The organism is Nocardiopsis sp. NPDC101807, assembly GCF_044766605.1.
Lineage (GTDB): Bacteria > Actinomycetota > Actinomycetes > Streptosporangiales > Streptosporangiaceae > Nocardiopsis > Nocardiopsis tropica.
Genome location: NZ_JBIWMK010000003.1, coordinates 661,663 through 716,240, shown reverse-complemented (window position 1 = coordinate 716,240; position 54,578 = coordinate 661,663). Strand labels below are relative to the sequence as shown.

The window sequence follows — 54,578 nt, the reverse complement described above, 5'->3', positions numbered from 1 at the left end:
GCAACGGCGACCCCGTCCAGCTCACCGGGATGAGCTCGCACGGACTCCAGTGGTACAGCGACTGCCTCACCGACGGATCGCTGGACGCGCTCGCCCACGACTGGAACGCCGACGTGCTGCGCGTGTCCATGTACATCCAGGAGGGCGGCTACGAGACCGACCCGCGCGGGTTCACCGACCGGGTCCACGAGCTGATCGAGGAGGCCACCGCCCGCGGCATGTACGTCATCGTCGACTGGCACATGCTCACCCCCGGCGACCCCCGCCACAACACCGAGCGCGCCCGCACCTTCTTCTCCGAGATCGCCTCGGTGCACGCCGACAAGGACAACGTCCTGTACGAGATCGCCAACGAGCCCAACGGGGTCTCCTGGGACGCGATCAAGGACTACGCCGAGGAGATCATCCCGGTCATCCGCGCCGAGTCCCCCGAGGCCGTCGTCCTCGTCGGCACCCGCGCCTGGTCCTCCCTGGGCATGTCCGAGGGATCGGACCACACCGAGATCACCGCCGACCCGGTCGACGCCGACAACATCATGTACGTCTTCCACTTCTACGCCGCCACCCACGGCTCCTACCGGGAGGCGTTCCGGGCCGCCGCGCAGGAGCTCCCGCTGTTCGTCACCGAGTTCGGCACCCAGCAGGCCACGGGGGACGGGCCCAACGACTTCGCGTCGGCCCAGGCCTACCTCGACCTCATGGAGGAGGAGCAGATCAGCTGGGTGAACTGGAACTTCTCCGACGACTTCCGCTCCGGCGCGGTCTTCGAGACCGGCACCTGCGCCGCCGGGGGGCCCTGGACCGGCGCCGGCTCCCTCAAGCCCGCGGGCGAGTGGATCCGCGACCGGATCCGGGAGAGCGGCGCCGCCTGACCCCCGCCGAGCGGCGGCCCCCCGCCGGGGAGGCCGCCGCACGCGGCGGGAACCGCCCCGGGCGGTGAGGGGGCGCACCGGGAGAAGGGTGCGCCGCCTCCCGCCCGGGGGCTCCGGGCACGCGGGGGGGGGGGCCCCCCCCCCCGGGGGGCGCCCCCCCCCCCCCCCGGGGCCCCCCCCCCGGGGGGGCCCCCCCCGCCCCGGGGCCCCCCCCCTCCGGCCGCCCCGGCCCGCCTCAGAAGGCGGGGGCGGTGGAGATCCGCAGGTCCCCGTCGTCGCCCGCGTCCACGATCACCTGGTCGCCCGGGACGACCTGCCCGTCCAGCACCATGCGCGAGAGGCGGTTGCCGACGGTGCGCTGGATCGTGCGCGCCAGCGGCCGGGCGCCGTACGCGGGCTGGTACCCGTGCTCGGCCAGCCACGAGACCGCCTCGTCGGTGAACCGCACCGTGACGTCCTTCGCCCTGAGCCGCTGTTCGAGGTGCTCCAGCATGAGCCGGGTGATCTGGGCCAGCTCCTCGCTCCCGAGCTGCTTGAAGACGATGACCTCGTCGATCCGGTTGACGAACTCGGGCCGGAACTCCTCGCGCAGCCGCCGCATCACCCGCTGCTCGGTGTCGGGGTCCATCTGGCCGTCGGCGGTGAACCCCATCGGGCCGCCGCCGGTGATCGCCTCCGACCCCAGGTTGCTGGTCATGATGACCACCGTGTTGCGGAAGTCCACCGTCCGCCCCTGGCCGTCGGTCAGCCGGCCGTCGTCCAACAGCTGCAGCAGCAGGTTGAACACGTCCGGGTGCGCCTTCTCGATCTCGTCCAGCAGGAGCACGGAGTAGGGGTTGCGGCGCACCGCCTCGGTGAGCTGGCCCGCCTCCTCGTAGCCGACGAACCCGGGAGGCGCGCCGGTCAGGCGGCTGGTGGTGTGCCGCTCCTGGAACTCGCTCATGTCGATGCGCACCATGGCGTCCTCGGACCCGAACAGGGCCTCGGCCAGCGCCCGGGCCAGTTCCGTCTTGCCCACGCCGGTCGGCCCCAGGAACAGGAAGCTGCCCACCGGCCGGTCGGGGTCGCCCAGCCCGGCCCGGGATCGGCGGATCGCCTCGGACACCGCGGTGACCGCCTCGTTCTGGCCGATCACCCGCGTGTGCAGCACCTCCTCCAGGTTGACCAGCCGGTCCCGCTCCTCCTGGGTGAGCTGGGAGACCGGGATGCCGGTGCTGCGGGAGACCACGTCGGCGATGTCGGCGCTGGTCACCTCCGGCACCGCGGAACCGGTCCCGCGGGCCTGGTGGATCGAGCTCCGGGCGGCGGAGATCTCGTCGCGCACCGCCGACGCCCGCTCGTAGTCCTCCTCCTGGACCGCCCGGTCCTTCTGCTCCTCCAGCTCCTTGAGCCTCTTCTCCAGCTCGCGCAGGGTGGAGCTGGACGACTTGAGCCGCAGCCGCACCCGGGCGCCCGCCTGGTCGACCAGGTCGATGGCCTTGTCCGGCAGGAACCGGTCGGTGACGTAGCGGTCCGACAGCTCGGCGGCCGCGACCAGGCTCTCGTCGCTGAACCGCACCTGGTGGTGGGCCTCGTAGCGGTCGCGCAGGCCGCGCAGGATCTCGACGGTGTCCTCCACCGACGGCTCGGGCACCTGGATCGGCTGGAAGCGGCGTTCGAGCGCGGCGTCCTTCTCGATGTTCTTGCGGTACTCGTCCACCGTGGTCGCGCCGATGACGTGCAGCTCGCCGCGGGCGAGCGCGGGCTTGAGCATGTTCCCGGCGTTCATCGACCCCTCGGCCGCCCCGGCGCCCACGATCGTGTGGATCTCGTCGATGAAGATGAGCAGGCCCTCGGACTGCGCGCGGATCTCGTCCACGATCGCGGTGAGGCGCTCCTCGAAGTCGCCCCGGTAGCGCGTGCCCGCCACGATCCCGGCCAGGTCGAGCTGGACCAGGCGGCGTCCGCGCAGGGTCTCGGGGACGTCGTCGTCGAAGATGCGCTGGGCGATGCCCTCGGCGATCGCGGTCTTGCCCACGCCCGGGTCGCCGATGAGCACGGGGTTGTTCTTGCGGCGCCGGGCGAGCACCTCGATGCACTGCTCGACCTCGTCGTCGCGGCCCACGACCGGGTCCAGGCGCCCCTCGCGGGCCAGCGCCGTCATGTCGGTGCCGTACTCGTCCAGGGTGGGCGTGGACGAGGGCTCCTCCTCGCCCCGGTCGGCGGCGGGCACGGGGCCCGCGGCCTTCTGCAGCGCGGGCGGCGTGATCCCGGAGTCGCGCATGAGCTGGCTGACCGGGCTGTCGGGGTTGACGGCCAGGGCGAACAGCAGGTGCTCGGGCGTGATGCTGGAGCTGCCGGTGGCCCGCGCGATCTGGAGCGCGTCCAGCAGGGCCCTCTTGGCGGCCGGGGTGAGCCTGGCCGACCCGCGCACCGTCCGGGGCGCCTGCGCCACCGCCTGGTCGATCACGGAGGTGAGCTGGTCGAGGCGGGCGTCGGTGCGCCCGATCAGCTCGCGCGTGGGCTGGTGGCGCAGCAGGGACCACAGCAGGTGGACCGTGTCCACGTCGGCGCCGCCGGCCTCCAGGGCGCGGCGCACCGCCGCGTCGGCGACCTCCTGGGCCTCGGCGCTCATCAGCTTGGACAGGTCCACGCGGCGGACCGGGCCCCGGGCCCCGAGGAACCGGGCCAGGAACTCGTCGAAGGACCCGGGGTCGCTGCCGCGGTCGTCGGGAAAGTCGTGTGTCATCTCGTCTCGTCCCCCGTGCGTCTGGTGGCGTGCCATCGCCAAGTAGTTGCTCGGTAACTCTACGTGAATGACCCTGAATCGGGCGTCAGTGTCCTGCGGTGTGGCCGGGCCTCCGGGGCCCGCGGCCACCGGCCCTCCGGCCGTGCCGCCGGGGTTTCCGGCGGCCCCCGGCGGCTTCCGTGCCGCCGGTGGAGCGGTCCGGTGCGCCGACAGTCCCACGCTACCCAGCAGGGTCGGACCCGATGCGTGTCCATCCCGGCGGCCGTCCTCCGGCCGGCTCCGGGGCCTCCCGGCGGCGGGCGCGAGCGGGGGCTGTCCGACTGGCGCGCGGCACGGCCCCTCGTCCTCGCCGCGGCGCACCTGAGCGACTCCGAGGACCTGTCTTGTTACTCTGAGTCACCATTGTTCTTTCGACCGGAGGAGACCCATGAGTCGCATCCTGGCCACCCTGGCCCTGTCCGCCGCCCTGGTGGGGGCCGCGATCGCCCCTGCCGCCGCTGCCGTCGACGACCACACCGGCATGGGGGTCCTGACCGACGTCGTCCCCGCCGTCCTCTTCGGCGGCACGACCCCGCGAGCCTGACGGGGGCGCCCGCACGACCGGCCCCGCCGACGGATCGGCGGGGCCGGTCGTGTCGTCGGGGCCGGGGCCGATGCGCGGATCGGCCGCGAACCCGTCCGGCGGCCCCGGCGTCCGCCCCGACCTCGTCGGGGGCCGACCGGGCGCACGCTCCGCCCCTCCGGGGGCCGCCGTCCTCCCGGCCGCTCCGTGCCCCCCGCGATCCCGCGCCCGGCGGCTTCTTCCGCCCGGCCCGCGCCTCAGCGCCCCGCGCCTCCGCGCTCCCGGCGCCTTGCGCCCGCCCCCGGTGCGGCCGCTCCCTCCGGCGCCGCGCGCCCGGCCCCCGGTGTCCGGATCCCCGGCCCCGACGGCACTCCGCCCGCACGTCCTCCCGGTCCGGGCCCGATCCCCGTCGTCACCCGGGGTCGCGCCGCCGTCGCCCGCCGGTCGCCTCCACTTCTGGAAAAAATAATTAATTAGTATTTATTCTTGACGTTACCTGCGTCACGATGGCATGCTCTCAGCGAGCAACAGAGGTGTCCGCGCAGGTGAGAGCGGGCGCTGACATATCAGGGAGGTCCCCCATGGAGAGACGACCGCGGCGCTTCCGCGGACGCGTGCTCGCCGCACTGGCGGTAGCCGTGTGCGCGGTAACGCTCGCAGGGTGCGCCGGAGGAAGACTCGGCGAGGACGGCCGCATCGGCGTCGTCTACATGGACGCCCAGGGCTACTACGCCGGGGTCCGCCAGGGCATGCAGGACCACGCCGAGGAGTCCGGACGCGAACTCCAGCTCCTGGAGCTCAACGCCCGCGGCGACGCCTCCGAGGAGAGCACCTTCGTGGACGTGACCGCCTCCGCGGGCGTCGACGTGCTCGTCCTGTCCCCGGTCTCGGCCACCGCCTCCATCCCCGCCCTGCGGCTGGCCCACGAGAGCGGCATCCCCGTCGTCTGCTACAACACCTGCATCGAGGACGAGGCCGCACGCGAGTACGTCACCTCCTACATCCTCGGCGACCCGCACGAGTTCGGCCGCCTGCTGGGCGAGGCCGCCGCGGAGCACTTCGAGGCCGAGAAGGTCGACGACCCCAAGATCGCCGTCCTCAACTGCGAGTTCGTCGAGGTGTGCGTCCAGCGGCGCGAGGGCTTCGAGGAGGCGCTCTTCGACCGCCTCCCGGACGCCGAGATCGTCGCCAACCAGCAGGGCGCCACCATCGACGAGGCCGTCGACGTGGGCGAGCGCGTCCTCACCGCCCACCCCGACCTCGACGCCTTCTACGGCGAGGCCGGCGGCGCCACGATGGGCGCGGTCCGCGCCGTGCACAGCCGGGGCCGCGACGGCGACGTCGTCGTCTTCGGCAGCGACATGTCCACCGACGCGGCCCGAGCCCTGGCCGACCACACGGTCCTCAAGGCCAACGTCGACATCTCCGGCATCGCGGTGGGCCGCATGGCCGGGGAGACGGTCGAGGACATCATCGCGGGCGAGGAGGGCGACGAGTTCGTCACCAACGCCCCCATCGACCTCTACACCACACCGGAGGACGGCGCCCGGTGGCTGGAGGAGCACCCGGACGGCATCCCGTGACCGGCGACCCGCACCCCAGCCATCCCACCCGTCCCACCAGTGGAGCACCCATGAGCGACACCTCCCCGGTAGCGGCCGACGCGCCGGTCGTGGCCCGCACCCGGGCCGCCACCAAGACCTACCCAGGGGTCACAGCCCTGGACGGCGCCGACTTCGAGGTCCGCGCCGGAGAGGTCCGCGCGCTGCTCGGCCGCAACGGAGCCGGCAAGTCCACCCTCATCCGCATGCTCTCCGGGGTGGAGACCCCGGACGCGGGCGAGGTCGAGATCGACGGCACGCCCCTCGGGGAGGGCGGCGTCCGCCGGGCCGCCGAGCTCGGCGTGGGCACCGTCTACCAGGAGCTCAGCCTGGTCCCGCAGCTGTCCGCCGCCGAGAACCTCTACCTCGGGACGTGGCCCACCACCGTGGGGCGCGTCGACCACGCCGCCATCAGGAACGGCGCCCGCGAGGCCTTCGCCGAACTCGGCGTCGACATCGACCCCGCCACCGCGGCCGGCGACCTGCCCCTCGCCCAGCAGCAGCTCGTGGAGATCGCGCGCGCCCTGCGCTCGCGCCCCCGCCTGCTCATCCTGGACGAGCCGACCAGCGCCCTCGCCGCGAGCGAGGCCGACATCGTCCTGGAGGCGGTCACGCGCGTCGCCGCGAGCGGCGTCGGCGTCATCTACGTCAGCCACCGCCTGGACGAGATCCGCCGCGTCGCCGACACCGTCACGGTCATGCGCGACGGAACCGTCGTGGAGACCGTCCCCGTCAAGGGGGCCACCACCGCCCGGATCGTCTCCCTCATGCTCGGCCACGACGAGCAGGAGCAGGAGAGGCCCGACAGCCGGGTCGACCGCTCCGGGACCCCGCTGCTGTCCGTGCGGGGCCTGTCCGTCCCGCCCAAGGTCGGCGACGTCTCCTTCGACGTCCACCCCGGCGAGGTCCTGGGCCTGGGCGGGCTGATGGGCTCCGGCCGCACCGAGATCCTGCGCGCGCTGGCCGGATTCACCCCCGCCACCGGGACGATCGAGGTCGAGGGCGCGCCCGTGGCCAGGCCCACGCCGCGGACCATGAAGCGCCTCGGCGTCGGCATCACGCCCGAGGACCGCAAGGGCGAGGGCGTCGTCCCGCTCCTCGGCGTCTCCGAGAACATGGTGATGACCTGGTTCGGCGGCGCCTCCAGGGCGGGCACGGTCCTGCCTTCCCGGGTGTCGGCCATCGGCGGCGGGCTCATCGAGCGCTTCTCCATCAAGGCCGCACGCCCCGACACACCGATCGTCAACCTCAGCGGCGGCAACCAGCAGAAGGCCGTCATCGGCCGCTGGCTGCACGCCGGGAGCCGCATCCTGCTCCTGGACGAGCCCACGCGGGGCGTGGACGTCGAGGCCAAGGCCCAGATCTACCGCATCGTGCGCGAACTGGCCGCGACGGGCGCGGCGGTCGTCTTCGTCTCCAGCGAACTGGAGGAGCTGCCCCTCGTGTGCGACCGCGTGCTCGCGCTGCGCGGCGGACGCCTCGAAGGCGAGTTCACCGGCGACGACATCACCCTGGACAACATCATGGCCGCCGCGATGGCGGCGTGAACGGCGAGGAACTATGACCACCACCACCCAGGTCACCGGCGAGGCGGTCTCCGCCCGCGGCGACCTCATCGGCCGCTTCGGCCCCCGTCTCAACGAGATCGGCCTGCTGGCCGCCATCGTGCTCCTCTACGTCGTGCTCGGCTCCACGGCCGCCGGGTTCCTGAGCCTGGACAACCAGCTCGGACTCCTGCGCAACGCCGCGATGATCGGCATCGCCGCCTGGGGCGTCACCCTGGTGATCGTCGCCGGCGAGATCGACATCAGCATCGGCCCGGCGGTCGCCTTCGCGTCCGTCATCGTCGCCAAGGGCGCCACCGAGTGGAACATCGGCGTGGGCGGAGCGATCGTCCTCACCCTCGTGATGGGCGTCCTGTGGGGAGCCCTCGCCGGGTGGCTGCGCGCCCGGTTCAACGTCCCCTCGTTCATCACCACGCTCGGGCTGTGGAGCGTCCTGGGCGGCCTCGCCCTCTACATGACCGACGCCCTGCCCGTCCCGCTCCCCGAGAGCGCCGTGTTCGACGTCCTGGGCGGTTCGATCCTGGGCGTGCCGACCTCCGCGGTGATCATGCTGGTCCTGTTCGCGGTCTTCGCGTACGTCTCCCGCTACACCGCCTACGGCCGCTCCGTCTTCGCCACCGGCGGCAACGCCGCGGCCGCCCGGCTCGCCGGTATCAACGTCTCCCGGGTGCGGATCGCGCTGTTCGCCACGACCGGCCTGCTCGCCGCCATCACCGGCGTGCTCATGGCGGCCCGTCTGGGGTCGGGCAACGGCGGCGCCGCCGCCGGACTGGAGTTCGACGTCATCGCCGCCGTCGTCATCGGCGGCACCGCCCTGGCGGGCGGGCGCGGCTCGCTCGGGGGGACCTTCCTCGGCGTCATCTTCATCACCGTCATCGCCAACGGGCTGGTCCTGCTCGGGGTCAACTCGTTCTTCCAGGACGTGGTGCGCGGCCTCATCATCGTGGCGGCCGTCCTCGTCAACGTCATCATCAGCAGGCGCGAGTCCGCCCACAGACTCACCTAGCGGAGCGCCCGCGGGACCGCACGGTCCCGCGGGCGCCCCACCCGAGCCGGGGCGGCCCGCCACACCGCCCCGGCCGCACGCCGTCCGCACGAAGAAACGGGGGAGACCCATGAACGCGACCACCGAACCACTCCCGGCCACCATGCCCGGGGTGCGCCTGCCCGGCGACTCCACCGCCGTCGTCGACACCCTGCCCGTGCCCGAGCCCGGCCCCGGGCAGGTCCTGCTGCGGGTCGGAGCGTCCGGCATCTGCGGCAGCGACATCGGGTTCATCTACCACGAGCACAAGACCCACCGGGGCGTCGACGGCCCTGCCTACCGCGGCGTGGTCGCCGGCCACGAGCCCTCCGGCACCGTCGTGCAGGCGGGTCCGGGCTGCCGCCGCTTCGGCGCCGGGGACCGCGTCATCGTCTACCACATCGCCGGCTGCGGGCTCTGCGACAACTGCCGCCGCGGGTTCATGATCAGCTGCACCGACCCCTCCCGCGCGGCCTACGGGTGGCAGCGCGACGGCGGCCACGCCCGCTACCTGCTGGCCGACGAGTCCACCTGCGTGCCCCTCCCCGACGAGCTGTCGTTCGTGGACGGGGCCCTCATCGCGTGCGGGTTCGGCACCGCCTACGAGGGGCTGCGCCGGATCGGGGTCAACGGCGACGGCGACCTCCTCGTCGTCGGCCTGGGCCCCGTCGGGCTGGCCGCCGGCATGATCGGCCGGGGCATGGGCGCCGCCCGCGTCATCGGCGTCGAGCCCTCGCAGGTGCGCCGCGACTGGGCCGCCGGCCTCGGCGTGTTCGACGCCCTCGCCTCGCCCGAGGAGGCCGCCGAGACGGTCGGCCGCGCCACCGGCGGACGCGGCGCGGCCACCGTCATCGACTGCTCGGGATCGCGCCCCGGCCGCTCCCTGGCGCTGGAGAACGCCGCCGAGTGGGGGCGCGTGTCCCTGGTGGGCGAGGGCGGGACCCTGGAGACGGAGGTGTCCGACACCCTCCTGCACAAGCAGCTCACCCTGTACGCGTCCTGGGTGACCTCCCTGCCCGCCATGGCCGAGCTGGCGCAGAACCTGGTGCGGTGGGGGCTGAGCCCCGAGCGCGTGGTCTCGGACCGCTTCGCGCTGGCCGACGCGGACGAGGCCTACCGGCTCGCCGCGGGCGGCAGCCGGGGCAAGGTCGTCCTGGTGGACGGGGGCGGCGAGTGACCGGGGCCGTCACGGTCGAACGGGACTCCTCCGGGGCGCACGAGCTCGTCGTCCTCGACAACGGGCTGCTCAGGGTGACGGCCGCACCCGCCCTGGGCGGGCGGATCCTGTCCGTCCGCCACCTCGGACGCGAGCACCTGTACCGCAACCCGCGCCTGCTGGGGGAGGACCTCCAGCCGCTCCCGGGCGTCGTGCTCGGCCCGGTCGGCGGGCCGATGAGCGCGTGGCACAACGTGGGCGGCGACAAGACGTGGCCCGCTCCCCAGGGGTGGGACGGCCCCGGCCAGTGGGCCGGGCCGCCCGACCCGGTCCTGGACTCGGGGGCCTACGCCGCCGAGACCTCCACGGCCCCGGACGGCTCGGCCACCCTCACCATGACCAGCGGAGACGACCCGCGCTCGGGGCTGCGCCTGGTCCGGCGCCTGACCCTGGAGCCGGGGGCCTCCGGCTACCGCCTGGACCTGGAGGCGGTCAACGCCTCCGGGGTCCCGCGCGAGTGGGCCCTGTGGAACGTCACCCAGATCGACGGCGGCGACGGGCCCGGCGGCGCGGACGGCGGGACGCCCGCGCACGGCCACGGGGTCTACGTCGGCGTGCGCGGGGAGGGGCCGCACACCGTGCCCCTGGTCGCGGGCGACGCCAACCCCGCGACCGCCGCGCACACCCCCTCGGTGGTGCGGGTGCCCGCGCAGGACGTCGTCGGCAAGGTCGGCTTCCCCACCGCCTCGGGCTGGCTGGCCCACGTGGGCGCGGCCGGTACCCTCACCCAGCGCTTCGCCGTGGACGAGGGCGCGGCCTACCCCGACGAGGGGTCGCGCGTCGAGGTGTGGCTGGAGTACCCGGTCGAGCGCCCCCTGGAGCACCTGGGCGGTCTGCGCCCCGTCGACAGGGTGGTGGAGTGCGAGGCGCTGGGCCCGCTCACCGTCATCGCCCCGGGCGGGAGCACCGCCCTCACCGTCGAGTTCGGCTTCGGCACGACCACCGGCCCCGTCCTGGGGGTGACCCCGCAGGGCTACTGGTCGCAGCCGTCCGGCCCCGGGTCCGCGCAGGACGCGGACCCGTCCCCTCCCGCGGTCTTCACGGCCCTGCGCGAGGGGGCGCACGGCGGGGACGGACCGGCGGGGGAGCCCGCAGGGCCCCGGCCGGGAACGGCTCCCGGCCCCGGCGCACCCGCGTCCGCCGACCGCACGCGGATCCACGACCACCACCCGGACCAGGAGTGACATGACGAACAGCAGGCACGACGGGGTCACCGCCGTGGTCACCGGCGCGGCCCAGGGCATCGGCGAGGCCACCGCCCGCCGCCTGGCGGACGAGGGCGCCGCGGTGGTGCTGGCCGACCTCTCGCCCCGTGTGGAGGAGGCGGCCGAGCGCGTGCGCGCGCACGGGGGCCGGGCCGTCGCCGTCCGCGCCGACGTGTCCGACGAGGGCGACTGGGCGCGCCTGGTCGGGACCGCCCGCTCGGAGTTCGGCCCGGTGGGGGTCCTGGTGTCCAACGCCTACACCGTCGAGGTCGCCCCGGCCCACGAGACCACGCTCGCCTCCTGGGAGCGCCAGCTGTCGGTGAACCTCACCGGCGCGTTCCTGGGGATGCGCGCCTGCCTGGACGACCTCACCGCCCAGCGGGGCAGCGTCGTCCTCACGTCGTCCGTGCACGCCTGGTTCGGGCTGCCCGGCCGCCCCGCCTACGCCACCACCAAGGGCGGCCTGACCGCCCTGACCAGGCAGCTCGCCGTCGAGTACGGCCCGAGCGTGCGCGTGAACTGCGTCCTGCCCGGCCCCATCCTCACCTCCGCCTGGGACGGGGTGGGCGAGGAGGACCGGCGCGAGAGCGTCGCCCAGACCGCGGCCCGGCGCTTCGGCGACCCCGCGGAGGTCGCCTCCGCCATCTCCTTCCTCGCCTCCGCGGAGGCCTCCTACGTCACCGGGGTGAGCCTGCCGGTCGACGGAGGGTGGAGTATCTACAAGGCGTCGTCGTGACGCACAGGAAGGGGAGGAACTGATGGCGGCCTACTCGGGGCGCGGGGTCCACGGCCAGACCGTGCGGTTGCTGGGGGAGCGCGTGCTCTCCGGCCGGATCGCCGAGGGCGAGACGATCGACCTGGCGGCCCTCAGCGACGAACTCGACCTGAGCCTCACCGCGATCCGCGAGGCGATCAAGGTCCTCGCCGCCAAGGGCCTGGTCGGCTCCCGGCAGCGCAAGGGGACCTTCGTGCGGGCGCGCGCGGACTGGAACCTGCTCGACCCCGACGTGGTCAGGTGGCAGATAGCGGCGGGCGCCGGGGACGTGTTCTTCCGCAACCTGGCCGAGCTCCGCGAGGCCCTCGAACCGGCCGCCGCCCGCCTGGCCGCCCTGCGCGGGACGGCGGAGGACGTCGCGGCGCTGCGCGCGGCCGTGGCGGACATGGCCGAGTCCGGGGAGGCCACCCCCGAGGCCGCGGCCGACGCCGACCTGCGCTGGCACCGCGCCCTGCTGGCCGCCACCCGCAACGAGCTGTACACCCGCACGGACGTCTTCTTCGCGGCCGGTCTCTCCGAACGCGACCGCCTGGTGCACGGGGGAGCCCACAAGGACCCCGTGCCCAGCCACGCCGCCGTCACCGAGGCGGTCGCGGCCGGGGACCCGGTCGCGGCGGAGCAGGCCATGCGCTCCCTGCTCGACCAGGCCAGGGAGGACCTCCTCCGCGCCACCGGAGAAGGCGCACACCACGACGATCTGGAGAAGCCCCAGTGAGGATCACCCGCATCGAGACGTTCCTCGTCCCGCCCCGGTGGCTGCTGTGCCGCGTCGAGACCGACGACGGGGTCGTCGGCTGGGGCGAACCGGTGGTGGAGGGCCGCGCCGAGACCGTGCGGGCCGCCGTCGGGGAGCTGTCCGACCTCCTCATCGGCGAGGACCCCACTCCCATCGAGCACCACTGGCAGCGCCTGACCAAGGCCGCGTTCTACCGGGGCGGCCCCGTGCTCTCCAGCGCGGTCGCCGGACTCGACCAGGCCCTGTGGGACATCGCGGGCAAGCGCCTGGGCGTCCCCGTCCACCAGCTCCTGGGCGGCCCGGTCCGCGACCGGGTGCGCGTCTACGGCTGGGTCGGGGGCGACGACCCGGCGGAGCTGGCCGACGCGGTCTCCGCGCGGGTGGAGTCCGGCCTCACCGCCGTGAAGATGAACGCCTCCGGCGTCATGGGCCGCTCCGCCACCGTCCGCGAGATCGACGCCATCGTGGACCGGCTGGCCCAGGTGCGCGACGTCCTCGGGCCCGACCGCGACGTGGCGGTCGACTTCCACGGCCGGTTCAACGCCGCCACCGCCCGCAGGGTCCTGCCGCTGCTGGAGCCGCTGCGCCCCATGTTCGCCGAGGAGCCGCTCCTGCCCGAGTACGGGCACCTGCTCCCCGACATCGTCCGGTGCAGCCCGGTGCCGATCGCCACGGGCGAGCGCCTGTACGGCAGGACCGACTTCCTGCCCGCGCTCCAGGCCGGGATCGCGGTGGCCCAGCCCGACCTGTCCCACGCCGGCGGCATCTCCGAGGTGCGGCGCATCGCCTCCCTGGCCGAGACCTTCGACGCGGTACTCGCCCCGCACTGCCCGCTGGGCCCGGTCGCCCTGGCCGCCAGCCTCCAGGTCGCCTTCGCCACCCCCAACTTCCTCATCCAGGAACAGAGCATCGGCATCCACTACAACAAGGACGCCGAAATGCTCGACTACGTCGTGGACGCCGGAGTCTTCGCCTTCCCGGACGGGAACATCCACCGTACGGACGCCCCCGGGCTCGGCGTGGAGGTGGACGAGGACGCGGTGCGCCGCGCCGACCGGGTGGGGCACCGGTGGCGTCCGCCGGTGTGGAGTCACGAGGACGGATCTTTCGCGGAATGGTAGGAGGGCCGATGGAACCGGTGGTCAGGGTCTGGAGCGAGGACCGCTTCGAGCTCGGGGAGGGGCTGCGCTGGGTCGGCGGCGACCTGCTCATGGTGGACATCCTCCGGGGCCGCCTGCTGCGGCTGGCCCCCGGGGAGCCCGGGCCCGCCCACGAACTCGCGGCCCTCGACGTCCCCCTGGGCGCGGTCGCCCCGGTCCGGCACGGCGCCGGCGCGCTCGTGGCGGCGGCGGGCACCGGCATCGCCCTGCTGACGGGCACCGGCGGCGGGTCCGCCGCCGTGGAGTGGCTGGGCCGCCCCGAGGACGGCGCGGCCACGCCGATGCGCATGAACGACGGCTGCTGCGACCCGCACGGGCGGTTCTGGGCGGGGTCCATGGCCTACGACGGCACCCGCGGGGCCGGGTCGCTCTACCGGGCCGACCCCGGAGGAGGGGTCACCCGCGTCCTGGACGGCTACACCGTGCCCAACGGGCCCGCCTTCGCCCCGGACGGCTCCGTGATGTACCTGGCCGACAGCGCGGAGGGGCGCATCGACGCCTACGCGCTGGACGCCGAGGGCCTGCCCGGGGAGCGGACCGTGCTGGCCCGCGTCGGGGAGGGCAGCCCGGACGGCATGCAGGTCGACGCCGAGGGGCACCTCTGGGTCGCGGTCTGGGGCGGGGGGCGCGTGCACCGCTACGCGCCCGACGGCGCCCTGGACCGGGTGGTGGAGGTCCCCGCCGCGCAGCCCACCAGCGTGTGCGTGGTCGGGGACGGCGAGCCCGTGCTCATGGTCACCTCCGCGACCGTGGGGCTCACGGACCCGGGGGCCGGCGACGGCGCGGTGTTCGCGCTGCCGGTGGAGGTCCCCGCCGCGCCCGCGCACCACTTCGGCTGAGCCCCCGGGGTCCGGGGCGGGCGAGGCACGCCCGCCCCGGACCGCCCGGACCCCCGCGCACCGTGCCCTCCGGGGTCCCGTGCGGGCGTTCGCGCGGAGGGGTTCCGGCGCCGAACCCGCGTTCCGCTCACGGAGCGGCACAGGGCCCGCGCTCCGGGGCCGCGTGCGGACCCGGGGGAGAGGGGCCGCCGGACCCGTCCGGGCCCGCGGGGGAGGGGTCAGCCGCGGCCTCCTCCGGGGCCGCCCCCCTCGCCGGCCGCTCCGGGCTCCCCGCCGACGGACTCCTGGTAGAGGTCCGCGTAGGTGCGCGAGTCCTCGACCAGGTCGTCGCAGAAGGCGGCGACGTCGTCGCCGATGAGTTCCAGGACCCCCTTGCCGACCGCGGCGCCCTCCTCGAAGAACTCGACGATCCCCGGCAGCAGGTCGCCGTCGGCCAGGCCGACCGGTCCGACCTTGAAGAAGTACCTCTGGATCTCCTTGTAGACGATCCGGTAGTCGGGCGGAAGCGCCTTGGCCCGCGCCATGTGCGCCCGCCAACGCCTCTTGCCCTCGATGATGTCCTGGACGCCCACGTCAGCCTCCCAGCCTGCCCAGTTTCCTTGCGACGTCGCGGTTCAACTGCTCGCGCCACCGGTCGCGGTGGCTCCGGGCCCCCTCCCCGCCGGCCAGGGCCGCGCAGAAGCCCGCGATGTCCTCGCCCAGCACGTCGCGAACGTCCTGCCCGTCCGCCGCCGTCTCCTCGAGCAGCCCCAGGGCGTTGTCGAGGATCGGCGTCAGGTTGCGGCCGGTGAAGCCCGAGTAGGGGAAGAGGTGGGCCTTGACCTGCTCCCACGCCGCCCGGTGGTCGGCCGGCAGCGCCTCGGCCCGGACCTCGAACGCCTTCCACTCCCTCGTGAGGTCGCTGCCCGTCACGGTCTCCCAGAGGTTCATCTCCCGCCCTTCCTGAGTTCGTCGACGCGTGACGAGAGGTACTCCCACTTCGCCCAGAACGTCGCGAGTTCCGCGCGTCCCGCGTCGTTGAGCGCGTAGAACTTGCGCGGCGGCCCCATCCCGGACGGCCGTTTCGTCACCTGGACGAGCCCGTTCCTCTCCAGCCGCAGCAGGATGGTGTAGACCGTCCCCTCGACGACGTCGGCGAAGCCGAGTTCGTTCAGCCGCCGTGTGATGGCGTAGCCGTAGGTCTCCTCGCCGCCGATGATCTCCAGCACGCAGCCTTCGAGCGTGCCCTTCAGCATCTCCGTCAGGTCGTCCATCGCGGAGCCCTCCGGCTTCTCCTTGGTACTGCGTGTCATTAGGTACCACTATAAAGTAGCACAGAGTAGAGGGTTCCGTTCCGCGAACGGGGCGTGAGGGCCACGGCCGCCCCGCCGCGGAGCGGGGGCGGAGGGGTCCCGTGTCCACCCCGGGCCGCCCGCCCCGGGCCGCCCGTCCCCCGGGCGGCGACCTGCCCGTGGCCGCAGACCGGACGGACGTCGGGTGTTCGTTGCGTGCTCCCGCGGGTACTTTCCGTAGGGGCGGATCCGCCCCGCACCGGGCCGCCCGGCCCGGCGGACACCCCTTCCGTGACGCACCGCCCCCTGCCCCCGGCGGTCGGCGACCCCCGCTCCGTACAGACGCCGTCCGCGGCCACCGCCGACGGCCGGCGCGACCCGGCGCCTCCCCCTCCGCGAGGCGTCCGGCCACCGCTGCCACACTTCCGACCCGTACCCCATGGGGAGTCTCCGCGCGCCCCGGACGACCGCGCGCCGGCCGGGCCGCCCGCGACCTCCCCCGCCCCCGAGAGGAAGACGACATGCCCAAGCACCGCCGCTTCGAGAAGGACCGCGCCCAGACCCTGGAACCCGGCGAGTGGACGTCGCTGGAGTTCGAGACCGTGGTCGACGCCGACCACGGCGGCACCTCCACCGGCAGCCTGTACAGCCTCGTCGGCGTCAACGAGCCGGACGGCGCCCTCTACGACTTCTCCGTGGGGGTGACCATCGCCGACCTGTCCGCCGGGGCGGAGGTGCAGATCCGCGCCACCGAGTACGAGCCGGACGGCGACGGCGGGTGGCGGTACGCCCGCAACCGGCCGGTCGACAGCCCCGTGCAGGCCGGGGGGAACGGCCACTTCACCTACGCGTGGAAGGGCAACCTGGCCAAGGGGCGGCGGGTGCGGGTGCGCCTGGCCCAGCAGGGCGACACCGCCGCGACGGTCGTGTCGGCCACCGCGGACGTCTTCTACTGGCCCAAGTAGCGCCGCGAAGCGGAAGGCCGGACCCCCGGGGACCCGGAGGTCCCGTAGGGTCCGGCGTCGCAGCCCCTCCCGTGGCGCGCCGTCGCGGGAGGGGCGGCCCGTGTCCGGCGCGGCCCGGGCGCGGCCGCTCCCGCGCGCGGCGGGAACGGGGGCGGCGGCGGACGCTGCGCTCACCGGTGGCCCCGTCCCTCCAACGCGCGGAGGGAACGGGACGCGGGGGCGGGAGGGGCGCCGTCACGCGCCGGCCGTGGGGCCGGGGTCCGGGGCGATGCCGGTGGCGGAGGCCGTGGCCTGCCACAGCCCACTCGCGAGCACGGGGTCCCGCGAGGCCGCCGACCGGCGGGCGGGGCCGGCCGGACCGCGGGTCTCGAAGAGCCCGGTCGGGCCCAGGTAGCCGCCGCCGGGGACCGGTCCGGTGGCCGCGAGCAGCTGGGGGCCGATCCCGGCGGCGACCGGCTGGGAGAGGTAGCGGTCCGGCAGCACGAACAGGCGGTCCTTCCACGTGCCCCCGCGGGCGAGGGCGTTGTTCAGCAGCTCCGACCTCGTCAGGCCCGGGTGGGCGGCGACCGACAGCACGGGGTCGCCGGCGCGTCGCAGCCGCCGGTCGAGCTCGGCGGAGAACAGCAGGTTCGCGAGCTTGGAGGCCCCGTAGGCGCGCGTCGGCGAGTAGCGCCGGCGCTCCCAGTGCAGGTCGGTGAGGTCGAGTCCGCCGGTGCGGTGTCCCAGGCTCGACGTCGTCACCACCCGGGAGGGCCTCCCCGGGGTTCCGGCCGACCGCAGCGCGGGCATCAGCAGCCAGGTCAGCGCGGCCGGACCGAGGTGGTTGGTCCCGATCTGGAGCTCGAACCCGTCGCGGGTCCGCTCGTGCGGTCCGAGCGACACGGCGGCGTTGTTGACCAGCACGTCGACCCGGTCACCGGTGCGTTCCCGGATGTCCGCGGCGGCGGCGCGCACCGAGTCGAGGTCGGCCAGGTCGAGCAGAACGGCCTCGGCCGAGCCCGGACCGTCGATCCCCGCCCGCACCCGCTCGACGGCCGCCTCTCCGCGCCGTGCGTCGCGAACGGTCATCAGGAGCCGGGCGCCGGCCCCCGCCAGCGCACCGGAGAGGGCGAGGCCGAGGCCGGAGGTCGTCCCGGTGACGACGACGGTGCGTCCCGTGAGGTCGGGGAGGTCGTTGGGCGGAGGCGCCATGGGTTCGTGTCTCCTGTTCGGATGGTCCTGTCCGCCCGGGCCCGCCGGTGCGGCGCCGCACACGGTCCGCACGCGCCCACCGGCGCCGTTCCGGAGGCGGTGGTCGGGCAGGGCGGGCGTCGCGCGCGGGCATCGTCCGCGGACAATTCATGTGACGGTGTCACCTGAACTACGGTCCCCCATGCGGATGGCGCTGTCAAACGGAGGGGTCGCGCGAGGCGGCCCGAGGGTGGGGGGTCGGGCGGTGGGCGGTGCGGCGGACGCGGCCGACCGGTGGTCCGACGCGTCCGCGTTCTCGGCCGTGCCGTCCCGCCCCCGTTCGGGGGGCGCGGAAGGGGTCCGGGGGTCGGCCGGTGGTGCGCCGGGCGGTGCCGACGGCGCGGTCCTCCTGCGGCTGCTCGATTTCCCCTTCTTGGGGTGCGGGTTACCCAGGCATTACTCCAATTGGTAATATGACGATCACTCTGAGTGTCGATGGGGTGCCGTGCCGCGGCCTGTCCGCGGTCCGGCGCAACCCCTCGTCCCGCCCGGAGTCTCACTCCCGTCGTCCCTCACACCGGAACGGAGCGACCCCGCATCCCCCACACCCGCCTGAGACCCGTGAAAAAGGACATGAGCAACCGTCAGCCCGAACCCCACGTGAAAGAACTCCACGCCACGGCCCAAGCACTGTGGCGGGCGGTCTACGAAGCCAGCGCCGTGGTCTTCGCGGAGCGCACCGTGCACCAGGCGCGGCTGGCTGATCTCGACGCCGCCCAGCAGTGGGCCCGGACCCGGGTCGCCTCCGCCCGCAGGGAGCTGGTGAGGGCCTTCGACGCCAGGGACGCCGTACGCGTCGAAGCCGCTCAGCGGCACCTGCGGGAGTGCGAGACCGAGGAGGTGCACATCGACCTCGCGGTGACCGCCGAGGCGCGCGCCCTCGTCCGTACCGGACTGGCGGAGCTGAACTCGACCCTGGAACAGGTCTGCCGTGCCCTCGACGCCGACCGGAGGGTGCAGGAGGCCGTCGCCCGCGAGCACGGGGTGCGGCCGGGCGCGAGGGCGTGAGAGAGGGGCCCGGCGGAGGCCCGGCGGCCCCGCCGGGCCGCCCCCGCTGCGGCCGGAGCACGGCTCCGCCGTGTCCCGCGCTCCGGGGCGGCCGGGCCCGGCCGTCGGCCTCCTTCCGGTCCGGCACGGGAGCCCCCGGGCCGCGGTGGCCCGGGGCTGCCCCCTGCCGTGACCGGGTCCGCGCATCGTCTGCCGACCGAGCCCCGGGGACACGGCCCCGGACCTGGCGTTCCCGATTGTTTGCGCTCCTCCATCCGGGAGAGGCTCAACTACCTGGGGTAATAAAAGGGAACGGAAGGTAGTCATGCGTCGTTTCGCCACCACTTTGGCCCTCGTCCTGCTGTGCGGCGCCGTGCCGTCTGCGTCCGCGCACGCCGCGGCCATCCACACCTGCGCCCGGATCGTCTTCGACGAGGCGAGAGCCGTGGCCGAGGGGACGGACTGCGAGAGCAACGGGGAGTCCAGCCCGGGGGAGATGCACTCCGAGGAGGTCGGCACGAGGTACGCCTGCGAGGAGATCACCCCGTCGGCCGACCGCGCGGACGCCACGGGCGCGGGGTGCCGACCGCTCTCCTGACCGCGGTCGTGAGGGGGCCGCGTCGGTCCGCTCCCCGGTGGTCGCCGTCCCGGCCCCGCCGCCACGGCGAGACCGGGGCCCGAGGGCGGGCCGCTCCGCTCTCCGCCGGGCGGTTCAGTCGTCCGAGGCGGGGCTCCACGACACCCGTACCAGGCACTCCACCGATTCGGGCGGCGGACTGAACCCCGCCGTGCGGGCCTCGTCCGGGGTCATCCACAGGATCAGGTCGGGGAGGTCGTCCTCGTCCTCGTAGGCGGACGCCACCGCGCGGATGCGGTCCGCGTCCAGGTCCGGGCCTCCGCGCACGAACCCCGCCGCCCGCCGGATGATCCTCATGCCGTCCGGCACCAGGTGGTCGAGCGCGGGGACGCCGACCTCCGCCACCCGCGCGATCTCCTCTGAGGGAGCGTTTCGGGCAGGGGCCGCTTCGACGGGGTCCTCCCCGGTGGCGACGTCGGCGCCCGGCACCTCGTGGCCGCACGGCTCGTACCGGGCGCGTGCGTGGGAGGACGCGGCCGGTTCGGAGCCGGGCAGGGCCGAGTACCTGGGGGAGCGGTGAACTCGGACGGCTGGGGTGCCGCATGTAGGGCAGAGGATCATGGTCCGCCGGTACCCGTCAGGTGTGGTGCTCATGCGGAACGGCCCTTCTGCGGGGGCCTCAAACTCGCTGGTCGAGGACCGAAACCCCGTGCGTCGCCGAGGTGGCGCACGGGGCGGTTCCTGCGGTCGCGGGCGGCATGCCTGTCATGTGCCGGGTGTTCGCCGAAGCTTCTCGTCCTGTGTGTTCAGGGTGGTGATGAGGTCGTCGATGTGGGCGGCGGTGGTGTGGGCTCCGGTGTCGGTGGCCAGGTCGCGGGCTTCTTGGAGGGTCTGGAGGAGGCGTCCGTGGTCGGGGCGTGCATCGAGCAGGGCGGTGAGTTGGGTGCGGGGGTAGCGGCGGTGTCCGCCGAGGGTTTTGACCGAGGCGAGTCGGCCGTCTTTTTCCCAGCGGGTGACGGTCTTGGGGTCCACGCGGAAGAGGCGGGCGACCTCTCCGGGGGTGAGCAGGGCCTCGGCGTTCTCGACGAGTGCGGGCAGGGAGGAGGACAACCTTGTTCTCTTTCTGTCTGGGTGGGGGGCGGGGCCGGACCGGGGAAGTGTGTCCGGCCCCGGGCGGGTGGGGCGGGGCCGCCGGCCCCCCTTTTTTTGGCGGCGGCCCCGCGGCCCGGCGGCGGTGTGCCACCGGGTAGGGGAGTGGTTCAGCAGCCGAAGACGGCGCGGACGGTGATCGCTCCGCAGGGGGCCTGGGTCCAGTCCCAGTAGGCGCACACGGCCTCGACCAGGCGCAGGCCGTTGCCGCCCACGCGCAGGGGTTGCGGGAGGGGGACGGCGGGGAGTGTGGGGGCGGTTCCGGGGGTGGGGCCGTTGTCGGTGACGTGGAGTTCGAGGTGGCGGCGGGTGCGGTGGATCTCGATGCGCACGGTGCCGCCGGGCAGGCCGGAGGCGGTGTGGCGCAGGGCGTTGGCGGCCAGCTCGGTGACGGTGAGGGCGAGGGGGTCGGTCAGGCCGGGGCGGGAGCGGGTGGCGTGGGCGGCCCATTGGCGGGCGGCCCTGACGTGGCTGGGGTGGGGGCCGATGAGGATGCCCGAGGTCGTGGGGGTTCCGCACAGGCGGCGTGGAAGTGCGGGGGGAGGGGCGGTAGGCTGCATTCGTCTCACCTTTGTTCTTTGCGGTCAGGTGGGGCATTTGTCCCGGAGGTCGTTAGTGGCGACCTTCGGGGCTTTTTTGTACCCAAGATGGCCGCCCCGTTCGTGGTTAGGGGTGGCCTGCTCAACCCATTGCGCCTGGGAGGACGCGAAGGAAGCTTGGTGGCGCGCTCACTACTTTCCATGAACTGGGATCCGTTGCCTACGCCGACAAAGAACCTGTCGGTTGCAGGCTAAATTTGTAGCGCGAAGTAGCGGTTATGTAGTTCACTAGTCGTATGGCAGATCAGGTCCTGAAGCAATGGGTCCAATTTGGCGAAACGGTCCGCAGGTACCGTGTTGAACAGGGTTTTTCTCAACAGGAGCTTGGCAAGCGCATCAACGTGTCGGGTGGAATGGTTGGCCACATCGAGCGTGCCGTACGGCCTGCAACCAGGAGTCAAGTGGACAAAATGGAGGCTCTGTTCCCTACAGAAGGCTCTCTGTTGCGCCTGTGGGTGGACGTCCACAGGAACCGCAACGTCCCAGATTGGTTCCGGAACGCACTGTCCACGGAACGGCGAGCGGTCGCGATCTCCCAGTACCAATCCATCCTGGTTCCTGGGTTGCTGCAGACCGCTGCTTATGCTGAGACGTTGGTCAGGGCGTGGCAACCCAGGGCAACCGAGGCTGAGGTCACCCAGGTGGTCGAGACCCGGACGTCGCGGCTCCCTGAGCTCAAAAGCAGGCGTCCGACGCTATGGTTCGTAGTGGACGAGGTAGTCCTGCAACGCCCGCTCGGGTCACCGGCAGCCATGGGGGAACAGCTCGACCACATCGTTGAACTAATTGAGGCCGGTACGATCCGGTTCCAGATGCTTCCGACACGGTTGACTCACCCAGGGCTGTGCCCGCCGTTCCGGATCATGTCTATCTCGGACACTCAGACCGTGGTGTTCGTGGAGCATGCGCTGGGGGATGTCGCTCGCGGCGAGGCACATGACGTATCGCAGATGAGTGCGCTCTTCGGAGCGATGCAGGCTGACGCACTCGCTCCAGTCGAGTCGCTGTACCGCATCCGGGAGATGAGAAAGGAATATCTGGCATGAACTGGCACAAGTCCAGCTACAGCGGGGGCAACGGTGGGGATTGCGTCGAGGTTGCGGAGGGCCCGGTCACCGGTATCCGCGACACCCAGAACCGGCATCTGGGACACCTCGACATCCCCTCCCCCGAGTGGACCGCGCTGCTGAACGCGGTGCGCGGCACGTAAGCGGACGAGCTCCGGGCGAGGCGCTGTCTTTGCGGCGATCCCTCGAAGTCCTCCATGCGACGATGAAAGGTCTGTGATGAGCACCGCCGACAACTGGTCCTGGCACAAGTCCAGTTACAGCGATGGACGGGGTGGGGACTGCGTGGAGGTCGCGGAAGGACCTACCACTCATGTCCGTGACACCCAGAACCGGAACTTGGGTCATCTGTCCACCGAAGCCTCGGAGTGGACGGCGCTCCTGGCTGCGGTGCGCGCCAAGTAGCGGAGTAGTGAGTCGGCCCTGCCCGGACAGACGGGTGGGGCCTGCTGCATGCCCGGGGTCGAGGAAGCTCTCACGGGCAGACCGTTTCGCGGTGGCCCCTGCCGAGCACAGGTCCAGGGAGACGCTTTCCGGTGGGCGAAGCCCGGACATGCTGAGAGAGGCCCTTGACGATGTCGGAGAAGTGGCACAAGTCCAGCTACAGCGGCAATACCGGCCACTGCGTCGAGGTGGCGGAGGGGCCGATCACCGGTATCCGCGACACCCGGAACCGGGAGCTGGGGCACCTCGACGTCCCCGTTTCCGAGTGGACCGCGCTGCTGAACGCGGTGTGCAGTCGGTAGACCCCTGACTCCCCGTCCGTGAAGAACCCCGCCCCGTCCGGCTCGGTGGCGGGGGGCGGTGCTCACCTCCGCCCTTCCGGACGTCACAACCCCTCCGGCCGATGACCACGGCCAATGGCGGATCCGTCTTCCCCGGGGGAACGCGGACAACCTCCGATGTCGCCCACACCCGCGCCACTCGTGAGAAGATGAGACACACCGCCCACGAGGAGGAATCGATGGGTCTCCCTTTCTCCCGATCTCCTTTCGCGCCTCTGGTCACCGGCTGGACCTGCACGTACGGCAATCACTCGCACTGCCCCGGGGCTTCGATCCTCACAAGCCCTTTCTGCAAGGACCGATGAAAACCCTTGCTCCTTTCGGGGGAAATGTCCGAATGCCCGGAAGGCGATTTCCGGCAGCTGTCTGACAGAAGAAAGGCCCACCTGTGAGCCCCCACCCCCCCACCCCCGCCGAAATACCCCTCCCGATCGACGAACCCTCCACCCCTCCCGCGCCGATCCGCGTCATGGTCGTGGACGACCACGCGCTGTTCCGCCGAGGGCTGGTCTCGGTCCTGGACGAGGAGGAGGACATCAACGTCGTCGGTGAGGCCGGACGGGGATCGGAGGCCGTCCGGCTCGCCGCGGGGGTACGCCCCGACGTCGTCCTGATGGACGTGTGGATGCCCGGTTCCAACGGCATCGACGCCTGCTCGCAGATCCGGCAGGCCGCCCCGAGGACCAAGTTCATCATGCTCACCATGAGCGACGAGAACTCGGACCTGTTCGACGCCCTCAAGGCCGGCGCCACCGGGTACCTCCTCAAGGAGATCGCCGTCACCGACATCGCGCGCGCCGTGCGCGCCATCGCGGACGGCCAGTCGTTCATCAACCCGCGGATGGCCAACAAGCTCATCGGGGAGTTCGCGGAGCTGGCCAAGCAGGAGGCCACCCCGCCGTCCGCCCCCGCCATCCCCGACCTGACCCCGCGCGAGACCGAGGTCCTCAAGCTGCTCGCCCGGTCGCTCAACAACCGCGAGATCGGGGAACGCCTGTTCATCACCGAGAACACGGTGAAGAACCACGTGCGCAACATCCTGGAGAAGCTGCAGGTGCACTCCCGCACCGAGGCCGCCATCTACGCGGTGCGCGCCGAGTACGTCAGCTAGGGTTCCGGATCCGGCCGACAGCGGTGTTTCCCGACTCTGGGAAAGGCTCCTTCGAGGGTTTTCGGAATCCTCACGACGAAGAGCCTTCAGTACTGGGGGCCGGTGTTCCCGGGGAAAGAACACACGGGCGCTGTCAGAGGTGCGGCTCGAACCGTTCACCGAGTCCGGTAGGAGCAGTCGAAACCACGACTCCGGAACCCTCCACTGCGACATGGCCGGGTGAAACGCCCCGTCCCGGCTGAGCATCCCGACCACGGCCTCCGGGTGTACGGCGTCCCTGCTGAGCAGAGTGGGGTTCCGCCCACGGCGCGGGCCTTGGCCCAGTCGTGGTCGGGGTGGAGCCACACGGGCACCTCAGGGATGCCGTTGTAGGTGACCCGGTGGGGACGGTGCTCGGGTGGTAGCGATCCGCTGGGGCCGGGGAAGGGGTTGAGGACGCCGTCGACGTCCAACAACAGGTACGGGGGACGAACCTTCTCCATCACTGGGCCTTTCGGGGGTTCACACGTGCAGGAGCTGGGCCGCCTCGGCGGTGTGGCCACGCACGACCCGCTCGTAGACGGGGTCGTCGTCGGGGTTGGCGATCCACTGGGCGGCCTGGGCCAGGTACCACTCCACGATCCACACGCGGTGCCAGCCCAGGACCCACTCCTGCGCAGTGAGGCCGCCCCGGTCGTGCAGGGCCTCGGCCGGGCCGCCTGCCTGTACGTAGCGTTCGAGGAAGGCGCGGGCGCGGTCGGGGTCGGCGGGGGTGATGGTGCCGTGCCAGGACACCAGGTCCAGCAGTCCGGGGCCGCGGAAGGCGCGCGCGAGGTCGAGCGCGAACACGCGTTCATCGGTGACGACAAGGCTGGTGGGATGGAACTCCGAGTGCACCCACCCGTAGGGGCGCAGCATCGTCCCCTCAGCACGTGCGGGGCCGGCCTGAGCGAGCATGCGCAGCATGGCGGCGATGTCGCCGGCCCCCTCCCACCGTCCCTGTCCTTGGAGCACGTCCAGGGTGCGCAGGGCTCGGCGGGGCAGCGAGGCCGGCCAGTCGGTGTCCCCGGGGGCGAGGTAGTCGGGCACCGCCGCGGAGTGCAGGTGCACCGCCGCAGCGGCCCCGTCCTCCTCATCGGGTTCGCGCACGGACCGGCCCAGGTCCTGCATGAGCATGCCCAGGGTGGTCGCCTCCCGGGTGGAGGTGAACAGGCGAGGGACGTTCGCACCGGCCTGCCAGGCGCCGGTCAGGGCGTCGTCCTCGTGGGTGAAGGGTTCGCGCGCCGCCTTGAACACCACCGTCGTGTCGTCGGGCAGGGTGAGTCGTTCGACGTGGGACAGGGCCCAGCTGTGCAGCACCTCCACCGAGACGGGGGCCAGGCCCGCCTTGGTGGTGACCTCGTCGCGGAGCCGGTCGATCTCGGGCGTTTCCAACGTGTCCTCCACAGCATCGCCAACCTGCACCACCTCGCCCCTGCCGGGCGGTCCCACCGGGCGGGGGAACGAGGGCGGGCCCGCCTCCCACGCCGACGACGTCGCACGCCAACGGTCAATGAAGGTGGCATTCCCACGGTTCGATGTCCGGCTCCCCCGGGGGCAGCTCCCCGGTGCAGTATCGATAGAGCCAGGCAGCAGCCCGTCGCTCCGCGTGCTTCTCGTTGACCGGTTCTCCCTGCTCATCCAGTTCGAGGACGTTCGCGAAGATCGCGAAGCAGGTCTCCATCTGGGAGGGTGACTCGCGCAGATCCTCCCAGTAATCGATTCCTTCCAGCAACGGGTGACCCACAGACCCCCGGGCAAGCCACCCGGCGAAGCGTCGCAGGGCTCCCGAAGCGCCGTGGCTGAGATGCGAGGACATGCAGAGAATCTATTCCCGACCCCGGACCGGTCCTCGACCACCCGCCGCAGCAAGCGAAGGTTTCCAGAGCTGCCGGGTGGATCGATACGGGACAGCCGTCAGGCGTTGTCGGGGGCCGTCGTGGTGGCGATCCAGCGCAGGCAGTCGGGGGAGCCCGCCACGATCGCGGTCGCGACGACCTCGGGGTTCGTCCACGGGTGGTGCTCGACCAGGTGCGCCTCGATCTGCGGGTACCGGTCCGCGCGCGCCTTCAGCAGGAGCTGCCACTCCTGACCGGTGCCGAACTCGCCCAGGTGCCAGAACACCGACGTGACGGGTCCGACGATCTGCGCGCCGGCCGCGAGCCCGGCTTTCACGGTGGACCCGGCCAGGTCCACCGCCTGCTCGCGGGTCTCGGTCGCCGTGGACACCTGGACGTAGTCGGTCATGGCGGGGTCCGTTCCGTCGCGGGGATTCTCCGGCCAGTCTAGAGTTCCTCCCCCTCGTCGAGCCGGCGTCAGCAGATCGGTGTGCGGGCGAGGGCGCGGAAGCGGACGGCCCTGTGTTCGTCCAGGTGGTGCGGGAGGCGGCATCCGGCGGGCCTCGGGCGGGCCGCGGTGACGAACGCTAATGTCACGCCCTGTTCCTAAACTTCCGCCATGCAAGAATCCGAAGCAGAAATGGCCGATTTCGGCGATGGTACCGGCAGCTCGACCCGGGTGGCGGCAGCGGTGCGCGACTGCCTCGCGCCGCTGCGGGTGTCGGAGGTCTTCGAGCCGGTGGTCGAACACGTCCTGCGCGGTACCGGTCCGGAGGTCCTGGCGGCGCTGCGTGAGCGGCCGACCGGCGCCGACATGGTCGCCAAGCCGGACGTCACCTGGTCGGCCGCGCGGACGGCGGCCGTCGTCGACCTGCATCCCGGCTGGTCGCCGCAGGACGCCGAGGCCGCACGGCTCACGGTCTACCGGATCGCGCGGGCCGACGTGCTCGCCCGGTTCGGGCAGGTGCTGCACGCCGCCGCAGACAATGCCCCGACCACCGGGGAGCCGTCGTGGCTCCTCGTGCTGGCCGACGACGTGATCCGTGCGTACAGCGCCGCGGACGGGGCCGACGCCGAGACCGTCCGGCAGCGGTGGGACCTCCCCGCCTTCACCGAGGTCGCCCGGGCCGGCGACGCCCCCGGCCGGACCCCCGTGTACGCCACCCTGTCGGCGCTGCTGTACACGGACTCCCGCCATTGGACGTATCGCCGGCACCGGCCCCTGGAGGGCGACGCGGGCATCGCGTTCCTCGCCCGGCACGCCGACGAGCTCGCGGAGGTCGCCACCGGGTTCGACGCCCGCAACCGCACATCTGTGGTGCGCCTGTGCGCGCGCAGACCGGAGGCGCACGCCGCACTCGCCGCCGAGCTGGCGGCCGACGCCGACGCGGGGGTCCGCGCGGAGGCGCTGGACACGCTGTCCCGGGTCGACGGAGCACGGCAGGCGGCCCTGCTGCGACGGCACCTGCGGACCGCGTCGCCGGACCGCCTGTCGGACCCCCTGGCCCGCCTGGCCGACCTCGACGGCGGTGTCGCGGCGATCGAGGAGGCCCTGGCCGACGGCGGCGACGGGACGGCGGATCCGGAACGCGACCGGCTGCTGCGCCGGGCCGTCTTCCGGGTACGGGTGCTGAGAGCGGCGGAGGCCGTCCTCCCCGTGCCGCCCGTCGCTGCTCCCGAGGACGCGGACCTCGCGGAGGAACTGCGGGCCCTGGGGGCCGGCGGAGACGACGGAGACCGCTCCCGGCACCGTGCCGAGGGGCGGCTGTCGCTGATGCCCGACGTCCGCGCCCTGCGGGACGCGTACCGTGCCGCCGGGTTGTCCGACGCGGACCGGCGGACCGCCGCGCTCCTGGTCACCCGCACGGACCACGCCCGCCGAAAGATCGGCGCCTTCCTCACGCCCGAGGACGCCGAGCGCTGGTGGCCCCTCTTCGCCGAGCGCCTCGACCTCGCGGACGAGTACCTCGACGGCGGCGACGGGAAACGGCACCCGAACGAGTCCGCCGTCGACACGGCGACGATGGTCCTGACGATCCTCGAACGGTTCCCCGCCGCCCCCGAGGCCCTGGTCCCGCGCCTGACCTCGCTCGCGCTCGGTGCGAACCGCCACCGCCTGGCGGCCCGCCGGGTGCTCGGCGACCACCCGGGCGCCCTGGCGGCGGCGAGGGCCGCGCTGTCGGACGCCGACGCGGGGACCCGCTCGTCCGCCGCGGAGTGGCTCGCGGGGCTGGGCGAGCCGGGAGCGGTGGCGCCGGAGCCCGGCTGGGAGTTCGGTGCGGGGGTGCTGTCCCCGGAGGTGAGGGCCCTGCCCGCGTCGACGCTGTGGTGGCTGGACCGGTTCCGGGAGCAGGCTCTGGACAAGGGGGTTCCGGCGGACGACGTGGACCGGTGGCTCGCGCTGGCCCGCCCGAAGCTGCGGACGGCGCGCGACGGCTCCGGCCCGGTCGTCGGCCGGCTCGGCGGTCCGCTGATGCTCCCGCCGGAGGTTCCCACCCCGGGCGCGGTGTGGGCCTCCGACGACGCCGACGACACGGAAGCCTCCGACGAATACCAGCTCATCGCGACGCTCGACCTGGCGGCGATCCCGCCGGGCGCCACCGACCTCCCGCTCCCGCCCGACGGCCACGTGCTCCTGTTCGCGAACGTCGAGCTGGACGACGTCGTCCTGGCGGGCGGCGCCGTGTATGTCCAGGCCGGGACGCCGGTCGAGGAACGGGAGGCCTCGCCCGACTACGAGCCCTACGAGTACGACTCCCCCGAGGACCTGGACGAGGAGCTGCGGCGCACCGGCGACCTGCGGCTGATCCCCGGCGTGGGACTGCCCTCCTGCCCTGTCGGGGACGAGGCCCTCGCCCTGCACCCCCACGCGGAGACGCTGCAGGAGGTCTGGTCCGAGCAGTCCGACGAGGGGGGCAAGTGGCAGATCGGTGGCTACGCCGCGGACTTCGACGGCTACGGGGACCCGGCTCCCGCCTCGGCGTACTCGGAGGAGGGCGGGCAACTGCCCGGCCCCGATGACTGGGTCCTGCTCGCGCAGTGGGTCGGGGTCCCGATGGGGATCCTGTACTGGACCATCCCCCGTCAGGACCTCGAAGCGCGCCGCTTCGACCGCGTCGTCGTGCAGATGTACGCCAACCCCTGACCGTCCCACGCCCGGCCGCCCCGGCTCCCGGGCGTGCGGCCCACCGCGTGCCGGTGGGCCGCACGCGGTGCCACGGCCGGGGCGCCCGTGGCCGAGCGCCGGGGAGGGGGCGGCGAAGGAGTCCCCTCCCCGGGTCAGGCGGCGGGCAGCGCGTGCCGGGGGAAGGCCACCCCGGTCAGGGTTTCGGAGACCTCCCACAGGCGTCGCGCGGTCTCGTCGTCCCGCGCCCTCGCCGAGCGGCCGACCAGCTCCGGTGCGCCGCGCCCCTCCAGGAACCCGCCCGGCCCCGCGTAGCCGCCGCCCGGGACCTCCGCCACGGCCGCGTACAGCGTCGGCAGGGCCCCGTCCTCGTCGCTCTGCGCCAGGAAGCGGACCACGGCCCGCTCCACGAGGTGGCGCGCACGCCGCCGCGGGTCGGTCCTCAGCAGGTTCGTGGCCGCCATGCCGGGGTGCGCGGCGGTGGCGATCACCGGCGAACCGGCCTGGGCGAGCAGTCGCTGGAGCTCCGAGGTGAACAGGAGGTTGGCCAGCTTGGACTGCGCGTACGCGGCCGCCGCCCGGTACGGCTTGCGCTCCCAGTTGAGGTCGTCGAAGTCGATCGCGCCCGCCCTGTGGCCGTTGGACGAGACCGTGACGACCCGGCCCCGCAGACGCGGCAGCAGCAGGTTCGTGAGCGCGAAGTGCCCGAGGTGGTTGGTCCCGAACTGCAGCTCGAAGCCGTCGGCCGTGCGTGTGAGCGGCGGGAACATCACCCCGGCGTTGTTGACCAGCACGTCGACGGGCCCGGTGAGGTCCTCGGCGAAGGAGCGGACCGAGGCGAGGTCGGCGAGGTCGAGCCGCCGGACCTCGACGTCGCCCGTCATCGCGTCGGCGGCGTCGCGCCCCTTGTCGACGGCGCGCACGGCGAGCACCACGCGCGCGCCCCGGGCAGCGAGGAGGCGGGCGGCGGCCCGGCCGATGCCGCTGTTCGCGCCGGTGACCACGACCGTGCGCCCCGCCATGGAAGGGATGTCCGAAGCAGAGAATGTTGTCATGGGCTACAAAGTAGCCAGCGGAAACAAAGTAGTCAACGAAAACATGCCCTGCTAGACTCGGTCCCATGCCAGACCCCACCGAAGAGCGGCCCTACCACCACGGAAACCTCAGGGCCGTCCTGCTCGACGCGGCCGCGCGCGGCCTCCGGGAGCGCGGCGCCGACCAGCTTTCGCTGCGCGACCTCGCCCGGGAGGTCGGCGTCAGCCACGCCGCGCCGCGCAGGCACTTCTCCGACCGGCAGGCGCTGCTGGACGCGCTCGCCGAATCCGGGTTCGCCCAGCTGGACGCGGCGCTGCGCGCAGGGCTGGAGGGCGCGGGCGACGGTTTCCCGGCGCGCGTGCGCGTCGCGATGACGGCCTACACCCGCTTCGCGACCGAGAACGCCGCGCTCCTGGAGCTGATGTACTCCAGCAAGCACCGGCCGGGGGCGACGCGGGTCGTCGAGGCGGCCGAGGCGCCGTTCGGCCTGATGGCCGACCTGATCGAGCGGGGGCAGGCCGAGGGGGCGCTCCGGGCGGGCGACCCCGAGCGGATCGGGCTCGTCCTCTTCGCGACCCTCCAGGGCATCGCCTCGATCATCAACGGCAACTTCGTCGGTCCGGACATGCTCGACGCGCTCGTGGAGACCGCGGTCGAACAGTTCCTCTCCGGGAACCGCCCGCAGGAGCGGGACGACCGCCCCGAGTGACCACGCGGCCTCCCACGGTGCGCAACCACGGAGCGGCGCGTCAGCCGCGCCGGCGGGGCCGCCGGGCCGCGGAGTGAAGCGGGCCGGATCCGCCGCGCGGGCGGGGGAGGGCCGGTGCTCGGGGACGCGGTGTCCGGGCCGTTCGCTCCGGGAGCGGTTCGCCGGGGCGGGCGTGTGGCCGGATCGGACCGATGTCGGCGGCGGTGGATCCACTTCCCCTCTTCTGCTGTCGGGGGCGGGGTCGTGCCGGGGGAATCCCGGAATCCCTGGTCCTCCCACGGGGGAGGATGCTAGCCTCCACCTATTCCCTACTTTTCCGATCTGGATTAAAGGCAGAGGTGCACATGACCGCCGATACCGCCCCCGAGCAGGCCTGGTCCTTCGAGACGCAGCAGATCCACGCCGGGGCCGTGCCCGACCCCGCCACCAACGCCCGCGCCACGCCCATCTACCAGACGACGTCCTACACCTTCCGCGACACCCAGCACGGCGCGGACCTGTTCAGCCTCGCCGAACCCGGCAACATCTACACGCGCATCGGCAACCCCACCCAGGACGTGCTGGAACAGCGCATCGCCGCCCTGGAGGGCGGGGTCGCGGCCGTCGCCTTCGCCTCCGGCTCGGCCGCCGTCACCGGAGCCGTGCTCAACCTCGTCGGCGCGGGCGACCACATCGTCTCCAGCGCCCTGCTCTACGGCGGCACGTACAACCTCTTCCACCACACGCTGCCCAAGCTCGGGGTCCGGGTGACCTTCGTGGAGGACCAGGACGACGCACGGGCCTGGAGGGAGGCCACACGGCCCGAGACCAAGCTGTACTTCGCGGAGTCCCTCGCCAACCCCGGAGGCAACGTCCTGGACGTGGGCCTGGTCTCCGGGGCCGCACACGACGAGGGCATCCCCCTCGTCGTGGACAACACCGTCCCCACGCCCTATCTGCTGCGGCCGATCGAGCACGGCGCGGACGTCGTCGTCCACTCCGCCACCAAGTACCTCGGCGGTCACGGCACCACCGTCGCCGGCGCGGTCGTGGACGCGGGAACCTTCGACTTCGGAGCCCACGGGGACCGCTTCCCCGGTTTCGTGGAACCGGACCCCAGCTACCACGGGCTCCGCTACTGGGAGGCCCTCGGCCCCGGCGCCTACGCCGCCAAGCTGCGCGTCCAGGTGCTGCGCGACACCGGCGCCGCCATCGCCCCGCTCAACAGCTTCCTCATCCTCCAGGGGATCGAAACCCTCTCCCTGCGGCTCGAACGCCACGTCGCCAACGCCCAGGCCCTCGCCGAGTGGCTGGAGTCGCGCGACGAGGTCGAGACGGTGTACTACGCCGGCCTGCCCTCCAGCCCCTTCCACGAGCGCGCCCGGACCTATCTGCCCCGGGGCGCCGGCGCTGTCGTCTCGTTCGACCTCCGCGGCGGGGTCGACGCGGGCCGGGCCTTCGTCGACGGGACCGAGCTGTTCAGCCAGCTCGTCAACATCGGCGACGTGCGCAGCCTCATCGTGCACCCCGCCAGCACCACGCACAGCCAGCTCTCCGCCGAGGAGCAGGCCGGAGCGGGGGTCACCCCGGGCCTGGTTCGCCTCGCCGTGGGACTGGAGCACGTGGACGACCTCAAGGCCGACCTGGAGCTGGGCTTCAGGGCGGCCAAGGCCCACCAGTGACCGTGGCGCCCGGCCGTCCCGCCGCCGGAGGGTGGCGGGACGGCGACCCCGCCGGGGACCGGAGGTGGGTCCGGCTGGAGGAGCCCCTGCCCCTGGAGTCGGGGCAGACCCTGCCCGGCGTGCGCATCGCCTACGAGACCTGGGGGCGGCCCGACGCGCACGGCGCCAACGGGATCCTCGTGCTCCACGCCCTCACCGGGGACTCGCACGTCGCCGGGCCCGCGGGTCCCGGACATCCGGGGCCCGGCTGGTGGGAGGGCCTGGTCGGACCCGGCCTGGCCCTGGACACCGACCGGTACTTCGTGGTCGCCCCCAACGTGCTGGGCGGCTGCCAGGGCAGCACCGGCCCCTCCTCGCCGAGGGAGGACGGAGGGACGGGGGCGTGGGGGAGCGGCTTCCCCAGGATCACCCTCCGCGACACCGTCCGGGCGGAGGAGGCGCTGGCCGACGCCCTGGGGATCGACACCTGGGCCGCGGTGGTCGGCGGTTCCATGGGAGGGATGCGCGCCCTCGAATGGGCGGCGACCTTCCCCGAACGGGTCCGCCGGGCCCTCGTCCTGTCCTGTCCGGCCGCCACCTCCGCCTGGCAGATCGCCTGGGCCGCGCCCCAGCTGCACGCCGTGCGCTCCGACCCGGACTGGCGCGGCGGCGACTACCACGGCACCGGCCGCGCGCCCGCCGCCGGACTGGGGGTGGCGCGCAGGATCGCCCACGTCACCTACCGGGGCCCCGGCGAGCTGGAGTCCCGGTTCGGGCGCCGCCCGCAGGACGGGGAGGACCCGGCCGGGGGCGGCCGCTTCGCCGTCGAGTCCTACCTCGACCACCAGGCGTGGAAGCTGGCGCGCCGGTTCGACCCCGCCAGCTACGTGCTCCTGACCGAGGCGATGAACGGCCACGACGTGGGCCGGGGGAGGGGCGGCGCCGCGCAGGCGCTGCGCCGCCTGCCCGCGCGCACCCTCGTGGCGGGGGTGAGCAGCGACCGCCTGTACCCGCTGGAGCAGCAGGAGTTCATCGCCCGCCGCCTGCCCGTGCCCGGGACGGCGCGGGTGATCGACTCGCCCTACGGGCACGACGGGTTCCTGATCGAGGTCGGCCGGGTGGCCGGGCTGGTCCGCGAACTCCTGGCGGACGGGGACTGAGGCCGGGACGGGGCGACCCCGTCCCGGCCTTCCCGGAGCTCAGGACGCCTCGGACCCTCCCGGGCGGGAGTCCTCGGACAGCAGCTCGGCCGACTCCTCGTCCAGCCGCAGGTGGTTGACGGCCAGCAGGTCGGTGAGCTGGTCGGTGTTGCGTGCGCTGGCCAGGACCGACGCCACCGCAGGCCGGTCCGACAGCCACGACAGCGCGACCGAGGCCGGGGAGACGCCGTTGCGGGCCGCGACCGCGTCCAGGGCCCCCAGGACCAGCTCGGCACGCGGGTCGTCCAGGTAGGCGCGGGCCGCGCCCGCGCGCGGGCTGTCGACCTCCGCGCCGCCCCGCCGGTACTTGCCGGTGAGGAACCCGCGGGCCAGGCCGAAGTAGGGCAGCAGGGACAGGCCCCGCTCCAGTGCCAGGGGCACCAGGTCCTCCTCGACCCCGCGCTCCATCAGGTTGTAGTGGGGCTGCACGCACACCGGGGCGTGGAGCCCCTGGTCGGCGCAGACGTCCAACCACTCGCGGATGCGCCCGGGACTGTGGTTGGACAGGCCGATGTACCGGATACGGCCGTCGTCGACCAGGTCGGAGAACGCCCGGGCGCTCTCCGCGATCGGGGTGGCCGCGTCGTCGAAGTGCGCGTAGTAGAGGTCGATCACCTCCACGCCGAGCCGGGCCCGCGAGGCGTCCACGGCGGCGTGGACGTTGGCGGCGGACAGGCCCGGGAACTTCGGGTGCTGGCTGACCTTGGTCGCCAGGACCAGGTCCTCGGGGCGGCCGCGCGCCGCCAGCCAGCGGCCGATGACCGTCTCGGACTCCCCTCCGCTGTTCCCCTCGGCCCAGGAGGAGTAGGAGTCGGCGGTGTCGACGAAGTTGCCGCCGCCGGCGACGAACGTGTCGAGGACCTTGAAGGAAGTGCTCTCGTCGGCGGTCCAGCCGAAGACGTTCCCGCCCAGGCACAGGGGGGATACGCGCAGGTCGGTGCGGCCGAGAGGGCGAAGCCGTACGTCGTTCATGCTCACCGTGTTCCGTCGGGTGTGTGGTGCCGCGGACAGGTTAGGCCAGAGCGGGGCGCCGGGCCACCGTTTCCCGGAGAGTGCGCGGGGCGGCCCCGGCCGTCGCGTCCTACCGGCCCCGGGTCCGGACCTGCCGTCGACCGGCCGGACCGGTACCCTCGTCCGGTGCCGGCGACCCCCTCGGGACGCTCCGGCCCCGGTCCCGGGTCATCGGCCGGGCCCGGCGAGCCCTCGGCCCCGGACCGGAACCGCTCAGCCGCCCCGGCGGCGCCCCGCTCACCCGGGCCGCCGAACTCCTCGCCCTCCCGTCCGCCCCGCGCCCGGAACCCGCCGGGGACCTCCTCACCGCCGAGCCGCCCCGGAGCCGCCGACCCGCAAGACGCCCCGCCCCGCCGGACCGGAGGCCGCCCGTGCCCGCGCCGCCCCTCCGGGCCCCGGACCGTCCGACCGCCCCCGCCCGTGAAAGGCGAACCGCCGTGAACGCACCCCGCCCCCTGTTCGACGCCCACCTGCACATCGTCGACGCCCGCTTCCCGCTCGTGGCCAACGGCGGCTACCTGCCCGCGGAGTTCACCGCCGAGCAGTACCGGCGGCGCGCGGCGGACCTGGGGGTGGTGGGCGGGGCGGTCGTCTCCGGCTCCTTCCAGGCCTTCGACCAGGGCTACCTCCTGGACGCCCTGGAACGGCTGGGCCCCGGGTTCGTCGGCGTCACCCAGATCCCCCACGACACCCCCGACGCCCGCATCGCCGAACTCGCCGCCAAGGGGGTGCGCGCGGTCCGGTTCAACCTGCGCCGGGGCGGGTCGGAGGGCGCCGAGCACCTGGAGGCCCTCGCCCGGCGCGTGCACGCCGTGGCCGGGATGCACACCGAGCTCTACGTCGACGCCCGCGACCTGGCGGGGATCGCCGACACCGTGGCCGCGCTCCCGGCGGTGAGCGTGGACCACCTGGGCCTGCACGCCGACGGACTCCCGGACCTGCTCCGCCTGGTGGAGCGGGGGGTGCGGGTCAAGGCGACCGGTTTCGGGCGCGTGGACCTGGACCCCGTGGCGGCGATGCGCGCGGTGCTGGAGGTCGATCCGTCCGCGCTGATGGCCGGCACCGACCTGCCCTCCACCCGCGCGCGCCGGCCGTTCGAGGACGCCGACCTGGACCTGGTCGCCCGGGCCGCCGGGGAGCACCTGGACGCGGTGCTCCACGACAACGCCGCGGCCTTCTACCGCGTGGGGGCCCCGGGGGAGCGGGCTTCCCGGCCCCTCTGACCCCGTCCCGCGGAGGCGGCCGGGCTCTGTGCCCTCGGCCTCTCCCGCGAGGGTCCGCCCCGTCGGCCCCCGGGACGGGCCGTCCCGGCCGAGGCGCCCGACGGGTTCCCCGTCGCCACCACCACGTGGCCCCGGGGCGCCGGGACCGGCTGCGAGCACGACGCCGGGGGGCGGGGGAGCGCCGGACCGGTCTCCGACCGGCTCACCGCGCCCGGACGGCGTCCGACCCGAGGAAGCCGAGCACGAGCGCGACGACCCGGTCGGGGAACTGGTCGTGCGGGTAGTGCCCCGCTCCCTCGATCATCTCCAGGCGTCCGAGGCCGGACGGCAGGGCGTCGACGATCGCCCTCCCCTCGGCGTGCGGGTCGGCCCAGTCGGGGTCCAGCGTGCCCATCACGACCAGAACCGGGCAGCGGACGCCGCCCAGGTGCGCACCGGCGTCGGCCGGGGTGCTGCGGCCCATGTTCTGCAGGGCCTTCATCCGGCCCGGCTCGCGCAGCAGGGAGTCGATGCGGTCGAGCCGCTCGGCCCAGTGGTCCGGCTTCGCGCCGGGGTAGGCCACGTCGAGGTAGGAGCGCCAGAGCGGCACGCTGCCGAGCACCCCCGTGCCGAGCAGCCGCAGCATGCCCTGCCGGAAGCGCTTCACCCGCAGGTCGCCGAGGCGGATCGACTGCTCCCGGGTGAACGGCGCCAGTTCGACGACCGCCGTGACCAGCGAGGGCTCCTGCGCCGCGGCGATGGTGGCGGCCCCGCCGGAGAACGAGTGGCCCACGAGCACGGCCGGACCGCCCAGGTGGCGGATCACGGCGAGCAGGTCCGCGGCGACGGCGGTGCGGCTCCACTCCGGCCAGTCGACGCCGGACTCGCCGCTGCCGCGAAGGTCCACGGAGGCCACCCGGTAGCCCGCCGCCACCAGCGGCGGGACCACGGAGCGGTAGGCGGCGCGGCTGTCGCCCATGCCGTGCGCGAGGACGACCAGCGGTCCGGTGCCCGACACCTCGTAGGCGATCGTGCCGCCGTCGACGGCGAGGTACTCGGTCATGGCATCCTCCAAGTGGCTAAGGGCGTTAGCTAAAAGCTAATGGCATTAGCCAGCCTTGTCAACGGCGTGCCCCCGGGGATCCCGCGCCCCGGGCACCGCGAAGGAGGTCGACGCCGCGGGCGCCGCACGGGGCCGCTCGCGCCGCGGGAGCCGTGCGGGCCCCGAAGGCCGTCGCGGGGGGCGGAGGGAGGGGCGGACGCCGGCGCGGGGCCCCACGCGTGCCGGCGCACGGGAGCCGCGCCGACCGCAGGGCGCAGCGCGCGGAGCCCCCGCCGCGTCCACGTCCCGCACCTGCGCCCGGACGCACCCGTGCCCCCGCCCACGACGGGCGGGGGCACGGGGACCGGGGTCAGACGCCGTGGAGGGATCCGCGCGCCTCCGCGTAGGCGCGCCGCACGAGGGGCGCGTCGACGGGCTCCAGCTCGGCGCCCTCGCCGAGGTCCCAGACCGGCGGCTCGGCGGTGCCCGCCAGCGCCCAGGCCGCCTGGCGCGCCGCGCCCACCGCGACGTACTCGGCGGGCGGCGGCACCGCCACCGGGACCCCCAGCACCGTCGCCGCCACCTCGCGGACCGCGGCCGACCGGGCGGCCCCGCCCACGAGCAGGACCCGCCCGACCGGCACGCCGGTGCGGGACATGGCGGACAGGCCGTCGGCCAGCCCGCACAGCATCCCCTCCACCGCCGCGCGCGCGACGTTCTCCGGCCGCATGTTGGCCCGCCGCAGCCCGTGCAGCGAACCGGCGGCGTCGGGCAGCACCGGTGTGCGCTCGCCGTCCAGGTAGGGCAGGAGCACGACCCCCTCCGCGCCCGGCTCGGCGGCCAGGGCGAGCGCGTCCAGCCCGGCCAGGTCCACGCCGAGCATCGCCGCGGTCGCCCCGAGGACCCGCGCCGCGTTCAGCGTGCACACGAGCGGCAGGTACCGCCCGGTCGCGTCGGCGAACCCGTTGACGATCCCGTCGGCGTCCCGGCTCGGGCCCTCGCTCACCGCGAACACGGTCCCGCTGGTCCCCAGGGACACCACGGCGTCGCCCGGCCGCAGCCCCAGCCCCAGGGCGGCGCCCATGTTGTCGCCGGTCCCGGGGGCGACCACCGCGCCCGACGGCGTGTGCCCCACGACCTCGGAGGGCCCGGCCACCCGGGGCGCCTCCAATTCGCGGCCGAACGCCCTGACCATCAGGTCGGTGCGGTAGGACCCCTCGGCCGGCGACCAGTACCCGGTCCCCGAGGCGTCGCCCCGGTCGGTGACGGGGCCGTCCGCGCCCCCGGCCAGCCGCCAGGTCAGCCAGTCGTGGGGGAGCATCACCCCGGTCGCGCGGGCGGCGTTCTCCGGCTCGTGCTCGGCCAGCCAGCGCAGCTTGCTGACGGTGAGGCTGGCGTTGGGCACGTTGCCCACGGCCCCGGCCCACTCCGCGGGCCCGCCCAGCTCGCCGATCAGGTCCAGGGCCGCCTGCGCCGAACGGGTGTCGTTCCACAGCAGGGCCGGGCGGACGACCCCGCCGTCCGCGTCCACGGCGATCATGCCGTGCTGCTGTCCGGCGACGGCGACCGCCGCCACGTCGTCGAGCAGGCCCGAGGAGGCCTCCTCCAGGGCGGTCCACCACGCGCGGGGATGGACCTCGGTTCCGTCGGGGTGCGGTGCGCGGGCCTCGCGCACCACCGCTCCGCCGTCGGTGTCGCAGACCACGATCTTGCAGGACTGGGTCGAGCTGTCGATTCCGGCGACCAGTGCCATGTCGGCTCCGTGAGGGTGAGGGGGTGGGTGCTTCGGAGGGTGGCGGTTCGGAGTGGGAGGAGGGTGCGGCGCACGGGCCGGTGCGCGGCGGGGAACGGCCCGGGCGGGCCCGCCGGCGGCTCAGAGGCCCGCCGCCTCGATGAGCGTGCGCGCCGTCGTGGTGTCGGTGACCAGGGAGGACACCACGCCGGTCTTGAGCACGGAGTGGATCGCCTGCGCCTTGCCGGCGCCTCCGGCGACCGCGACGACCTCGGGCACGTCGCGCAGCTGCTCCAGGGTGATGGCGATGATCCGCGAGGTCAGCTCCGGTGCGGTCGGCGTGCCGTGGACGTCCACGGTCCGGGCGCACACCTCGGCCTGCACGCCGTCGCGTTCGAGGGCGGCGCCCTCGGCCGGGGAGAGGGCGTCACGGACCAGGGACAGGGTCGGCGACCAGGATCCGATGGCGACCACCGCCTTGTCCAGCTCCGCGTAGCGCTGCATCGCGCCGGCCACCTGGGGCTGGGCGCGCAGGGCGTCGGCGGTCGCGGGGTCGGAGACCACGAGCGGGGCGTAGATGGGGTAGGCCGGGCCGCGCGCCAGACTGGCGACCCGCCGGACCAGCTCCACCGAGTTCTCCTCCACGCCGCCGGGGAGCACGCCGGTCAGCTGCACGACCGTGCACCGGGGCAGCTCGGCCAGCGCCAGCGTCATCGCGTTGAGCGTGCGCGAGCAGGCCAGGCCGAGGGTGTCGTCCTCCTCCAGGATCTCGGTGAGGTACTCGGCCGCGATCCGCCCCAGGCCCCGGTGCATCGCGCCGCCCTCGCCGGGGTCGACCACGGCGATCGCCTGGTGCAGCCCGTAGGCGGTCCGCAGCTGGTGGGAGAGGTCGGTGTCGACCTCGGTAGGCTCGGCGATCTCGATGCGCACGATGCCCGCCGCGCGCGCGTCGTCGAGGATGCGCGCGACCTTGAACCGGCTGATGCCGAAGTCCTCGGCGATGCGGATCTTCGACTCCCCGGCGATGTAGTACCTGCGCGCGATGGCGGTGGCGCGGATCAGTTCCGCCGGTCGGAACGCGGGTTTCATCGACAGCCTCCAGGGATTCGCTCATATGAGCATACTGACGCTCATTATTGCATCCCGTCTTGACCCGTGATGCCAGTCACAACTTAAATGAGCCGCACGTTGCTCATCTGCTCTGGCCTCTGCTCATATGAGCAAACCCGTGGCGGTCGGACGCACCCACGGGACACGGCTCCCCCGCACCCCGGGCCGCCCCCAGGAGGAAGAACATGCTCACACCCACGACGCGGCGCGGACTGCCGGCCGTGGCCGCCGCCACCGGCCTGGCGCTCCTCGCCACCGCCTGCGCCGGCGCGGGAGGCGGCGGCTCCGACGGGGAGCGCGTCGTCACCGTCGCCACGGTGGCCAACCCCCAGATGGACGACATCCAGGCCCTCGCGGACGAGTTCAACGCCTCGCACCCCGGCATCACCGTCGACTTCGTCGTCCTGCCCGAGAACCAGCTCCGCGACCGCGTCACCCAGGACATCGCCACCCGTGGCGGCCAGTACGACGTGGTCACCGTGGGCACCTACGAGGTGCCCATCTGGGCGGAGAACGGCTGGATCCTCGGCCTCGACGAGTACGCCTCCGACCCCGGCTACGACATCGACGACATCATCCCGACCGTGCGCTCGGCCCTCTCCCACGAGGGCCGGATGTACGGGGCGCCCTTCTACGGCGAGTCGTCGCTGCTGATGTACCGCGAGGACCTGTTCGAGGAGGCGGGCCTGGAGATGCCCGACGAGCCGACCTGGGAGGACGTCGCCGACTTCGCGGAGGAGCTGGACGACCCCGGGGAAGGCGTCTCCGGGATCTGCCTGCGCGGCGTCCCCGGCTGGGGGGAGCTCCTCGCCCCGCTCAACACGGTTATCCTCACCCACGGCGGCCGGTGGTACGACGAGGACTGGAACGCGCACCTGGACTCCCCCGAGGTCGAGGAGGCCGTCCGGACCTACGTCGACCTGGTGGGCGAGTACGGGCAGCCCGGGGCGCCCAACGCCGGGTTCACCGAGTGCCTGACCACCATGGCCCAGGGCGACGCCGCCATGTTCTACGACTCCACCGTCGCAGCGGGCAACCTGGAGGACCCCGACTCCAGCAGCGTCGCCGGCGACATCGGCTACGCGCCCGCCCCGGTCGCCCGGACCGAGCACGCGGGCTGGCTGTGGGCATGGGCGCTGTCGATCCCCACGACCTCCACCGACCCCGGGGCCGCCTGGGAGTTCGTCTCCTGGGCCACGTCCCGCGAGTACCACCGCCTGGTCGGGGAGCGCCTCGGCTGGGAGCGCGTGCCGCCCGGCGCCCGCGTCTCGACCTACGACATCCCCGAGTACCGGGAGGCGGCCGAGGCCTTCGCCGGTCCCACCTACGAGGCCATCGGCAACGTCGACGTGGAGCAGCCCGGCCTGCACCCGCAGCCGTGGACCGGCGTCCAGTACGTCGCCATCCCCGAGTTCCAGGACCTGGGCACCCGGGTCTCACAGGAGATATCGGCGGCCATCGCCGGACAGCAGTCCGTGGAGGAGGCGCTGCGCACGTCCCAGGAGTACGCGGAGGAGACGGCCCTGTCCGGCGGCTACCGCGACTGATCCGGGTCCGGGCCGCCCCCGACCGCACCGCACCGCCACGACACCTTCGAGGAAGCCCATGACCGCTCAGACCACGCCCGACACGGCGCGGCGCGGGCCCACCGCGCGCGAACCCGCGCGGGGGGAGCGCTGGATACGCCGGACCCCGCTGCTGCCGGGCCTGCTGTTCGTCATCGCGATGACGCAGATCCCGTTCCTGTTCACCGTCTACTACAGCTTCCAGGACAGCAACCTGCTGCGCCCGGACTCCGGCTCCTTCGCCGGGATCGCCAACTACGGCCGGGTCCTGGGGGATCCGCTCTTCCGCAACGCCGTCGCGAACACGGTCGTCCTGACCGTCGGCGCCGTCCTGCTCTCCCTGGCCCTCGGGCTGGCGCTCGCGGTCCTCCTCGACCGCTCCTTCCCCGGCCGGGGGATCGTGCGCACCCTCCTGATCACACCGTTCCTGGTCATGCCCGTCGCCGCGGCACTGCTGTGGAAGACGTCCGTGTACCACCCCGTCTACGGACTGCTCAACTGGGCGCTGTCCCCGTTCGGGGTCGAGGCGGACTGGGTCAACGACTTCCCGCTGCTGTCCGTCGTCATGGTCCTCACCTGGCAGTGGACGCCGTTCATGATGCTCATCATGCTCGCCGGCCTGCAGAGCCAGTCCCCGGAGGTGCTGGAGGCGGCGCGCGTCGACGGCGCCCGGCCCCTCGCCGTCTTCCGCCGCATCACCTTCCCGCACCTGCGCCGCTTCGTGGAGCTGGCGCTGCTGCTCGGCACGATCTACATCGTCCAGACCTTCGACGCCGTCTACATGATCACCCAGGGAGGCCCCGGCCAGGCCAGCACCAACCTGCCCTACTTCATCTACCTGCAGGCCTTCCGCGCCTTCGACGTGGGCGAGGCCGCGGCCGCCGGGGTCATCGTGGTGGCCGCCACCCTGGTCGTCGCCATGTTCGCCCTGCGGGTGGTCTCCAGCCTCTTCGAGGAGGAGTCGTGACAAGCGTGACCGAGGCGCCGGCCCCCGCCGCAGCCCCCGGGGCGGGGCCCGCCCCCCGCAGGCGCCGGCGCCGACCGCTGCGCCCCGCCGTGGGCCTGCTCGCCTGGGCCGTGGGACTGCTGTTCTTCTTCCCGGTCCTGTGGATGTTCCTCACCGGGTTCAAACAGGAGTCGCAGGCCTCCACCGACCCGCCGACCCTCTTCTTCCTCCCCACCCTGGACCAGTACGCCGCCGTGCTCGGCCGCGACTTCGTCCCGTACCTGCTCAACTCGCTCCAGGCCTCGGTCCTGTCCACGCTCCTGGCCGTCGCCCTGGGCCTCCCGGCCGCCTACGCGCTCTCACTGGTGCGCGTCCCCCAGTGGCGGGACTCGCTGTTCTTCTTCCTGTCCACCAAGCTGCTGCCGCCGGTGGCCATGATCCTGCCGCTCTACGTCATCGCCCAGAACCTCGGCGCCCTGGACGACGCCCGCACCCTCACCCTCGTGTACACGGCCATGAACATGCCGATCGCCGTGTGGATGATCCGCTCCTTCCTGGTCGAACTGCCCAAGGAGGTGCTGGAGGCCGCCCGGATGGACGGCGCGCCCAGGCTCACGGAGATGCGGCGCGTCATCCTGCCGATGATCGCGCCCGGCCTGGCCGCCACCGCCCTGATCTGCTTCATCTTCGCCTGGAACGAGTTCTTCTTCGCCGTCAACCTCACCGCCACCCGAGCCGCCACCGTGCCCGTGTTCCTCGTCGGCTTCATCAGCGGCGAGGGGCTGTTCTGGGCCCGCCTGTCCGCCGCCTCCACCATGGCGGCCCTGCCCGTGATCATCGCCGGATGGACCGCCCAGCGCTGGCTGGTCCGCGGCCTCTCCCTAGGAGCTGTGAAGTAATGCGTGCACTCGTCGTCACCGAACCCGGCCGCTTCTCCCTGGAGCGGGTGGAGGATCCCGCCCCCGGACCCCGCGAGGTGGTCGTCGCCCCCTCCGCCGTGGGCGTCTGCGGTACCGACCTGCACATCATCGACGGGGAGTTCGCCCCCACGCCCTACCCGATCGTCCCCGGACACGAGTTCGCGGGAACCGTCGTCGCCCTCGGCGCGGAGGTCACCGGCCTGGCCGTGGACGACCGCGTGGCCGTCGACCCCTCCCTGTTCTGCGGCGCGTGCTCCAAATGCGTCGTCGGCCGGGGGAACCTGTGCGAGAGCTGGAACGCCATCGGCGTCACCGGCCCCGGGGCCTGCGCCGAACTCGCCGTCGCCCCCGCCGCGTCCTGCTATCCGATCCCCGAGCACATGCCCTTCTCCCACGGCGCGCTCATCGAGCCCCTGTCCTGCGCGGTGCACGGCTTCGACCTGCTCCCGGGCCGGGTCGGGGAGCACTACCTCGTGTACGGGGCGGGCACCATGGGCCTGCTGATGGCCCAGCTCGCCCGGTCCGCCGGGGCCGCGAGCGTGTCCGTCGTGGACCCCAACAAGGACCGGCTGGCGGTGGCGGCCTCCCTGGGCGCCGACGCCGTCGCCCCCGGCCCCGACGAGCTCGACCGCCGCGACTGGGAGGTCGTCGTCGACTGCACCGGCGTGGTCGCCGCCATCGAGGACGGGCTGACCCGCGTCGCCCGGGGCGGCACCTTCCAGGTGTTCGGGGTGGCGCCGGCCGAGGCCACCGCGTCCTTCTCGCCGTTCCGCGTCTACAACGACGAGATCACCGTCGTGGGCAGCATGGCCGTCCTGCACAGCTACGGGCGGGCGGTGGACCTCATGGCCAAGGGCGTGGTCGACGCCGACGCCATGGTCACCGACACCTTCGCCCTGGACGGATTCGGGGACGCCGTCGACGCGTTCCGGGCGGGCCGCGGCCGCAAGCTCCAGATCAACCCCCAGCTGTAGAGGAGGGATCCGCCGTGGCATCGGTCGGTTTCGAGAAGGCCACCCACTTCTACCCGGGCTCGGAGGCGCCCGCCGTCGACGAGCTGAGCCTGGAGGTGGAGGACGGGGAGTTCCTGGTGCTCGTGGGTCCCTCCGGGTGCGGGAAGTCCACCTCTCTGAGGATGCTCGCGGGGCTGGAGGAGGTGGACTCGGGGACCATCCGCATCGGGGGCGAGGACGTCACCGACAGCGGCCCCCTGGAGCGCGACATCGCGATGGTCTTCCAGTCCTACGCGCTCTACCCGCACATGTCGGTGGCGCAGAACATGGGGTTCGCCCTGGAGATGGCCAAGGTCGCCAGGCCGGAGCGGGAACGCAGGGTCCTGGAGGCCGCCCGGCTCCTGGACCTGGAGCCCCTGCTGCACCGCAGGCCCAAGGCCCTCTCCGGGGGCCAGCGCCAGCGCGTCGCGATGGGGCGCGCGATCGTGCGCGAGCCCCGGGTGTTCCTCATGGACGAGCCCCTGTCCAACCTGGACGCCCAGCTGCGGGTGTCCACCCGCACGCAGATCGCCGCGCTCCAGAAGCGGCTGGGCGTGACCACCGTCTACGTCACCCACGACCAGGTCGAGGCGATGACCATGGGCGACCGGGTGGCGGTGCTCAAGGACGGGGTGCTCCAGCAGTGCGACAGCCCCGTGCGGCTGTACGAGTGCCCCGCCAACGCCTTCGTCGCCGGGTTCATCGGCTCCCCGGCGATGAACCTGAGGGAGTTCCCCCTGGTCCGGGAGGGGGTCCGGGTCGGCGACGCCGACCTGCCGCTCACCCCCGGCCAACGGCGCGGGCTCGCCGCCGAGGGCGCGTCCTCCGCACTGCTGGGCTTTCGCCCCGAGGCGGTCGACCTGGTGGGGGAGGGCGAGGGGTTCGCGATGGAGGTGCTCCTGGTCGAGCACCTGGGCGCCGACTGCTACCTGTACGGCGGCCTCCCCGGGCACCCGGCCGACGGCGACCTGGTGGTGCGGGTGGCGCCGCACGCGGCTCCGGCGGCGGGCGCGACCGTGCGCCTGGGCGTGCGCCCCGGACGGGTGCACGTGTTCTCGCCGGGGACGGGGGAGCGCCTGGACGGCTGAGCGCCCCGCCGCCGCCCGCGGACCGGGCGGCGGCGGTCTCCGCGGTCCAGGCGCCCCGCGCGGGCGGCCCCTCCCGGCGGCACGGCCCCCGGGAGGGGCGCCCCGTGTCCGGGGCGGTACGGGGAGGGGTCAGCGCAGCTCCGAGACCCCGCCGAACGCCCCCCGGTGGTAGACGAGCGGCGGACGCGGATCGTCCAGCACCAGCGTGTGCGTCACCTCCCCCACCACCAGCCAGTGGTCGCCGATCAGGCGGGTGTCGAACCGGGAGCAGACCAGGTGCGCCGCGGCCCCGTCCAGCAGCGGAACCTGCGACGGCCCACGGCTCCACACCGTCGGCGGGGCGAACCGGTCCTCCCCCCTGCGCGAGAACCGTTCGGCCAGGTCGGACTGCTCCTCGGTCAGCAGCTGCACCCCGAACTCGCCCGCCCTGCGCAGCGCCGGCCAGGTCGTGGAGGACTCCGCGATGTAGAAGGACACCAGGGGCGGGGCGAGGCTGACACTGGTGAAGGAGGTGGCGGTCAGCCCCACGGGCCGCCCCTCCACGCTGGCGGTGACGATGACGACCCCGGCCGGGTGGTTGCGCAGCGTCGCGCGGAACCGGTCGGACTCCGCCAAGGACGGGGAAGCGGTCTCGGTGATACTCAACGGACTCTCCCTTGTGGTGGGTGAAGAGAGGGGGGACTCAGACGGCGGCCGATCCGGTGCGCACCGCCGCGCGCAGGGCCGGGGCCGCGCGCTCGGCCCACGGCGCGAGCACCCCGTCCAGGCGCGGGGCGCCGCCGGCCCCGCCGTCGGCGGGGACCGCGTCCCGGAGCAGGGCCGGCCCGGACACGGGCACGGTCGCGCCCAGTGCGAGCAGCAGCGGACGCAGGTGCACGTCCACGGCCAGGGTGTGGGCCGCGGACGCCGTCACCAGCACGGGGACGGCCGTCACCCCCGTCAGCCCCCCGGACGGCAGCAGGTCCAGGAACACCTTCAGCAGACCGGTGTAGGTCGCCCTGCGGGTGGGGCTGGCCACGATCAGCAGGTCGGTGGCGCGCACCCTTCCCAGGGCCGACCCCACCTCCGGCGGGGGACCGGGGGCGAGCAGCATCCGGCGGATCCGTGACAGGTCGAGCAGGTCGTCCGGCCCGGGCGCGTCCCGCAGCCCGGCGGCGGCCGCGGCGTGGCGGGCCACGGCCAGGCCTGCGGTGGCGGTACGGGAGTGCGGCCGGGGATCGCCGACGAGGACGGTGGTGGTGGTCATGGCGGTCTCCAGGGCGGGGGGCGGTCAGGACGTGGCCGGGGCGGCCGCGGCGAAGGGGACGTGGGAGGCGGCGGGCTCGTCCCCTCCTTCCGGGTGCTCCCACAGCCCGCGCTCCCGCAGCAACGGAAGTACCCCCTCGCCGAACCAGTAGGCCTCCTCCAGGTGGGGGTACCCGGACAGGACGAACTCGGTGGCGCCCGCCCGGTGGTACTCCTCGATCAGGTCGGCCACCTGGGTGTGGCTGCCCACCATGGCGGTGCCGGCCCCGCCCCTGGCCAGGCCCACGCCCGCCCACAGGTTGGGGTGGATCTCCAGGTCGGAGGCGCTGCCGCCGTGCAGTTCGAGCATCCGGCGCTGGCCCTCGGACTCGCTCCTGGCCAGGTGGTGCTGCACCTGGCCCACGGTGTCGGGGGCCAGCCCGTCCAGCAGGCGCCGGGCCTGCGCCCACGCCTCCTCCGCGGTGTCCCGGCTGATCACGTGCAGCCGCACGCCGTAGTCGAGCGTGCGGCCGCGCTTGGCCGCCAGGGCGCTGACCCGGTCGATCTTGTCGGCGACCGCGCCGGGCGGCTCGCCCCACGTCAGGTACGTCCGCACGCGGCGGGAGGCCACGTCGAGCGCGGCGGGGGAGGAGCCGCCGAAGTAGACCGGGGGGAGGGGGTCCGGCGCCTTCGCGAGCCGGGCCCCCTCCACCGTGACGTGCTTGCCCCGGAAGTCGACGGTCTCCCCGCGCCAGAGCCGTTCGACCACCTGGAGGAACTCGTCGGTGCGCGCGTACCGGGCGTCCTTGTCGAGGAAGTCGCCGTGCTGCCTCTGCTCGGCGGACTCGCCGCCGGTCACCACGTTGAGCAGCAGGCGCCCGCCGCTGAGCCGCTGGTAGGTCGAGGCCATCTGCGCCGCCAGGGTGGGCGAGAGGAGCCCGGGGCGGAACGCCACCAGGAACTTCAACCGACTCGTGCTCCCGACCAGCATCGCCGTGCTCAGCCAGGCGTCCTCGCACCAGGCGCCGGTGGGGGTGAGGACGCCCTCGAACCCCAGCTGTTCGGCGGCTCCGGCGATCTGGGCGAGGTAGTCGAGGGTCGGTTCGCGGGTCCGCCAGGCCGAGGCCACGACGTCGGCGCCGTGGCCGCCGCCGACGATGCCGCGGCTGTCCCCCTGCGTGGGCAGGAACCAGTGGAAGGTCAGGGGCATTGAGGGACGCTCCTCCGTTGCGGGATCAGATCTGACCGTGCCGCGGTGGGCGGCGGCGGTTGAGGGAGTACTCCCCGACGTGCTGGACCTTCCAGCGCACCGGGTCGTGGACGGTGTGGGTGCGGGCGTCGCGCCAGTGGCGGTGCAGGTTCTCGGCGTCGGCCGCGGCCCGCGTGCCCGCCACCTCGAACAGGGCGGAGGAGACCTCCACGGCGGCGCGGCCGCCGGCGACCTTGGCCGCGGCCACGGCGACGGAGGCCTCGGCGGCGGCGTCCTCCGCGCCGGGGGAGCCCCCGGCCAGGACGGCGTCGGCGGCGTCCACCCGGTCGGCGGCGGTGGCCAGCAGGGCCTCCGCGGCGCGCACCTGGATCTCCAGCTCGCCGAACCGGTGGACGAGCAGCGGGTCCTCGGGCGCGGTGTCGACACCGCTCTCGAACCAGGGGCGGCTCTTGGAGCGCACGAACGCGGCGGCCCCGGCCAGGGCGCCGCGCGCCGCGCCGACGTCGACGGCGGCGTGCAGCAGCTGCGCGAACGCGCCGTAGGTGGTGGGTCCCTCGAAGGTCAGGTACTGGGGCAGGACCAGGTCGTCGGGCACGGCCACGTCGGCCAGGCGCACCGTGCCGCTGGCGGTGGTGCGCTGGCCCATGCCGTCCCAGTCGTCCTCGACGCGCACGCCCGGGGCGCCGGCCGGGACGAAGGCGATGTGCGGGCGCGGCCCGTCCGGCGTGGCCGCGGGGGCGACCACGGCGATCCAGTCGGCGAGCAGCGAACCCGTGGCGTAGTACTTGCTGCCGTCGACCCGCCAGCCGTCGCCGCCGCGCTCCAGGCGGGTGGCGTGGGTGTGCGCGGTCCTCCCGGACCGCTCGGCCTGGGCGTTGGAGACCAGCGAGCCGGCGAGGACGTCGCCGAACACCCGGGCCTGCGCGGTCCCGCTTCCGCGCAGGCGCAGCGCGTTGAGGAACGCGAAGTGCGGCTGCGGGATCTGCGCCAGGCTGAGGTCGGCGGCGCCGAGCAGGCGCAGGACCTCGGCGACGGTCCCGGCCCGGACCCCGGCCCCGCCGTGGGCGCGCGGCACGGTGATCCCGAGCAGGCCCGACCGGCCCAGCTCGCGGACCTGCTCCCGGGGCAGAAGGCGCTCGCGGTCGCGCTCGGAGGCGCCCTCCGCGAACCGGGGGGCCAGGGCGCGGGCGGTCTCGACGGCCTCCGCGTCCGAGGCGATGACCCGGGCCTGGCCGCCTGTCGTGCCGGGGACGGGACCGGTGACGGTCTCGGACATGGGGAACCTCCTGCTGGGACGCACGCCGACCTGTGCCAGTAAATACCTACCGGAATTATGGGGAATCAAAGCACAGGTCGGCGCGCGAAGGGCGCCGGTTCCGTGTCCTCGGCGTGGCGTTCGACCGGGGGTTCCGTGCGGGGCCGATCGGGGGGCTGTCCCGCGCGGGGCCCGGGAGCCCCGTCCCGCCGGGGACGCCCGGTGTGCGGGGCGGGCCTGTTCGGGTGCGGACATCGGGCCGGCCTCCCGTCCGGTCGCGCGGGGTGCGGCGTGGAGGGCGTTCCGGGCCGAGGGTCGGGCGGCTCCGCGCATGGCAGCCCCCTCGGCCCGGAACACCGGGACCGGCCTCGCGTTCGTCCGTCCGGCGGGGTGGCCCGGACGGCGCGGGTGGTCGGCGGGTCCTGGCCGACGGCTCCGCGATTCCGTCGGCCACGTCCACCAGCCTGATCCTCTAACCCCATTTTGTCAACCGAAAAAGTAGGGAATCTCCGCCGGGGTGGAGCGGCGGGCGGAGGCCGGGGGAGGGCGTGCAGGTGGGGCCGGGTGTGCTGGAGGGTGCGGTGCGTCCGGGGCGGGAGTGGCGCGTGTGTCGGAAGGCTTCTACCAACTAAACCTGTAGGGAATGTGGTTTACTGCGGTCATGGCAGTCAGAACACCGTCACACCCGAGGCCGCGGCAGAGGGTTCTCGCCTTCGACGAGCACTGTTAGCGGCCACCGGACCAGCGCAGACTCCGACCGCCCACGACTCCGAGAGCAAGAAGCCATGACCGACACAGCCGCCGCGCCCGCCGCCGCGCCGACACCGCTCACCCTGGACCGCCTGTCCGAGCTGACCGCCGCGGTCGCCGACGAGGTTCGACAGGGGCTCCACGAGATCCGCTTCGACGCCGAGAACCGCTGGTCCGTCCGCCTGCGCGCCGACGACTACACCGACGTCTGGCTCATCTCCTGGACCCCGGACCAGTCCACCCGGCTCCACGACCACGCCGGCTCGCTGGGCGCGCTCACGGTCGTCGCCGGGGAGCTGGTCGAGCGCTACTGGGACGCCGGCCTGCGCGAACGCACCCTCGCCGACGGCGGGGGCGCGCGGTTCCCCCTCGGTCACGTGCACGACGTCGTCAACGCCGCCGCCGCGCCCGCCGTCAGCGTGCACGCCTACTCGCCGCCGCTGACCGCCATGCACTACTACGAGGTCAGCGGCGACGCCGCGCTGCGCCGCACCGGCAGCATCCTGACCAGCGACCCCGAGCCCGACGTCCCCACGCTGGACGCCGTGCCCACCGCAGGGGCGGGGGAGCGGCGGTGAGCGCGATCGAACGGCTCCTCGACGGCAAGCGCGCCCGACTCGAACGGCTCTCGCCGGTCGAGGCGCTGCGCGCGCAGGAGGAGGGCGCGCTGCTGGTCGACACCCGCCCCGCGGTCAACCGCGAGGCCGAGGGGGAGATCCCGGGGGCGCTGGTGATCGACCGCAACGTCCTGGAGTGGCGGCTGGACCCCAGCAGTCCCGACCGGGTGCCCGAGGCCGACTCCGCCGACCGGCTCGTCGTGCTGTTCTGCAACGAGGGGTACGCCTCCAGCCTGGCCGCCGTCCAGCTCCAGGAGCTGGGGCTGTCGAGGGCCACCGACATGGCCGGCGGCTTCCGCGCCTGGCGCGCCCGAGGACTGCCCACCACCGAGCCCGTGCTCCGCGCCGAGCCCTGACCCGGGGCCGCGCTCCGGGGTCGGGTTCCGGCCCTGTGCCGGGGCCGGTCCCGTCGCCGTGTGCCGGACGCCGGGGTCGTGCTCCCCGTATCGTCACCGCCGGGCCGTCGGGCCCGGTTCCGTGCCCCTGCCGGGCGCCGGAACCGGGTCCGGCGCCCCGCGCGGCCATTAAATACACTAAATGAGTAGGTTTAGTGTATTTAGTCGCCGTTCCGTTCGTATCCCGTCCCGTCCCCCGAGGGCGCCCCCGCGCCCGGAGATCGAGGAGAACCATGAGCGAGACACCCACCACGCCCGCGTCCACGCCCGAACCGCCTCCCCCACGGCCCCGGTGGCGGATCGGCGAGGACTGGGCTGCCACCGTCACCGGACTCGTGCTGCTCGGACTGGCCCTGCTCGGGGTCATCCCGGCGGGACTGGTCCCCTGATGGCCGCGCACACCCCCGGAACCGGGGAAGACGCCTCCCGGGCCGACGGCCCCGGCGCGACCGGGACCGCGGGCGGCACGGCGGCCGGCCCCGACGGCACCGCCGTCGCCCCCGAGGGCGGCGCGGCCGGCGACGGCGGGGACGGCCTCCGGGAGGAGGCGGACGCCCCGCGCGGACCCGGCGCACCGCTCTGGTCCGCCCTCGGCGTCCTCGTGGTCCTCGCCCTGGCCGCGGCCACCCGCTTCCTGGAGTCCTGGGTCCCCGCCGCCGCGGAGGGGACCCCCTGGGGCGGCTTCGCCGAGGCCGTCGAGTACCCCGTCTACGCGATCCTGCTCGGCCTGCTGGGCAACCTGGCGCTGTCCCTCCTCGGGGTGCGCGACCGGCTGGCCCCGGCGTTCAGGACCGAGTTCCTCATCAAGACCGGTCTGGTCCTGCTCGGCTCCACGGTCCTGTTCGACGTCATCGCCCAGGCCGCCGGACCCGCCGTCCTCCAGGCCCTGTTCCTGGTCACGTCGGTGTTCCTGTTCACCTGGTGGGTGGGCGGCAAGCTCGGCCTGGACGACCGTCTGCGGGCGCTGCTCGCCTCGTCGGTGTCCATCTGCGGGGTCAGCGCCGCCATCGCCGCCGCCGGGGCGGTACAGGCGCGCAGGGAACAGCTCGCCTACACCGCGAGCCTGGTCATCCTGTTCGCCGTCCCCTCGATCTTCCTGCTGCCGTGGCTGGTCGGCGTGCTCGGACTGAGCACCGCCCAGGCCGGCGCGTGGATCGGCGGCAACATCGACACCACGGCGGCGGTCGCGGCCTCGGGGGCGATCGTCGGCGAGGAGGCCCTCCAGATCGCCTCCATCGTCAAGGCCACGCAGAACGTCCTGATGGGCGTCGTGGCGGTGCTGCTGACCGCCTACTTCGCCTTCAGGGTCGCACCCGCCGAGGGCGGCGGCGCGGTGGAGCGCCCCGGCCTGCGCACCCTGTGGGACCGGTTCCCCAAGTTCGTGCTGGGGTTCCTGGCCGCCTCGGTCGTCGCGACCCTGTGGTCCAACGGCCCGGCGGCCGACCCGCAGGCGGGCCTGGACACGGCCAGGGCCCTGCGCGACTGGTTCCTGATCGCGGCGTTCACCAGTATCGGCCTGGAGTTCAAGCTCGGCTCGCTGCGCGAGGCGGGCTGGCGGCCGATCGGCGTGTTCGGCCTCGCCACGGTGTTCAACCTGGCGGTCGGCCTGCTGCTCGCCGTGCTGCTCTTCCGCGGCTTCGCCTTCTAGGGGCGTCCGGCCGGGGCCGCCCCGGCCCGAGGAGGAGAGGGGCGCGGCGCCTCCCGGCGGGGGCGCCGCGCCCCGCCGCGTCCGGGGGGCGCTCCGGCCGGGGCGGCGGGTCCCGGGAGGCGTTCCCGGGGCGGTCCGGGGCCGCGTGGTTCCCGGACGGGACCGCCGCCCTTCCGGAAGGGGCGCCCGGCGGGGCCGGCGGCGGCCCCGCCGGTCATTCGCCGGGGGGCGGCGACGGGGGGCCGTGGTAGATGTAGCCGACCTTGCGCACGGTCGCGATGAGGTCCCCGGCCCGGCCGAGCTTGCGGCGGAGCCGGTGGATGTGCACGTCGATGGTGCGCGAGTGCAGGTCCTTGCGGGTGCCCCACACGCGCTCCATCAGCTCGCCGCGGGCGATCGCGCGGCCGGGGGAGCCGGCGAGGCACTCCAGGAGTTCGTACTCCTGGTAGGTGAGCTCGATCTCCCGCCCGCCGGACCAGACCCGGCGGGCGTCGCGGTCGATGAGCAGTGCGGAACCCGGGGCGGGGAGCGGCCTGGCGCGGGCGTGGGGCTCGTCCACCACCACCCCGTAGACCAGCATGTACTTGCCGCTCTCGGGCAGGGGCAGCACGCCGAGGAGCGAGTGGTCGGAGCCGGGGCCCGTTGGGGAGGTCAGGACGGGGCCGACGGCGTCGTCCGGCCCCGCCGCCGGCCGGGGCAGAGCGGTCAGGGACGGTTCGCCGCGCAGCGGGGCCGCGCTCCGCAGGGGCACGGCACGGGTGTCGACGCTGGGGAGTGAGCTGTGTGCGCTGAGCATGCCACCATCATGCGCCGTATTTCCGTTAATTTCTACCGGATTAGTCGGTAATATGGTCCGTGTGGTTCACGCCACGCGACGAGCGGGACGAAACGGATTATTCCTACCAATCCGGTGGGATAGTGTCTGATTGGGTCGGTAATGCCCCACGGGGGCACTGCCCGCCCGGACCGACGGTGTTCGCGCCGACGCCGGGACCCCCGCGATCCTCCACCCCACGATCCCTCAAGGAGTGCACATGCGCACGACCTCAGCCGTCATCGGCGCCGCCGCCGTCACCCTGGCGCTCTCCGCCTGCGGCGCCCCCAGCGAGCAGGCGGCCGAGGCCGAGAACGGCGGCGGGGACGTCCTGACCGTGGGGGTCAGCCCCGTGCCGCACGGCGACATCCTCGCCTTCATCGACGAGAACCTCGCCGAGGAGGCCGGGCTGGACCTGGACATCGTGGAGATCTCCGACTACAACACCCCTAACGCGGCCCTGGTCGAGGGGGAGCTGGACGCCAACTACTTCCAGCACCGCTCGTTCCTCGGCGAGTGGGTCGAGAACGGCCCCGACGCCGAGCTCACCTACATCACCGACGTCCACATCGAGCGCCTCGGCCTCTACTCCGAGAGCGTCGAGAGCGTCGAGGACCTGCCGGACGGCGCCGAGGTCGCGGTGCCCAACGACCCCGCCAACCTCGCCCGCGCGCTCGGCGTCCTGGAGGCCGAGGGCCTGATCACCGTCGACCCGGAGGCGGGCGAGTCCGCCACCGAGAACGACATCACGGACAACCCCCGGGACATCACCGTCACCCCGCTGGAGGCCGCCCAGCTGCCGCGCTCGATCTCCGACGTGGACGCGGCGATCGTCAACGGCAACTACGCCATCGAGGCGAACCTGCCCGAGGAGTCCAACGTCCTGGCCTGGGAGCCGGAGGGTGAGGACTACGTCGAGGCCTACGCCAACGGCCTGGTCGCCCTGGAGGAGAACGCCGACGACGAGCGCGTCCAGCTGCTCGCGGAGCTGCTGCACGACGAGCGCGTCCTGGAGTTCGTCCAGGAGTCGTGGCAGGGCGTCGTCCTGGCGGTCGACGGCGACGGCAACGTCGTCGAGACCGGTGGGGCGGCCGACGAGGAGTAGCCGTCCGGCGGCCCGGCCGGCCGCCGCGCACCCCCCGTTCCCCCGAGGGCGGTGGAGCCTCCCGGCTCCACCGCCCTTCGCCGTGTCCGGGGCCGGGTGCGGGGTCCTCCGCGGCTGCGCCCGCGGGTCGCCGGTCACGCTCCGGGGGCTGTGTCGGACGCAGCGTGACCAGGGGTTTCCCGCCGTCGGGAGGGCGAATTTGTGACCTGCATCACCATGGGGCAAGTTCCACAAAACCTACTCATTTAGTAGAGTTTTACACGACCGGCCCGACCCTCCCCGAACCCCCGAATGAGGACCCGAGATGAGCATGCGCACGTCTGTGCTTCCGACCGCCGCCGCAGTACTGGCACTGGGACTGGTCG

55 protein-coding genes and 1 pseudogene (2 of these 56 only partly in view) are annotated in these 54,578 nt (G+C 73.8%); 35 read left to right on the top strand and 21 right to left on the bottom strand.

Annotation, left to right across the window (positions count from 1 at the left end):
- On the top strand, positions 1 to 872 hold the 3' portion of the coding sequence (locus tag ACIRPH_RS12575; protein ID WP_402913116.1) for a glycoside hydrolase family 5 protein. The gene continues 235 nt to the left of window position 1, outside the view; only the last 872 of its 1,107 coding nucleotides appear in the window; its start codon lies off the left edge, out of view; the stop codon is at positions 870 to 872.
- Positions 873 to 1,107: 235 nt separating this feature from the next.
- Here ACIRPH_RS12575 and ACIRPH_RS12570 read toward each other — a convergent pair whose 3' ends face one another.
- Positions 1,108 to 3,600, bottom strand: coding sequence for an ATP-dependent Clp protease ATP-binding subunit (locus tag ACIRPH_RS12570; RefSeq protein WP_402913113.1), 2,493 nt, complete (start codon positions 3,598 to 3,600; stop codon positions 1,108 to 1,110).
- A 427-nt stretch (positions 3,601 to 4,027) separates the two neighbouring features.
- Here ACIRPH_RS12570 and ACIRPH_RS12565 point away from each other — a divergent pair, with 427 nt between their 5' ends.
- The 10 genes from ACIRPH_RS12565 (at position 4,028) to ACIRPH_RS12520 (ending at position 14,283) form a co-directional block, all read left to right on the top strand.
- A complete protein-coding gene (locus ACIRPH_RS12565; RefSeq protein WP_402913110.1) occupies positions 4,028 to 4,183 on the top strand; it encodes a hypothetical protein in 156 nt (51 codons plus the stop codon).
- Between the two features lie 560 nt (positions 4,184 to 4,743).
- Positions 4,744 to 5,745, top strand: coding sequence for a substrate-binding domain-containing protein (locus ACIRPH_RS12560; RefSeq protein WP_402913107.1), 1,002 nt, complete (start codon positions 4,744 to 4,746; stop codon positions 5,743 to 5,745).
- 50 nt (positions 5,746 to 5,795) lie between these two features.
- On the top strand, positions 5,796 to 7,310 hold the full coding sequence (locus ACIRPH_RS12555) for a sugar ABC transporter ATP-binding protein (protein WP_402913105.1): 1,515 nt from the start codon (positions 5,796 to 5,798) through the stop codon (positions 7,308 to 7,310).
- Between the two features lie 13 nt (positions 7,311 to 7,323).
- A complete protein-coding gene (locus ACIRPH_RS12550) occupies positions 7,324 to 8,334 on the top strand; it encodes an ABC transporter permease (RefSeq protein WP_402913102.1) in 1,011 nt (336 codons plus the stop codon).
- A 109-nt stretch (positions 8,335 to 8,443) separates the two neighbouring features.
- Entirely contained in the window at positions 8,444 to 9,529 is a 1,086-nt protein-coding gene (locus ACIRPH_RS12545) for a zinc-binding dehydrogenase (RefSeq protein ID WP_402913100.1), read from the top strand.
- Positions 9,526 to 10,752 carry a hypothetical protein gene (locus tag ACIRPH_RS12540; RefSeq protein ID WP_402913098.1) on the top strand — a complete coding sequence of 409 codons (1,227 nt, stop codon included), beginning with the start codon at positions 9,526 to 9,528 and terminating at the stop codon, positions 10,750 to 10,752. The genes ACIRPH_RS12545 and ACIRPH_RS12540 overlap by 4 nt, the downstream gene beginning before the upstream one ends.
- A 1-nt stretch (position 10,753) precedes the next feature.
- Positions 10,754 to 11,509: an SDR family NAD(P)-dependent oxidoreductase gene (locus ACIRPH_RS12535; RefSeq protein WP_402913095.1), complete on the top strand. Its 756-nt coding sequence runs from the start codon at positions 10,754 to 10,756 to the stop codon at positions 11,507 to 11,509.
- Between the two features lie 22 nt (positions 11,510 to 11,531).
- Positions 11,532 to 12,263, top strand: a complete 732-nt coding sequence (locus tag ACIRPH_RS12530) for a FadR/GntR family transcriptional regulator (protein WP_402913093.1) — start codon at positions 11,532 to 11,534, stop codon at positions 12,261 to 12,263.
- Complete coding sequence (dgoD, locus tag ACIRPH_RS12525) at positions 12,260 to 13,405, top strand: galactonate dehydratase (protein ID WP_402913091.1); 1,146 nt, start codon at positions 12,260 to 12,262, stop codon at positions 13,403 to 13,405. The genes ACIRPH_RS12530 and dgoD overlap by 4 nt, the downstream gene beginning before the upstream one ends.
- An 8-nt stretch (positions 13,406 to 13,413) precedes the next feature.
- Positions 13,414 to 14,283: an SMP-30/gluconolactonase/LRE family protein gene (locus ACIRPH_RS12520; RefSeq protein WP_402913089.1), complete on the top strand. Its 870-nt coding sequence runs from the start codon at positions 13,414 to 13,416 to the stop codon at positions 14,281 to 14,283.
- 218 nt (positions 14,284 to 14,501) lie between these two features.
- Here the strand turns inward: ACIRPH_RS12520 and ACIRPH_RS12515 are convergent, their stop codons facing one another.
- Genes ACIRPH_RS12515 through ACIRPH_RS12505 form a run of 3 tightly spaced genes read right to left on the bottom strand, consistent with a single transcriptional unit; the run spans position 14,502 to position 15,536 of the window.
- Positions 14,502 to 14,855, bottom strand: a complete 354-nt coding sequence (locus tag ACIRPH_RS12515; RefSeq protein ID WP_402913087.1) for a DUF1048 domain-containing protein — start codon at positions 14,853 to 14,855, stop codon at positions 14,502 to 14,504.
- 1 nt (position 14,856) lies between these two features.
- Positions 14,857 to 15,213 carry a DUF1048 domain-containing protein gene (locus tag ACIRPH_RS12510; protein WP_402913085.1) on the bottom strand — a complete coding sequence of 119 codons (357 nt, stop codon included), beginning with the start codon at positions 15,211 to 15,213 and terminating at the stop codon, positions 14,857 to 14,859.
- Positions 15,210 to 15,536: a PadR family transcriptional regulator gene (locus ACIRPH_RS12505; protein ID WP_267950435.1), complete on the bottom strand. Its 327-nt coding sequence runs from the start codon at positions 15,534 to 15,536 to the stop codon at positions 15,210 to 15,212. The genes ACIRPH_RS12510 and ACIRPH_RS12505 overlap by 4 nt, the downstream gene beginning before the upstream one ends.
- A 539-nt stretch (positions 15,537 to 16,075) precedes the next feature.
- Between ACIRPH_RS12505 and ACIRPH_RS12500 the strand changes: the two genes are divergently transcribed.
- The gene (locus ACIRPH_RS12500; protein ID WP_402913083.1) at positions 16,076 to 16,519 is read left to right on the top strand and encodes a hypothetical protein; all 444 of its coding nucleotides are present in this window, start codon (positions 16,076 to 16,078) and stop codon (positions 16,517 to 16,519) included.
- A 234-nt stretch (positions 16,520 to 16,753) separates the two neighbouring features.
- Here the strand turns inward: ACIRPH_RS12500 and ACIRPH_RS12495 are convergent, their stop codons facing one another.
- On the bottom strand, positions 16,754 to 17,710 hold the full coding sequence (locus ACIRPH_RS12495) for an SDR family NAD(P)-dependent oxidoreductase (RefSeq protein WP_402913080.1): 957 nt from the start codon (positions 17,708 to 17,710) through the stop codon (positions 16,754 to 16,756).
- Between the two features lie 612 nt (positions 17,711 to 18,322).
- Here ACIRPH_RS12495 and ACIRPH_RS12490 point away from each other — a divergent pair.
- Positions 18,323 to 18,757 (top strand): hypothetical protein, encoded by a 435-nt coding sequence (locus tag ACIRPH_RS12490; protein ID WP_402913077.1) that lies wholly within the window; start codon positions 18,323 to 18,325, stop codon positions 18,755 to 18,757.
- Between the two features lie 304 nt (positions 18,758 to 19,061).
- Complete coding sequence (locus tag ACIRPH_RS12485) at positions 19,062 to 19,334, top strand: hypothetical protein (RefSeq protein ID WP_402913075.1); 273 nt, start codon at positions 19,062 to 19,064, stop codon at positions 19,332 to 19,334.
- 114 nt (positions 19,335 to 19,448) lie between these two features.
- On the opposite strand, the gene ACIRPH_RS12480 is transcribed toward ACIRPH_RS12485, so the two are convergent.
- The 3 genes and pseudogenes from ACIRPH_RS12480 to ACIRPH_RS12470 all read right to left on the bottom strand — a co-directional run bounded on the left by ACIRPH_RS12480 (position 19,449) and on the right by ACIRPH_RS12470 (position 21,022).
- Positions 19,449 to 19,967 (bottom strand): hypothetical protein, encoded by a 519-nt coding sequence (locus ACIRPH_RS12480; protein WP_402913072.1) that lies wholly within the window; start codon positions 19,965 to 19,967, stop codon positions 19,449 to 19,451.
- A 258-nt stretch (positions 19,968 to 20,225) separates the two neighbouring features.
- Positions 20,226 to 20,411, bottom strand: a pseudogene (locus ACIRPH_RS12475) (BldC family transcriptional regulator); the annotation flags it as partial.
- 161 nt (positions 20,412 to 20,572) lie between these two features.
- A complete protein-coding gene (locus ACIRPH_RS12470) occupies positions 20,573 to 21,022 on the bottom strand; it encodes an ATP-binding protein (protein WP_402913070.1) in 450 nt (149 codons plus the stop codon).
- 275 nt (positions 21,023 to 21,297) lie between these two features.
- On the opposite strand from ACIRPH_RS12470, the gene ACIRPH_RS12465 reads away from it, so the two are divergent.
- The 5 genes from ACIRPH_RS12465 to ACIRPH_RS12445 all read left to right on the top strand — a co-directional run bounded on the left by ACIRPH_RS12465 (position 21,298) and on the right by ACIRPH_RS12445 (position 24,024).
- The gene (locus ACIRPH_RS12465; RefSeq protein WP_402913068.1) at positions 21,298 to 22,107 is read left to right on the top strand and encodes a Scr1 family TA system antitoxin-like transcriptional regulator; all 810 of its coding nucleotides are present in this window, start codon (positions 21,298 to 21,300) and stop codon (positions 22,105 to 22,107) included.
- The gene (locus ACIRPH_RS12460) at positions 22,104 to 22,271 is read left to right on the top strand and encodes a DUF397 domain-containing protein (protein WP_402913066.1); all 168 of its coding nucleotides are present in this window, start codon (positions 22,104 to 22,106) and stop codon (positions 22,269 to 22,271) included. The genes ACIRPH_RS12465 and ACIRPH_RS12460 overlap by 4 nt, the downstream gene beginning before the upstream one ends.
- Positions 22,272 to 22,347: 76 nt before the next feature.
- A complete protein-coding gene (locus ACIRPH_RS12455) occupies positions 22,348 to 22,533 on the top strand; it encodes a DUF397 domain-containing protein (RefSeq protein ID WP_402913064.1) in 186 nt (61 codons plus the stop codon).
- A gap of 170 nt (positions 22,534 to 22,703) precedes the next feature.
- A complete protein-coding gene (locus ACIRPH_RS12450; RefSeq protein WP_402913062.1) occupies positions 22,704 to 22,874 on the top strand; it encodes a DUF397 domain-containing protein in 171 nt (56 codons plus the stop codon).
- A gap of 427 nt (positions 22,875 to 23,301) precedes the next feature.
- On the top strand, positions 23,302 to 24,024 hold the full coding sequence (locus tag ACIRPH_RS12445) for a response regulator (protein ID WP_402913059.1): 723 nt from the start codon (positions 23,302 to 23,304) through the stop codon (positions 24,022 to 24,024).
- Positions 24,025 to 24,525: 501 nt separating this feature from the next.
- On the opposite strand, the gene ACIRPH_RS12440 is transcribed toward ACIRPH_RS12445, so the two are convergent.
- The 3 genes from ACIRPH_RS12440 to cutA form a co-directional block, all read right to left on the bottom strand.
- Positions 24,526 to 25,437: a hypothetical protein gene (locus tag ACIRPH_RS12440; protein ID WP_402913057.1), complete on the bottom strand. Its 912-nt coding sequence runs from the start codon at positions 25,435 to 25,437 to the stop codon at positions 24,526 to 24,528.
- A gap of 115 nt (positions 25,438 to 25,552) precedes the next feature.
- Entirely contained in the window at positions 25,553 to 25,861 is a 309-nt protein-coding gene (locus tag ACIRPH_RS12435; RefSeq protein ID WP_402913055.1) for a hypothetical protein, read from the bottom strand.
- 98 nt (positions 25,862 to 25,959) lie between these two features.
- Entirely contained in the window at positions 25,960 to 26,289 is a 330-nt protein-coding gene (cutA, locus tag ACIRPH_RS12430; RefSeq protein ID WP_402913052.1) for a divalent-cation tolerance protein CutA, read from the bottom strand.
- 210 nt (positions 26,290 to 26,499) lie between these two features.
- Between cutA and ACIRPH_RS12425 the strand changes: the two genes are divergently transcribed.
- Positions 26,500 to 29,025 (top strand): DUF1963 domain-containing protein, encoded by a 2,526-nt coding sequence (locus tag ACIRPH_RS12425; RefSeq protein ID WP_402913050.1) that lies wholly within the window; start codon positions 26,500 to 26,502, stop codon positions 29,023 to 29,025.
- 134 nt (positions 29,026 to 29,159) lie between these two features.
- Here ACIRPH_RS12425 and ACIRPH_RS12420 read toward each other — a convergent pair whose 3' ends face one another.
- The gene (locus ACIRPH_RS12420; protein ID WP_402913048.1) at positions 29,160 to 30,059 is read right to left on the bottom strand and encodes an oxidoreductase; all 900 of its coding nucleotides are present in this window, start codon (positions 30,057 to 30,059) and stop codon (positions 29,160 to 29,162) included.
- A gap of 65 nt (positions 30,060 to 30,124) precedes the next feature.
- Here ACIRPH_RS12420 and ACIRPH_RS12415 point away from each other — a divergent pair, with 65 nt between their 5' ends.
- From ACIRPH_RS12415 to ACIRPH_RS12405, 3 genes are all read left to right on the top strand, one after another.
- The gene (locus tag ACIRPH_RS12415) at positions 30,125 to 30,748 is read left to right on the top strand and encodes a TetR/AcrR family transcriptional regulator (protein WP_402913046.1); all 624 of its coding nucleotides are present in this window, start codon (positions 30,125 to 30,127) and stop codon (positions 30,746 to 30,748) included.
- 344 nt (positions 30,749 to 31,092) lie between these two features.
- A complete protein-coding gene (locus tag ACIRPH_RS12410) occupies positions 31,093 to 32,409 on the top strand; it encodes a bifunctional o-acetylhomoserine/o-acetylserine sulfhydrylase (RefSeq protein WP_402913045.1) in 1,317 nt (438 codons plus the stop codon).
- Entirely contained in the window at positions 32,406 to 33,548 is a 1,143-nt protein-coding gene (locus tag ACIRPH_RS12405; protein ID WP_402913042.1) for a homoserine O-acetyltransferase, read from the top strand. Before ACIRPH_RS12410 ends, ACIRPH_RS12405 begins: the two co-directional genes overlap by 4 nt.
- 39 nt (positions 33,549 to 33,587) lie before the next feature.
- Here the strand turns inward: ACIRPH_RS12405 and ACIRPH_RS12400 are convergent, their stop codons facing one another.
- A complete protein-coding gene (locus ACIRPH_RS12400; protein WP_402913039.1) occupies positions 33,588 to 34,559 on the bottom strand; it encodes an aldo/keto reductase in 972 nt (323 codons plus the stop codon).
- 476 nt (positions 34,560 to 35,035) lie between these two features.
- Between ACIRPH_RS12400 and ACIRPH_RS12395 the strand changes: the two genes are divergently transcribed.
- Positions 35,036 to 35,821, top strand: coding sequence for an amidohydrolase family protein (locus ACIRPH_RS12395; RefSeq protein ID WP_402913037.1), 786 nt, complete (start codon positions 35,036 to 35,038; stop codon positions 35,819 to 35,821).
- A 202-nt stretch (positions 35,822 to 36,023) separates the two neighbouring features.
- Here ACIRPH_RS12395 and ACIRPH_RS12390 read toward each other — a convergent pair whose 3' ends face one another.
- The 3 genes from ACIRPH_RS12390 to ACIRPH_RS12380 all read right to left on the bottom strand — a co-directional run bounded on the left by ACIRPH_RS12390 (position 36,024) and on the right by ACIRPH_RS12380 (position 39,663).
- Positions 36,024 to 36,863, bottom strand: coding sequence for an alpha/beta fold hydrolase (locus ACIRPH_RS12390; protein ID WP_402913034.1), 840 nt, complete (start codon positions 36,861 to 36,863; stop codon positions 36,024 to 36,026).
- 349 nt (positions 36,864 to 37,212) lie between these two features.
- Positions 37,213 to 38,595: a xylulokinase gene (gene xylB / locus ACIRPH_RS12385; protein WP_402913032.1), complete on the bottom strand. Its 1,383-nt coding sequence runs from the start codon at positions 38,593 to 38,595 to the stop codon at positions 37,213 to 37,215.
- A gap of 120 nt (positions 38,596 to 38,715) precedes the next feature.
- Entirely contained in the window at positions 38,716 to 39,663 is a 948-nt protein-coding gene (locus tag ACIRPH_RS12380; protein ID WP_402913029.1) for a sugar-binding transcriptional regulator, read from the bottom strand.
- A 206-nt stretch (positions 39,664 to 39,869) separates the two neighbouring features.
- On the opposite strand from ACIRPH_RS12380, the gene ACIRPH_RS12375 reads away from it, so the two are divergent.
- From ACIRPH_RS12375 to ACIRPH_RS12355, 5 genes are read left to right on the top strand one after another with little or no spacing between them, the layout of a single operon-like run.
- Positions 39,870 to 41,231 carry an ABC transporter substrate-binding protein gene (locus ACIRPH_RS12375; protein WP_402913026.1) on the top strand — a complete coding sequence of 454 codons (1,362 nt, stop codon included), beginning with the start codon at positions 39,870 to 39,872 and terminating at the stop codon, positions 41,229 to 41,231.
- Between the two features lie 58 nt (positions 41,232 to 41,289).
- Entirely contained in the window at positions 41,290 to 42,216 is a 927-nt protein-coding gene (locus tag ACIRPH_RS12370; protein ID WP_402913023.1) for a carbohydrate ABC transporter permease, read from the top strand.
- On the top strand, positions 42,213 to 43,094 hold the full coding sequence (locus ACIRPH_RS12365) for a carbohydrate ABC transporter permease (RefSeq protein ID WP_402913020.1): 882 nt from the start codon (positions 42,213 to 42,215) through the stop codon (positions 43,092 to 43,094). Before ACIRPH_RS12370 ends, ACIRPH_RS12365 begins: the two co-directional genes overlap by 4 nt.
- Complete coding sequence (locus ACIRPH_RS12360; RefSeq protein ID WP_402913018.1) at positions 43,094 to 44,089, top strand: zinc-dependent alcohol dehydrogenase family protein; 996 nt, start codon at positions 43,094 to 43,096, stop codon at positions 44,087 to 44,089. Before ACIRPH_RS12365 ends, ACIRPH_RS12360 begins: the two co-directional genes overlap by 1 nt.
- Before the next feature lie 14 nt (positions 44,090 to 44,103).
- A complete protein-coding gene (locus tag ACIRPH_RS12355) occupies positions 44,104 to 45,195 on the top strand; it encodes an ABC transporter ATP-binding protein (protein ID WP_402913015.1) in 1,092 nt (363 codons plus the stop codon).
- 129 nt (positions 45,196 to 45,324) lie between these two features.
- Here ACIRPH_RS12355 and ACIRPH_RS12350 read toward each other — a convergent pair whose 3' ends face one another.
- The 4 genes from ACIRPH_RS12350 to ACIRPH_RS12335 are packed head-to-tail and all read right to left on the bottom strand — an operon-like array spanning position 45,325 to position 48,905.
- Positions 45,325 to 45,840: a flavin reductase family protein gene (locus ACIRPH_RS12350; protein WP_402913012.1), complete on the bottom strand. Its 516-nt coding sequence runs from the start codon at positions 45,838 to 45,840 to the stop codon at positions 45,325 to 45,327.
- Between the two features lie 37 nt (positions 45,841 to 45,877).
- Positions 45,878 to 46,441 (bottom strand): NADPH-dependent FMN reductase, encoded by a 564-nt coding sequence (locus ACIRPH_RS12345; protein ID WP_402913009.1) that lies wholly within the window; start codon positions 46,439 to 46,441, stop codon positions 45,878 to 45,880.
- A gap of 24 nt (positions 46,442 to 46,465) precedes the next feature.
- Complete coding sequence (locus tag ACIRPH_RS12340; protein WP_402913007.1) at positions 46,466 to 47,629, bottom strand: LLM class flavin-dependent oxidoreductase; 1,164 nt, start codon at positions 47,627 to 47,629, stop codon at positions 46,466 to 46,468.
- A 25-nt stretch (positions 47,630 to 47,654) separates the two neighbouring features.
- Positions 47,655 to 48,905 (bottom strand): SfnB family sulfur acquisition oxidoreductase, encoded by a 1,251-nt coding sequence (locus tag ACIRPH_RS12335; protein WP_402913004.1) that lies wholly within the window; start codon positions 48,903 to 48,905, stop codon positions 47,655 to 47,657.
- A gap of 764 nt (positions 48,906 to 49,669) precedes the next feature.
- Here ACIRPH_RS12335 and ACIRPH_RS12330 point away from each other — a divergent pair.
- The 4 genes from ACIRPH_RS12330 (at position 49,670) to ACIRPH_RS12315 (ending at position 52,294) form a co-directional block, all read left to right on the top strand.
- A complete protein-coding gene (locus ACIRPH_RS12330) occupies positions 49,670 to 50,212 on the top strand; it encodes a cysteine dioxygenase (protein ID WP_402913001.1) in 543 nt (180 codons plus the stop codon).
- Entirely contained in the window at positions 50,209 to 50,607 is a 399-nt protein-coding gene (locus tag ACIRPH_RS12325; RefSeq protein ID WP_402912999.1) for a rhodanese-like domain-containing protein, read from the top strand. Before ACIRPH_RS12330 ends, ACIRPH_RS12325 begins: the two co-directional genes overlap by 4 nt.
- 272 nt (positions 50,608 to 50,879) lie before the next feature.
- A complete protein-coding gene (locus tag ACIRPH_RS12320) occupies positions 50,880 to 51,035 on the top strand; it encodes a hypothetical protein (protein WP_330158336.1) in 156 nt (51 codons plus the stop codon).
- Positions 51,035 to 52,294, top strand: a complete 1,260-nt coding sequence (locus tag ACIRPH_RS12315) for a YeiH family protein (protein WP_402912996.1) — start codon at positions 51,035 to 51,037, stop codon at positions 52,292 to 52,294. Before ACIRPH_RS12320 ends, ACIRPH_RS12315 begins: the two co-directional genes overlap by 1 nt.
- Positions 52,295 to 52,508: 214 nt before the next feature.
- On the opposite strand, the gene ACIRPH_RS12310 is transcribed toward ACIRPH_RS12315, so the two are convergent.
- Complete coding sequence (locus tag ACIRPH_RS12310) at positions 52,509 to 53,090, bottom strand: winged helix-turn-helix domain-containing protein (RefSeq protein WP_402912994.1); 582 nt, start codon at positions 53,088 to 53,090, stop codon at positions 52,509 to 52,511.
- A gap of 238 nt (positions 53,091 to 53,328) precedes the next feature.
- Between ACIRPH_RS12310 and ACIRPH_RS12305 the strand changes: the two genes are divergently transcribed.
- Both ACIRPH_RS12305 and ACIRPH_RS12300 read left to right on the top strand, forming a co-directional pair.
- Positions 53,329 to 54,213, top strand: a complete 885-nt coding sequence (locus tag ACIRPH_RS12305; RefSeq protein WP_402912991.1) for a MetQ/NlpA family ABC transporter substrate-binding protein — start codon at positions 53,329 to 53,331, stop codon at positions 54,211 to 54,213.
- A 304-nt stretch (positions 54,214 to 54,517) separates the two neighbouring features.
- On the top strand, positions 54,518 to 54,578 hold the beginning of the coding sequence (locus ACIRPH_RS12300) for an ABC transporter substrate-binding protein (protein WP_402912989.1). 998 nt of this gene lie beyond the right edge of the window; the window shows 61 of its 1,059 coding nt (coding positions 1–61); it begins with the start codon at positions 54,518 to 54,520; the stop codon falls past the right edge of the window.

Coding starts and splice junctions, on each gene's coding strand:
- ACIRPH_RS12570 (WP_402913113.1), bottom strand. CDS start 3,600: ATGACACACGACTTTCCCGACGACCGCGGCAGCGACCCCGGGTCCTTC.
- ACIRPH_RS12565 (WP_402913110.1), top strand. CDS start 4,028: ATGAGTCGCATCCTGGCCACCCTGGCCCTGTCCGCCGCCCTGGTGGGG.
- ACIRPH_RS12560 (WP_402913107.1), top strand. CDS start 4,744: ATGGAGAGACGACCGCGGCGCTTCCGCGGACGCGTGCTCGCCGCACTG.
- ACIRPH_RS12555 (WP_402913105.1), top strand. CDS start 5,796: ATGAGCGACACCTCCCCGGTAGCGGCCGACGCGCCGGTCGTGGCCCGC.
- ACIRPH_RS12550 (WP_402913102.1), top strand. CDS start 7,324: ATGACCACCACCACCCAGGTCACCGGCGAGGCGGTCTCCGCCCGCGGC.
- ACIRPH_RS12545 (WP_402913100.1), top strand. CDS start 8,444: ATGAACGCGACCACCGAACCACTCCCGGCCACCATGCCCGGGGTGCGC.
- ACIRPH_RS12535 (WP_402913095.1), top strand. CDS start 10,754: ATGACGAACAGCAGGCACGACGGGGTCACCGCCGTGGTCACCGGCGCG.
- ACIRPH_RS12530 (WP_402913093.1), top strand. CDS start 11,532: ATGGCGGCCTACTCGGGGCGCGGGGTCCACGGCCAGACCGTGCGGTTG.
- ACIRPH_RS12520 (WP_402913089.1), top strand. CDS start 13,414: ATGGAACCGGTGGTCAGGGTCTGGAGCGAGGACCGCTTCGAGCTCGGG.
- ACIRPH_RS12510 (WP_402913085.1), bottom strand. CDS start 15,213: ATGAACCTCTGGGAGACCGTGACGGGCAGCGACCTCACGAGGGAGTGG.
- ACIRPH_RS12505 (WP_267950435.1), bottom strand. CDS start 15,536: ATGGACGACCTGACGGAGATGCTGAAGGGCACGCTCGAAGGCTGCGTG.
- ACIRPH_RS12500 (WP_402913083.1), top strand. CDS start 16,076: ATGCCCAAGCACCGCCGCTTCGAGAAGGACCGCGCCCAGACCCTGGAA.
- ACIRPH_RS12495 (WP_402913080.1), bottom strand. CDS start 17,710: ATGGCGCCTCCGCCCAACGACCTCCCCGACCTCACGGGACGCACCGTC.
- ACIRPH_RS12490 (WP_402913077.1), top strand. CDS start 18,323: ATGAGCAACCGTCAGCCCGAACCCCACGTGAAAGAACTCCACGCCACG.
- ACIRPH_RS12485 (WP_402913075.1), top strand. CDS start 19,062: ATGCGTCGTTTCGCCACCACTTTGGCCCTCGTCCTGCTGTGCGGCGCC.
- ACIRPH_RS12480 (WP_402913072.1), bottom strand. CDS start 19,967: ATGAGCACCACACCTGACGGGTACCGGCGGACCATGATCCTCTGCCCT.
- ACIRPH_RS12470 (WP_402913070.1), bottom strand. CDS start 21,022: ATGCAGCCTACCGCCCCTCCCCCCGCACTTCCACGCCGCCTGTGCGGA.
- ACIRPH_RS12465 (WP_402913068.1), top strand. CDS start 21,298: ATGGCAGATCAGGTCCTGAAGCAATGGGTCCAATTTGGCGAAACGGTC.
- ACIRPH_RS12460 (WP_402913066.1), top strand. CDS start 22,104: ATGAACTGGCACAAGTCCAGCTACAGCGGGGGCAACGGTGGGGATTGC.
- ACIRPH_RS12455 (WP_402913064.1), top strand. CDS start 22,348: ATGAGCACCGCCGACAACTGGTCCTGGCACAAGTCCAGTTACAGCGAT.
- ACIRPH_RS12450 (WP_402913062.1), top strand. CDS start 22,704: ATGTCGGAGAAGTGGCACAAGTCCAGCTACAGCGGCAATACCGGCCAC.
- ACIRPH_RS12435 (WP_402913055.1), bottom strand. CDS start 25,861: ATGTCCTCGCATCTCAGCCACGGCGCTTCGGGAGCCCTGCGACGCTTC.
- cutA (WP_402913052.1), bottom strand. CDS start 26,289: ATGACCGACTACGTCCAGGTGTCCACGGCGACCGAGACCCGCGAGCAG.
- ACIRPH_RS12425 (WP_402913050.1), top strand. CDS start 26,500: ATGCAAGAATCCGAAGCAGAAATGGCCGATTTCGGCGATGGTACCGGC.
- ACIRPH_RS12420 (WP_402913048.1), bottom strand. CDS start 30,059: ATGACAACATTCTCTGCTTCGGACATCCCTTCCATGGCGGGGCGCACG.
- ACIRPH_RS12415 (WP_402913046.1), top strand. CDS start 30,125: ATGCCAGACCCCACCGAAGAGCGGCCCTACCACCACGGAAACCTCAGG.
- ACIRPH_RS12410 (WP_402913045.1), top strand. CDS start 31,093: ATGACCGCCGATACCGCCCCCGAGCAGGCCTGGTCCTTCGAGACGCAG.
- ACIRPH_RS12400 (WP_402913039.1), bottom strand. CDS start 34,559: ATGAACGACGTACGGCTTCGCCCTCTCGGCCGCACCGACCTGCGCGTA.
- ACIRPH_RS12390 (WP_402913034.1), bottom strand. CDS start 36,863: ATGACCGAGTACCTCGCCGTCGACGGCGGCACGATCGCCTACGAGGTG.
- xylB (WP_402913032.1), bottom strand. CDS start 38,595: ATGGCACTGGTCGCCGGAATCGACAGCTCGACCCAGTCCTGCAAGATC.
- ACIRPH_RS12380 (WP_402913029.1), bottom strand. CDS start 39,663: ATGAAACCCGCGTTCCGACCGGCGGAACTGATCCGCGCCACCGCCATC.
- ACIRPH_RS12375 (WP_402913026.1), top strand. CDS start 39,870: ATGCTCACACCCACGACGCGGCGCGGACTGCCGGCCGTGGCCGCCGCC.
- ACIRPH_RS12370 (WP_402913023.1), top strand. CDS start 41,290: ATGACCGCTCAGACCACGCCCGACACGGCGCGGCGCGGGCCCACCGCG.
- ACIRPH_RS12360 (WP_402913018.1), top strand. CDS start 43,094: ATGCGTGCACTCGTCGTCACCGAACCCGGCCGCTTCTCCCTGGAGCGG.
- ACIRPH_RS12345 (WP_402913009.1), bottom strand. CDS start 46,441: ATGACCACCACCACCGTCCTCGTCGGCGATCCCCGGCCGCACTCCCGT.
- ACIRPH_RS12340 (WP_402913007.1), bottom strand. CDS start 47,629: ATGCCCCTGACCTTCCACTGGTTCCTGCCCACGCAGGGGGACAGCCGC.
- ACIRPH_RS12335 (WP_402913004.1), bottom strand. CDS start 48,905: ATGTCCGAGACCGTCACCGGTCCCGTCCCCGGCACGACAGGCGGCCAG.
- ACIRPH_RS12330 (WP_402913001.1), top strand. CDS start 49,670: ATGACCGACACAGCCGCCGCGCCCGCCGCCGCGCCGACACCGCTCACC.
- ACIRPH_RS12320 (WP_330158336.1), top strand. CDS start 50,880: ATGAGCGAGACACCCACCACGCCCGCGTCCACGCCCGAACCGCCTCCC.
- ACIRPH_RS12315 (WP_402912996.1), top strand. CDS start 51,035: ATGGCCGCGCACACCCCCGGAACCGGGGAAGACGCCTCCCGGGCCGAC.
- ACIRPH_RS12310 (WP_402912994.1), bottom strand. CDS start 53,090: ATGCTCAGCGCACACAGCTCACTCCCCAGCGTCGACACCCGTGCCGTG.
- ACIRPH_RS12305 (WP_402912991.1), top strand. CDS start 53,329: ATGCGCACGACCTCAGCCGTCATCGGCGCCGCCGCCGTCACCCTGGCG.